Annotated in this window: 39 protein-coding genes, 1 tRNA gene and 1 pseudogene (1 of these 41 running past the window's edge); 20 read left to right on the top strand and 21 right to left on the bottom strand. The window is 72.4% G+C overall.

Going from position 1 to position 57,671, the window contains the following annotated elements; translation table 11 throughout:
* From ABD236_RS09990 to galK, 5 genes are all read left to right on the top strand, one after another.
* The coding region (locus tag ABD236_RS09990; RefSeq protein ID WP_344072581.1) for an outer membrane protein assembly factor BamB family protein at positions 1-1,711 on the top strand (1,711 nt) is incomplete at its 5' end.
* Between the two features lie 262 nt (positions 1,712-1,973).
* On the top strand, positions 1,974-2,648 hold the full coding sequence (locus ABD236_RS09995) for a helix-turn-helix transcriptional regulator (RefSeq protein WP_344072583.1): 675 nt from the start codon (positions 1,974-1,976) through the stop codon (positions 2,646-2,648).
* Between the two features lie 147 nt (positions 2,649-2,795).
* Positions 2,796-3,845, top strand: coding sequence for a galactose-1-phosphate uridylyltransferase (gene galT, locus ABD236_RS10000; protein ID WP_344072586.1), 1,050 nt, complete (start codon positions 2,796-2,798; stop codon positions 3,843-3,845).
* Positions 3,842-4,816, top strand: a complete 975-nt coding sequence (galE, locus tag ABD236_RS10005; RefSeq protein WP_344072588.1) for a UDP-glucose 4-epimerase GalE — start codon at positions 3,842-3,844, stop codon at positions 4,814-4,816. Before galT ends, galE begins: the two co-directional genes overlap by 4 nt.
* Positions 4,813-5,958: a galactokinase gene (gene galK, locus ABD236_RS10010; RefSeq protein WP_344072590.1), complete on the top strand. Its 1,146-nt coding sequence runs from the start codon at positions 4,813-4,815 to the stop codon at positions 5,956-5,958. The genes galE and galK overlap by 4 nt, the downstream gene beginning before the upstream one ends.
* A gap of 94 nt (positions 5,959-6,052) precedes the next feature.
* On the opposite strand, the gene ABD236_RS10015 is transcribed toward galK, so the two are convergent.
* Positions 6,053-6,493 (bottom strand): GNAT family N-acetyltransferase, encoded by a 441-nt coding sequence (locus tag ABD236_RS10015; protein WP_344072592.1) that lies wholly within the window; start codon positions 6,491-6,493, stop codon positions 6,053-6,055.
* A 239-nt stretch (positions 6,494-6,732) separates the two neighbouring features.
* Between ABD236_RS10015 and ABD236_RS10020 the strand changes: the two genes are divergently transcribed.
* Entirely contained in the window at positions 6,733-7,500 is a 768-nt protein-coding gene (locus ABD236_RS10020) for a LuxR C-terminal-related transcriptional regulator (protein ID WP_067159989.1), read from the top strand.
* Here ABD236_RS10020 and ABD236_RS10025 read toward each other — a convergent pair.
* Positions 7,459-7,956, bottom strand: a complete 498-nt coding sequence (locus ABD236_RS10025) for a MarR family winged helix-turn-helix transcriptional regulator (RefSeq protein WP_067159986.1) — start codon at positions 7,954-7,956, stop codon at positions 7,459-7,461. The genes ABD236_RS10020 and ABD236_RS10025 overlap by 42 nt on opposite strands.
* Positions 7,957-8,087: 131 nt before the next feature.
* On the opposite strand from ABD236_RS10025, the gene ABD236_RS10030 reads away from it, so the two are divergent.
* Positions 8,088-9,089: a methyltransferase domain-containing protein gene (locus ABD236_RS10030; protein WP_344072599.1), complete on the top strand. Its 1,002-nt coding sequence runs from the start codon at positions 8,088-8,090 to the stop codon at positions 9,087-9,089.
* Positions 9,090-9,149: 60 nt separating this feature from the next.
* Here the strand turns inward: ABD236_RS10030 and ABD236_RS10035 are convergent, their stop codons facing one another.
* From ABD236_RS10035 to ABD236_RS10045, 3 genes are all read right to left on the bottom strand, one after another.
* A complete protein-coding gene (locus ABD236_RS10035) occupies positions 9,150-10,856 on the bottom strand; it encodes an FG-GAP-like repeat-containing protein (protein WP_344072601.1) in 1,707 nt (568 codons plus the stop codon).
* A gap of 282 nt (positions 10,857-11,138) precedes the next feature.
* Complete coding sequence (locus ABD236_RS10040; protein ID WP_344072712.1) at positions 11,139-11,837, bottom strand: TetR family transcriptional regulator; 699 nt, start codon at positions 11,835-11,837, stop codon at positions 11,139-11,141.
* Positions 11,837-12,865 (bottom strand): acyl-CoA desaturase, encoded by a 1,029-nt coding sequence (locus ABD236_RS10045; protein ID WP_344072603.1) that lies wholly within the window; start codon positions 12,863-12,865, stop codon positions 11,837-11,839. The genes ABD236_RS10040 and ABD236_RS10045 overlap by 1 nt, the downstream gene beginning before the upstream one ends.
* A 218-nt stretch (positions 12,866-13,083) precedes the next feature.
* On the opposite strand from ABD236_RS10045, the gene ppc reads away from it, so the two are divergent.
* Positions 13,084-15,813, top strand: a complete 2,730-nt coding sequence (gene ppc, locus ABD236_RS10050) for a phosphoenolpyruvate carboxylase (RefSeq protein WP_344072605.1) — start codon at positions 13,084-13,086, stop codon at positions 15,811-15,813.
* Positions 15,814-15,880: 67 nt separating this feature from the next.
* Here ppc and pth read toward each other — a convergent pair whose 3' ends face one another.
* From pth to ABD236_RS10075, 5 genes are all read right to left on the bottom strand, one after another.
* Positions 15,881-16,474: an aminoacyl-tRNA hydrolase gene (pth, locus tag ABD236_RS10055; protein ID WP_344072608.1), complete on the bottom strand. Its 594-nt coding sequence runs from the start codon at positions 16,472-16,474 to the stop codon at positions 15,881-15,883.
* Between the two features lie 89 nt (positions 16,475-16,563).
* Positions 16,564-17,154 carry a 50S ribosomal protein L25/general stress protein Ctc gene (locus tag ABD236_RS10060; RefSeq protein WP_344072610.1) on the bottom strand — a complete coding sequence of 197 codons (591 nt, stop codon included), beginning with the start codon at positions 17,152-17,154 and terminating at the stop codon, positions 16,564-16,566.
* A gap of 197 nt (positions 17,155-17,351) precedes the next feature.
* Entirely contained in the window at positions 17,352-18,326 is a 975-nt protein-coding gene (locus tag ABD236_RS10065; RefSeq protein WP_067159963.1) for a ribose-phosphate diphosphokinase, read from the bottom strand.
* Between the two features lie 117 nt (positions 18,327-18,443).
* Positions 18,444-19,892, bottom strand: a complete 1,449-nt coding sequence (gene glmU / locus ABD236_RS10070; RefSeq protein WP_344072613.1) for a bifunctional UDP-N-acetylglucosamine diphosphorylase/glucosamine-1-phosphate N-acetyltransferase GlmU — start codon at positions 19,890-19,892, stop codon at positions 18,444-18,446.
* Positions 19,893-20,068: 176 nt separating this feature from the next.
* A tRNA-Gln gene (locus tag ABD236_RS10075) sits at positions 20,069-20,143 on the bottom strand.
* A 162-nt stretch (positions 20,144-20,305) separates the two neighbouring features.
* Here ABD236_RS10075 and ABD236_RS10080 point away from each other — a divergent pair.
* A complete protein-coding gene (locus ABD236_RS10080) occupies positions 20,306-21,616 on the top strand; it encodes a sensor histidine kinase (protein ID WP_344072615.1) in 1,311 nt (436 codons plus the stop codon).
* 381 nt (positions 21,617-21,997) lie between these two features.
* On the opposite strand, the gene ABD236_RS10085 is transcribed toward ABD236_RS10080, so the two are convergent.
* Together ABD236_RS10085 and ABD236_RS10090 are read right to left on the bottom strand one after the other, a co-directional pair.
* A complete protein-coding gene (locus tag ABD236_RS10085) occupies positions 21,998-22,489 on the bottom strand; it encodes an SUKH-3 domain-containing protein (RefSeq protein WP_344072617.1) in 492 nt (163 codons plus the stop codon).
* A 10-nt stretch (positions 22,490-22,499) separates the two neighbouring features.
* Positions 22,500-23,081 (bottom strand): YwqJ-related putative deaminase, encoded by a 582-nt coding sequence (locus ABD236_RS10090; RefSeq protein WP_344072619.1) that lies wholly within the window; start codon positions 23,079-23,081, stop codon positions 22,500-22,502.
* A gap of 287 nt (positions 23,082-23,368) precedes the next feature.
* On the opposite strand from ABD236_RS10090, the gene ABD236_RS10095 reads away from it, so the two are divergent.
* From ABD236_RS10095 to ABD236_RS10105, 3 genes are all read left to right on the top strand, one after another.
* Positions 23,369-24,343: an SMI1/KNR4 family protein gene (locus ABD236_RS10095; RefSeq protein ID WP_344072621.1), complete on the top strand. Its 975-nt coding sequence runs from the start codon at positions 23,369-23,371 to the stop codon at positions 24,341-24,343.
* A gap of 5 nt (positions 24,344-24,348) precedes the next feature.
* Positions 24,349-27,444 (top strand): SUKH-4 family immunity protein, encoded by a 3,096-nt coding sequence (locus tag ABD236_RS10100; RefSeq protein ID WP_344072714.1) that lies wholly within the window; start codon positions 24,349-24,351, stop codon positions 27,442-27,444.
* A gap of 495 nt (positions 27,445-27,939) precedes the next feature.
* Positions 27,940-28,842 (top strand): cellulose-binding protein, encoded by a 903-nt coding sequence (locus tag ABD236_RS10105; protein WP_344072623.1) that lies wholly within the window; start codon positions 27,940-27,942, stop codon positions 28,840-28,842.
* Between the two features lie 50 nt (positions 28,843-28,892).
* Here ABD236_RS10105 and ABD236_RS10110 read toward each other — a convergent pair whose 3' ends face one another.
* The 3 genes from ABD236_RS10110 to ABD236_RS10120 form a co-directional block, all read right to left on the bottom strand.
* Positions 28,893-30,491 carry a sodium/solute symporter gene (locus ABD236_RS10110; protein ID WP_344072625.1) on the bottom strand — a complete coding sequence of 533 codons (1,599 nt, stop codon included), beginning with the start codon at positions 30,489-30,491 and terminating at the stop codon, positions 28,893-28,895.
* The gene (locus ABD236_RS10115) at positions 30,488-30,820 is read right to left on the bottom strand and encodes a DUF485 domain-containing protein (protein ID WP_344072627.1); all 333 of its coding nucleotides are present in this window, start codon (positions 30,818-30,820) and stop codon (positions 30,488-30,490) included. The genes ABD236_RS10110 and ABD236_RS10115 overlap by 4 nt, the downstream gene beginning before the upstream one ends.
* 656 nt (positions 30,821-31,476) lie before the next feature.
* Positions 31,477-33,018 carry an MFS transporter gene (locus ABD236_RS10120; RefSeq protein WP_425543848.1) on the bottom strand — a complete coding sequence of 514 codons (1,542 nt, stop codon included), beginning with the start codon at positions 33,016-33,018 and terminating at the stop codon, positions 31,477-31,479.
* Positions 33,019-33,388: 370 nt separating this feature from the next.
* Here ABD236_RS10120 and ABD236_RS10125 point away from each other — a divergent pair, with 370 nt between their 5' ends.
* Together ABD236_RS10125 and ABD236_RS10130 are read left to right on the top strand one after the other, a co-directional pair.
* Complete coding sequence (locus ABD236_RS10125; protein ID WP_344072629.1) at positions 33,389-34,177, top strand: ABC transporter ATP-binding protein; 789 nt, start codon at positions 33,389-33,391, stop codon at positions 34,175-34,177.
* On the top strand, positions 34,174-36,747 hold the full coding sequence (locus tag ABD236_RS10130) for an ABC transporter permease (protein WP_344072631.1): 2,574 nt from the start codon (positions 34,174-34,176) through the stop codon (positions 36,745-36,747). The genes ABD236_RS10125 and ABD236_RS10130 overlap by 4 nt, the downstream gene beginning before the upstream one ends.
* Positions 36,748-36,828: 81 nt before the next feature.
* On the opposite strand, the gene ABD236_RS10135 is transcribed toward ABD236_RS10130, so the two are convergent.
* The 4 genes from ABD236_RS10135 to ABD236_RS10150 form a co-directional block, all read right to left on the bottom strand.
* A complete protein-coding gene (locus ABD236_RS10135) occupies positions 36,829-38,259 on the bottom strand; it encodes a DUF2079 domain-containing protein (RefSeq protein ID WP_425543849.1) in 1,431 nt (476 codons plus the stop codon).
* Positions 38,260-38,274: 15 nt separating this feature from the next.
* Positions 38,275-38,823, bottom strand: a complete 549-nt coding sequence (locus tag ABD236_RS10140; protein ID WP_344072633.1) for a hypothetical protein — start codon at positions 38,821-38,823, stop codon at positions 38,275-38,277.
* Positions 38,816-39,310, bottom strand: a complete 495-nt coding sequence (locus ABD236_RS10145) for a SigE family RNA polymerase sigma factor (RefSeq protein WP_344072635.1) — start codon at positions 39,308-39,310, stop codon at positions 38,816-38,818. The genes ABD236_RS10140 and ABD236_RS10145 overlap by 8 nt, the downstream gene beginning before the upstream one ends.
* Before the next feature lie 164 nt (positions 39,311-39,474).
* A complete protein-coding gene (locus ABD236_RS10150) occupies positions 39,475-40,626 on the bottom strand; it encodes an acyltransferase family protein (protein WP_344072637.1) in 1,152 nt (383 codons plus the stop codon).
* Positions 40,627-40,885: 259 nt separating this feature from the next.
* Here ABD236_RS10150 and mfd point away from each other — a divergent pair, with 259 nt between their 5' ends.
* Entirely contained in the window at positions 40,886-44,419 is a 3,534-nt protein-coding gene (mfd, locus tag ABD236_RS10155; protein WP_344072639.1) for a transcription-repair coupling factor, read from the top strand.
* Between the two features lie 91 nt (positions 44,420-44,510).
* On the opposite strand, the gene ABD236_RS10160 is transcribed toward mfd, so the two are convergent.
* A complete protein-coding gene (locus ABD236_RS10160; RefSeq protein WP_344072641.1) occupies positions 44,511-44,819 on the bottom strand; it encodes an antitoxin in 309 nt (102 codons plus the stop codon).
* Between the two features lie 239 nt (positions 44,820-45,058).
* On the opposite strand from ABD236_RS10160, the gene ABD236_RS10165 reads away from it, so the two are divergent.
* Complete coding sequence (locus tag ABD236_RS10165) at positions 45,059-45,742, top strand: HNH endonuclease family protein (protein ID WP_344072643.1); 684 nt, start codon at positions 45,059-45,061, stop codon at positions 45,740-45,742.
* Positions 45,743-45,784: 42 nt separating this feature from the next.
* Here ABD236_RS10165 and ABD236_RS10170 read toward each other — a convergent pair whose 3' ends face one another.
* Positions 45,785-46,492: an Rv1352/Rv1906c domain-containing protein gene (locus ABD236_RS10170; protein WP_344072645.1), complete on the bottom strand. Its 708-nt coding sequence runs from the start codon at positions 46,490-46,492 to the stop codon at positions 45,785-45,787.
* Positions 46,493-46,667: 175 nt separating this feature from the next.
* Between ABD236_RS10170 and ABD236_RS10175 the strand changes: the two genes are divergently transcribed.
* From ABD236_RS10175 to ABD236_RS10190, 4 genes and pseudogenes are all read left to right on the top strand, one after another.
* On the top strand, positions 46,668-48,707 hold the full coding sequence (locus ABD236_RS10175) for an N-6 DNA methylase (RefSeq protein ID WP_344072647.1): 2,040 nt from the start codon (positions 46,668-46,670) through the stop codon (positions 48,705-48,707).
* Positions 48,708-48,833: 126 nt separating this feature from the next.
* Positions 48,834-49,247, top strand: a complete 414-nt coding sequence (locus ABD236_RS10180) for a hypothetical protein (RefSeq protein ID WP_344072649.1) — start codon at positions 48,834-48,836, stop codon at positions 49,245-49,247.
* A pseudogene (locus ABD236_RS10185) lies at positions 49,244-50,641 on the top strand (serine/threonine-protein kinase); the annotation flags it as partial. The gene ABD236_RS10180 and the pseudogene ABD236_RS10185, both read left to right, overlap by 4 nt.
* 356 nt (positions 50,642-50,997) lie before the next feature.
* Positions 50,998-57,671, top strand: partial view of a LamG-like jellyroll fold domain-containing protein gene (locus ABD236_RS10190; RefSeq protein ID WP_344072651.1) — the 5' portion only. It continues 4,102 nt past the right edge of the window; 6,674 of the gene's 10,776 nt are visible here — the first part of the coding sequence; it begins with the start codon at positions 50,998-51,000; its stop codon lies off the right edge, out of view.

The following is a 57,671-nucleotide window of genomic DNA, read 5'->3' on the forward strand; positions in this document are numbered from 1 at the left end:
GGCCGGCGGGTTCGGCGCCCCGACGCCGCCGCCCCCGGCGATGCCCCCGACGCCGCCGGCCCAGCCGCCGACGGCTCCGGCGGCCCCGGCCTACGGCTACCCGCAGGCCACCCCGCCCGGCTACGGCTATCCGCAGACCCCGCCTCCCGGCCAGCCGGGCTACGGCTATCCGGGCCAGCCGCAGCAGGGCTACGGCTACCCCGGCCAGCCCGCCACCCAGCCCATGGCGCCGCAGGGCGCCCCGGGCGGCCCCGGCGGCGGCAAGAAGCCCAGCGCGCAGATGACGATCATCGTCTCGGCGGTCGTCGCGGTGGCGCTGATCGTCGGCGGCGGCATCTGGTACGCCAAGGGCAAGGACGGCGACAAGAAGGACGAGTCCAAGTCCGGCTCCACCCAGGGCGCCGACGGCGGCAAGCAGGGTGGCTCCACCGGGGGCGGCGGCAAGGAGCAGCCGCCGGCGAACGTCACCTCCAAGGTGCTCTTCCAGGTGCCGCAGCCCAAGGTCACCGACCTCGTGCACGTCGACGGCTCCTGGCTGACCGACAAGGTGTACGCCAAGTCGGGCGTCAACGAGATCGTCGGCTACGACAACGCCAAGGGCACCCAGCTGTGGAAGACCCCGCTGCCCGGCGCGGTCTGCGCGGCCACCCGCCACATCACCTCCGACAGCAAGACGGCGATCGTCTACGAGGGCCCCAAGGCCTCCGGCGAGAAGTACGCGCGCTGCACCGAGGTCGCCGTGCTCGACCTGACCACCGGCAAGCTGGCCTGGACGAACTCCGTCAAGGAGGGCGACCGCAAGACGATGTACGAGGAGGTCACCATCGGCGCCGGCACGGTCGCCACCGGTGGCACCTCCGGCGGCTCCGCCTGGGACCTGGCCACGGGCAAGCTGCTGTGGCAGCCGAAGGTCACCACCGACCAGTGCAAGGACGCCGGCTACGGCGGCGGCGAGGCGCTGGTGGCGGTCCGCAAGTGCGGTGACTACGACAACCCCACGGTCACCGTCCAGCCGCTGAACCCGAAGACGGGCGCGCCGCTGTCCTCGTACAAGATGCCGGCCGGTGTCCAGTACGCGCACATCGTCTCGACCAAGCCGCTGGTCGTGGCCGCCGACGTCGGTGACACCGCGGGCGACGGCAGCGGGATCTCGGACTTCTTCTCGATCGACGACAAGACCGGCAAGCTGCTGGCCCGCATCCCGGCGCCGGGCGACAAGTACGCCGCCGACTGCGACTCCACCGACGTGGAGAAGTGCACCTCGGTCGCGGCGGGCGGCGGCAAGCTGTACGTCCCCACCGAGCAGCACGACGGCGCCTCCGGCAGCGGCTACTCCGGCCGCACCAACGAGATCATGGCGTTCGACCTGGCCACCGGGCAGCCGGTGCCCGGCAAGGCCGACGCGGGCGACGGCTCCTCGCTGTACCCGCTGCGGATGGACGGCAACAACGTCATCGCGTTCAAGAAGCCCCCGTACGACAAGGGCAGCCAGATCGTGAGCGTGGACGGCGGCAGCTTCAAGCAGACCGTCCTGCTGCAGAACCCGGCGGACACCTCGGTGCGCGACGCGCTCTCGCAGTTCGGCCCGGAGTACGGCGAGATCCGCTACAACCAGGGCAAGCTCTTCATGTCGTCGACCTCGGTCATGAAGCCGAGCACGGTGACCAACGAGACGAAGTACCTGCTGATCGGCCTGGGCACCACCGGCTGACCGGGCGGCGCCGCCCGTACGGCGTCAACTTCTCCACCCGGCGGCCCCGGCCGCGGAGCGCTCTCCGCGGCCGGGGCCGCCGCGTTCACCTGGGCGGACACACTCGTTCGCCAAGTAGTCCTGAATGGCGGGGATTTCGGCAATCCGGGCGTCTTCTCACCGGTAGGGGGCGCGCTACGTCGAACAAGCGTGTAGCTTGCCGGGTCAGGGAGGGCCGGGCCAGGGGAGTTGGCAACGTGCCCCGGGGGATGGGGGTTGCTCGATGGGCGTGCGGCTCATGGTGGTCGACGACCACCGCCTGCTCGCGGAGGCGCTCGCCTCGGCACTCAAGCTCCGCGGGCACCGGGTGCTGGCCGCGGCCGCGCCGGTCGCCGGGGCGGCCGAGCTGGTGGTGTCCCGGGCGCCGGAGGTGTGTCTGCTGGGTACGGCCACACCCGCCGAGCCGGGGGTGTTCGATCCGGTCGTCAGGATCAAGCGCGAGCGGCCGCAGGTGGCCGTGGTGGTGCTCGGGCCGGTGCCCAGCCCGCGCGGGATCGCCGCCGCCTTCGCCGCGGGCGCCTCGGGTTACGTACGGCACGACGAGCGCATCGAGGGTGTGGAACGCGCCATGGTCAAGGCGCGGTCCGGGGAGGCGGCGGTGGCGCCGCAGCTGCTTCAGGGCGCCTTCGCGGAGCTGCTCAACCCGGCCGCGCAGCCGGACGACGAGGGGCAGCGGCTGCTCCAGATGCTCACCCCGCGCGAGGTCGAGGTGCTGGTCAGGGTGGCGGACGGGGAGGACACCCGGCTGATAGCGGCGGGCATGGGCATCGCCCCCTCCACCGCGCGCACCCATGTCCAGCGGGTCCTGATGAAGCTGGGCGTCGGCTCCCGGCTGGAGGCGGCGGCGCTGGCCGCCCGCACGGGGCTGCTCGACCGGGCGATCCCTCCGGCGGGCTGAGCCGGCTCTGTTCTCGTACGCGCTGTGGGCGCGGCCGCGCGGCGGTCGCGCCCACAGCCGTGTCCGGACGTCTTCGTCGTGCCCATTGACTGATGCTGTTGGCTCGTGGTTCTTTATGTTTGTTTCTGTTTGAAGGTGGAGGTGCAGGTGAAGAAGACGTCGACCCGGCTCGCCGACGGCCGTGAGCTGCTCTACTACGACTCGCGGGACGACGTCGTACGGGACGAGAGCGACACCCGGCCGCTCGACCCCGTCTCCACCGCCTCCGAGATCCGCCGCGACCCCCTGCTCGGCGACTCGGTGGCCATCGCCTCGCACCGCCAGGGCCGCACCTACCACCCGCCCGCCGACGAGTGCCCCCTGTGCCCCTCGCGCGACGGGCGGCGCAGCGAGATCCCGGCCGCCGACTACGACGTGGCCGTCTTCGAGAACCGCTTCCCCTCCCTCGCCGGGGACTCCGGCCGCTGCGAGGTCGTCTGCTTCACCCCCGACCACGACGCCTCCTTCGCCGACCTCACCGAGGAGCAGGCCGCCCTCGTCCTGGAGGCCTGGACCGACCGGACCGCGGAGCTGGCCGAACTCCCGCAGGTGGAGCAGGTGTTCTGCTTCGAGAACCGGGGCGCCGAGATCGGCGTCACCCTCGGCCACCCGCACGGCCAGATCTACGGCTACCCCTTCACCACCCCCCGCACCGCGCTGATGCTCCGCTCGCTGGCCGAGCACCGCGAGGCCACCGGCGGGCGCAACCTCTTCGACGACGTGGTCGAGCGCGAGCTCGCCGAGGGCGTCCGGATCGTCCTGGAGGGCGAGCACTGGGTCGCCTTCGTGCCGTACGCCGCGCACTGGCCGTACGAGGTGCACCTCTACCCCCGGCGGCGCGTCCCGGACCTCAGGGCCCTCGACGACGCGGCGCGCACCGAGTTCCCCCAGGTCTATCTGGAACTCCTGAGGCGCTTCGACCGGATCTTCGGGGACGCCGAGCCGCCCACGCCGTACATCTCGGCCTGGCACCAGGCTCCGTTCTCCGAAGCCGCCGACCGGCGGGAGTTCGCCCTGCACCTGGAGCTTTTCACCGTGCGCCGTACTTCCGGCAAGCTGAAGTTCCTCGCGGGTTCCGAGTCGGGCATGAGTGTGTTCATCAATGACGTGCCGCCGGAGGCCGCGGCCCGGCGACTGCGAGAGGTAGCGAGCACATGAGCGGGAAGTACCTGGTCACCGGCGGCGCCGGCTATGTCGGCAGCGTGGTGGCCCGCCACCTCCTGGAGGCGGGCCACACGGTGACCGTCCTCGACGACCTCTCCACGGGCTTCCGGGAGGCCGTCCCGGCCGGGGCGCAGTTCATCGAGGGCCGTGTCCAGGACGCCTCCCGGTGGCTGGACGCCTCCTATGACGCCGTGCTGCACTTCGCCGCGTTCTCGCAGGTGGGGGAGTCGGTGGCGCGCCCCGAGAAGTACTGGGCGAACAACGTGGGCGGCACCATGGCGCTGCTGGACGCCATGCGTGCGGCGGGCGTGCGCACGCTGGTGTTCTCCTCCACCGCCGCCACCTACGGCGAGCCGGCCTCCGCGCTGCTCACCGAGGCCGACCCGACCGGCGCCACCAGCCCCTACGGCGCCTCCAAGCTCGCCGTCGACCACATGATCAGCGGCGAGGCCGCGGCCCACGGCCTCGCGGCCGTCTCGCTGCGGTACTTCAACGTGGCCGGGGCGTACGGCAGCTCGGGCGAGCGCCACGACCCCGAGTCGCATCTGATCCCGCTGCTGCTCCAGGTCGCCCTCGGCGAGCGGGAGTCGATCTCGGTGTTCGGGGACGACTACCCGACCCCGGACGGCACCTGCGTACGCGACTACATCCATGTCGCCGACCTCGCCGAGGCGCATCTGCTCGCGCTGGCCGCGGCGGCCGAGGGCGAGCATCTGATCTGCAACCTCGGCAACGGCAACGGCTTCTCCGTGCGCGAGGTCATCGAGACCGTCCGCAAGGTCACCGGGCACCCGGTCCCCGAGGTCACGGCCGGGCGCCGGCCGGGCGACCCGGCGGTCCTGGTGGCCTCCGCCGCCCGCGCCCACGAGCGGCTCGGCTGGCAGCCCTCCCGGGCGGACCTCGCCGGGATCGTCGCGGACGCCTGGGACTTCGCCCGGCGCCTTCGGAGGGGAGAACCCGCGTGAGCGACGTGGCCAAGGAGTTCCGGGAGCTGTACGGGGCCGAGCCCGAGGGGGTCTGGGAGGCGCCCGGGCGGGTCAACCTCATCGGGGAGTACACCGACTTCAACGACGGCTTCGTGATGCCGCTGGCGCTGCCGCACACGGCGGTCGCGGCGGTGTCCCGGCGCACCGACGGGGTGCTGCGGCTGCACTCGGCCGACGTGGCCGGCGGAGTCGTCCAGCTCGACGCCGACGCCCTTCAGCCCCTGGCGGGGGGCGGCTGGGCCGCGTACCCGGCGGGCGTGGTCTGGGCGCTGCGCGAGGCGGGCCACCCGGTCACCGGCGCGGACGTCCATCTCGCCTCGGCGGTGCCCACCGGCGCCGGGCTCTCCTCCTCGGCGGCCCTGGAGGTCGTCACCGCGCTCGCCCTGAACGACCTGTACGGACTGGGGCTCACCCGCCCCGAGCTGGCGCGGCTGGCCCAGCGGGCCGAGAACGCCTTCGTGGGCGTGCCCTGCGGCATCATGGACCAGACCGCGTCCGCCTGCTGCGCCGAGGGCCATGTGCTCCACCTGGACACCAGGGACCTCTCGCTGCGCCAGGTCCCCTTCGACCTCGCCGCGCACGGGCTGGCGCTCCTGGTGGTGGACACCCGGGTGAAGCACGCGCTCGGAGACGGCGCGTACGCCGACCGGCGCGCCGCCTGCGAGGCGGGCGCGCGGGCGCTCGGAGTGCGCGCCCTGCGCGAGATTCCGTACGCGCGCCTCGACGCCGCGCTGGCCAGGCTCGACTCCGAAACCGTTCGCCGGTGCGTACGCCATGTGGTGAGCGACAACGAGCGGGTGGAGCGGGTCGCGGCACATCTGGCGGCGGGCGAGCCGAGGGAGGTCGGCCCGGTCCTCACCGAGGGCCATGCCTCGCTCCGGGACGATCTGCGGGTCTCCTGCGCCGAGTTGGACCTGGTCGTGGCCTCGGCGGTGGCGGCCGGGGCGCTCGGCGCGCGGATGACGGGCGGCGGCTTCGGCGGCTCGGCGGTCGTCCTGGTGGAGGCGGCGGCGGTGGACACGGTCACCAAGTCGGTCGAGGAGGCGTTCGCCGCGGCCGGGCACACCGCGCCCCGGGTCTTCGAGGCGCTCCCGTCGGCGGGGGCGCGAAGGCTGCGCTGAGCAGGCCGCCCGATGCGTCGTCCTTCGACTGCGGGCCGGTGGGGGCTGGTCGCGCAGTTCCCCGCGCCCCTGGTTGTCGGCCCGTACCGAGTGGTCAAAGCCGCTTGGTCAGGATGAACTCCGTGACGCCCGGCGGGTAGTCGGGCACCTCGCCCACCACCTCGTACCCCTGCCGGCGATAGAAGCCCGGCGCCTGGAAGTCCCAGGTCTCCACGCGGGCGTAGGCGCAGGAGCGGTCCGTGCGGGCCGACTCCTCGGCGCGGGACAGGAGTTGGGCGCCCAGGCCCGCGCCCCGGTGGGCAGCGTCCACCCACAGCAGGTCCACCAGCAGCCAGGAGGCCCAGGTGCGGGCGGTCAGGCCGCCCGCGAGGCCGCCCCGTTCGTCCATCGCCCAGACGTGCAGCGGCTGTTCCCTCTCGCCCGGGGTGCCCCGCAGGGCCCGCAGTGCCGAAGAGGCCTCCGTATTGGTGTCCGTGAGCCGCTGGCCCAGCAGAATCCGTCGCGCCTTGTCCACTTCCGTCTCAAAACGAAACATGGGCCACACCCTAAACAACCCGGTCAATCAGTTCTGCAAATTGCCTTCCGCTTGCGGCCCACGGCCCTACTCTGAAGCACAGCACCGGTGGGGGCCGGTGTTGATCAGGGGGCGAGACAGTCGGGTACGACGCCCGGGGTGGGGTACCGGTCAGTCCACGGCGGCGGCCGCGCGACTGCGCTTTCCCCTTCCGGGCGCCGTGCCCTGACCGGTCCGTTCCCCGACGCATGGGGGTGTCTGTGGTTCGTATCCGGGTTCTCGTGGTGGATGACCACCGAATCTTCGCGGAGTCGCTGGCCGCCGCCCTGGCGGCCGAGCCGGACGTCGACGTCGCGGCCGCCGGCAGCGGTCCGGCCGCGCTGCGCTGTCTGGAGCGGGGGGCCTCCGAGGGCCGCCGCTTCGACGTGATGCTCGTCGACGCCGACCTCGGCGCGCTGGCCGGGGCCCCGGTGGCCCGGGCCGTGCCGGACGGCGGCGGCGCCGACGGCCTGGTGGACGGCATCTCGCTGGTCGCCGGGGTCCGCTCGGGCCAGCCCGCCGTACGTACGGTGGTGCTCGCCGAGAAGGACGACCCGCGCCGCGCCGCGCTGGCGCTCCAGGCGGGCGCGTCCGGCTGGGTGGCCAAGGACTGCTCGCTCCAGCGCCTGCTGGCGGTGATCAGAGGAGTGCTGCGGGACGAGACGCATCTGCCGCCCGCGCTGCTCACCGGCGTGCTGCGCGAGCTGACGGCCGCCCGCAAGCACCGCACCGAGAGCGAGCGGCTGGTCGAGTCGCTGACCCCGCGCGAGCGCGAGGTGCTGCGGTGCATGGTCGCAGGCCTCGGCCGCAAGGCGGTCGCCGAGCGCCTCTTCCTCTCCCCGCACACGGTCCGTACGCATATGCAGAACGTGCTGGGCAAGCTCGGTGTGCACTCCACGCTGGCCGCCGTCGCCCTGGCGCGCCGGGCCGGGGTCGGCCCGGTCGACCTAGCCGGGGATGTTGTCGAACGGGGCGGTCAACTGGCGTAGCAGCGCCGCGAGTTCCCCCCGCTGGGTGCGCGACAGCTGGGCCAGGATGGCCCGCTCCTGCTCCAGGAGCCCGGCCAGCGCCTGGTCCGCGCGGTCGCGCCCCTCGGGGGTGAGGCGGACCAGGACCCCGCGCCGGTCGCTGGGGTCGGGGAGCCGCTCGACCAGGCCCTTCTTGGCGAGCCGGTCGATCCTGTTGGTCATCGTGCCCGAGGTGACGAGCGTCTGGGTGAGCAGCTGCCCGGGAGAGAGCTGGTAGGGCGCGCCCGCGCGCCGCAGCGACGTCAGGACGTCGAACTCCCAGGGCTCCAGCTGATGCTCGGAGAAGGCGAGTCTGCGCGCCCGGTCGAGGTGGCGCGCCAGCCTGCTGACGCGGCTGAGCACCTCCAGCGGCTCCACGTCGAGGTCCGGGCGCTCGCGGCGCCATGCTGAGACCAGTCGGTCGACCTCGTCCTCCATGTCGATCAGTGTAGAGGGTCTGTCGACATGAAGTCTCTTGACGTCAAGATATATAAACCCCCACCATTGGGCATGGAGGGCCCGGGACCCTGTTCCGTTTTGGTCAGCCGTACCTGCAAGGGGGCTCGAACATGCATTCCGATTTCGTCCCGGAGTCCGTCGAGACGGCGCCCCGGGAGTCCACCGGCGCGTCCGCCCGGACGTCCGCCCCGCTGCCCGCTCCCGTCTGGGATCCGCAGCAGTACCTGCACCATTCCGGCCATCGCACCCGGCCGTTCCTCGACCTGCTCGCCAGGATCCCGGCGCTGCCGGGATCCGCCGGCGCGGCCGCCGCCGACACGGCCGCCGCCGGCGCACCCGGCGCCCGGGGCGTGGGCGCCCCGCGCACCCCGGGCCTCCACCCGGGGCCCGGCACCCGTCCGCCCGCCCGGATCGCCGACCTCGGCTGCGGCCCGGGAAACGTCACCGCACTGCTCGCCGACCGCTGGCCGGACGCCCGGATCACGGGCTTCGACCTCTCGCCCGAGATGCTCGCCCAGGCCGACAAGGACCACGCGGGCACCACCCCCGGCGGCGGCTGGCTGGACTTCCGGCCCGCCGACCTCGCGCACTGGACGCCCGAGGAGCCCTACGACCTGATCGTCTCCAACGCGGCCCTCCAGTGGGTCCCCAACCACCCCGAGTCCTTCGCCTGCTGGATCGACGGCCTCACCCCCGGCGGCACCCTGGCCTTCCAGGTCCCCGGCAACTTCACCTCGCCCAGCCACGCCCTGCTCGGCGAGCTCTGCGAGTCGCCCCGCTGGCGCGCCCGCCTGGGCGACCACGGGCGGCGCTATGTGCACATCCTGAACCCCGCCGACTATCTGCTGCGCCTGACCGACCTGGGCTGCGAGGCGGACGTCTGGGAGACCACCTACTCCCAGCTGCTGGCCGGCGAGGACCCGGTCCTGGACTGGGTCAAGGGCACCGCCCTGCGCCCGGCCCTGACCGCGCTCGGCGACGACGAGGAGGCCACCGAGGCCTTCCTCACCGAATACCGCGACCTGCTGCGCCGCGCGTACCCGCCGGGCCCGCACGGCACGGTCTTCCCGTTCCGCCGCATCTTCGCGGTCGCCCGCAGGAAGGACCGCTGACCTGGGAAACGACGGTTCCCCGCGTCCCAGGAGGGACGCGGGGAACCGTGTTCGGCGCTCTTAGAAGAGGTCGCGGTAGGTGTTCCAGCCGTCGCCCAGCTTCACCCGGGACTTGAAGCCGCCGTAGCCGTTCGACTCGTAACGGAACGCCTCGCCGCGCGAGTTGGTGGCGACCAGGTCCGCACGGCCGTCGCCGTTGAGGTCGCCGGGGGCGGCGATGTTCTTGAACTGCTGCCAGCCGGGGCCGACGTACACCCGGGACTTGAACGGCGAGGTGGAGACGCCGGTGCCCGGGTACAGGTACAGCTTGCCGTCGCCGGTGCGCGCGACGATGTCGGTGAGCCCGTCCCCGGTGAGGTCACCGGCGCCGACGATCTTGTCGTAGGCGTTCCAGCCGCCGCCGACCGTCAGGCGGGAGGAGAACTGGTAGCCGTTGCCGTAGCCCCGGTAGAGGTACAGCGTGCCCGAGCCGTCGCGGGCCAGCAGGTCGTTCTTGCCGTCGTTGTTCAGGTCGCCCGGGCCGACGAGGGTGTTGAAGCCGCCCCAGCCGCCGCCCGCGTCACTGAGGTTGACGCCGATGTAGAGGTGGCCGTCGTCCCACTGGAGCAGGTCGCCGTAGAGGCCGCCGCTGATCGAGGCCGCGAAGGCGAGACGGCGGGCGTTGGCGAAGTCACCGTCCTGGCTGGCCTTGAAGCGCTGCGAGAACTGGCCGTTGTACTCGGTGTAGTAGTGCCACAGCGTGCCCTTGGTGTCGCGGCCGATGACGCCGTTCTTCACCGGGGTCGCGTTGGCGCCCGTACCGCTGAAGGCCTGGGTGTACTCCCAGCCCGTGCCCATCAGCTTGCGGTCCTTGAAGTTGCCCTTGCCGTCGGAGCCGTAGAAGTACAGCGTGCCGCCGGTGCTGCGGGCCGCGATGTCGGCGTAGCCGTCGTTGTCGCCGTCGTCCAGCGCGATGAGCTGGTTGTACGCGCCCCAGCCGCCGCCGATGCGCACCCGCGACTTCAGCGGGGCGCCGGCGTCGCCGGTGCCCGCGTAGAAGTAGAGGTCGCCGCCGGGCGTGCGGGCCACGACGTCGCCGAAGCCGTCGCCGTTCATGTCGCCCGCGCCGACCAGCTGGTCGTAGCCCTGCCAGCCGCCGCCGACCTTGACGCGGCCGGCGAACGGGTCACCGGCGGAGACGCCCTTGCCCGGGTACAGGTACAGGTCGCCGCCCGGCGTGCGGGCCAGCAGGTCGCCCTTGCCGTCGCCGGTCAGGTCGGCCGCGCCGACGACCTTGTTGTAGGCGTTCCAGCCGCCGCCCGTCCAGGTCGGGTAGGAGGAGCCGCTGCTGGTGACGTCGGCGTAGAGCGAGAGCGTGCCGTCCGGCTGTACGGTCAGCACCTCGGCGCTGCCGTTCCCGTCCAGGTCGCCCGGGGTGACGATCTCCTTGTAGGCGCCGAAGGAGTTGGCGAACGCCGGGTTGTCCTTCTCGGTCCAGGTCTCCAGGTACGTCTGGCCGTCGACGCCCCGGTAGAGCACGTCCGAGAAGCCGTCCTTGTTGAGGTCCAGGCGCGGCTTGGCGGCGGTGGGGGCGGCGGCCGCCGACGAGCGGTGGACCCGCTGCGGGAGCGCGCCCGAGGGCTTGCCGACGGACGGCTTGGCGGCTTCGACGGTCGCCTTCGGCGCCACGGGCGCCTCGTCGGCCGACGCCGTGCCCGCGAGCAGCATGCCGGCCGAGAGCGCGAGGGCGGTGCAGGCCGCGAGGCGGCCGGGGCGCAAGGTGCGCACAGAAGACAAAATTCCCCCCAGGGAATATGCGGGTGGAACCGGGTCGAATTCATCGCGGCTCACGCGAAAATCGGAGCACGCGGGGCCATTCCTCGCGGGGCCCACACGCAGCGCGTCACACAGACGTTGAGGCACGCGTGGCCGCTCGCGAAGGAATGCCCAAAATCCCCCCCGGGAATGTGCGTGAAGCCTACAGCTGATGCACGGGTGGTTGAAGTGGAAAATGGGCCACGAGTGAAACTCGCGACCCATTCGAGATCATTCGGAACCCGCCACCGCGCCTCAGCTCTTGCGGTGCCCTATCAGCCGCGGCTTCTGCTCCAGCCCGTCGAGGCCGTGCCACGCCAGGTTCACCAGGTGGGCCGCGACCTCCGCCTTCTTGGGCTTGCGCACGTCCAGCCACCACTGCCCGGTCAGCGCGACCATCCCGACCAGCGCCTGCGCGTACAGCGGAGCCAGCTTGGGGTCGAAGCCGCGCGCCTTGAACTCCAGGCCGAGGATGTCCTCGACCTGGGTCGCGATGTCGGAGATCAGCGAGGCGAAGGTGCCGGTGGACTGCGCCACGGGGGAGTCCCGCACCAGGATGCGGAAGCCGTCCGTGTACTTCTCGATGTAGTCGAGCAGCGCGAACGCGGCCTGCTCCAGGAGCTCGCGCGGGTGCCCCGCCGTCAGGGCGCCCGTCACCCCGTCCAGGAGCGAGCGCATCTCGCGGTCGACCACCACCGCGTACAGCCCCTCCTTGCCGCCGAAGTGCTCGTAGACCACCGGCTTGGAGACCCCGGCCTTCGCCGCGATCTCCTCCACCGACGTGCCCTCGAAGCCCTTCTCGGCGAAGAGCGTGCGGCCGATGTCCAGCAACTGCTCCCGGCGCTCCGCTCCCGTCATCCGGGTACGGCGGGTCCGTCGGGGTCGTTCGGTGCCCGCCGAGCCGTTGCCGCTGGTCGTACGGGTGGTGCTGGAGTCGGTCGCCACGTCCTCCATCATGCCGCCTCTGCGGCCTTCTCCTTACGGGCGCTCTCCTCAGGGGCCTTGACCGCGCGCCCGGAGGGGGCGCCGGGCTCGCTGCGCTTGGCCTCCAGGCGGGCCTCGGTGGGCCAGCGCACGTCGTACGCCCAGCCCAGCTGCTCGCACCAGCGGATGATCCGGGCGCTGGAGTCGATCTGGCCGCGCATCACCCCGTGCCGGGCCGAGGTGGGGTCCGCGTGGTGCAGGTTGTGCCAGGACTCGCCGCACGACAGGGCCGCCAGCCACCACACGTTGCCGGAGCGGTCGCGGGACTTGAAGGGGCGCTTGCCGACCGCGTGGCAGATGGAGTTGATGGACCAGGTGACGTGGTGCAGCAGCGCGACCCGGACCAGCGAGCCCCAGAAGAACGCGGTGAACGCGCCCCACCACGACATCGTCACCAGACCGCCCACGACCGGCGGGATGGCCAGCGACAGGATCGTCCAGTAGACGAAGTCGCGCGAGATCCGGCGGATCGCCGGGTCCTTGATCAGGTCCGGTGCGTACTTCTCCTGCGAGGTCTGCTCCTCGTCGAACATCCATGCGATGTGGGCCCACCAGAGGCCCTTCATCAGCGCGGGCAGCGTCTCGCCGAACCGCCACGGGGAGTGCGGGTCGCCCTCCGCGTCGGAGAACTTGTGGTGCTTGCGGTGGTCCGCCACCCACCGCACCAGCGGGCCCTCCACCGCCATCGACCCGGCGATCGCGAGCGCGATCCGCAGCGGGCGCTTGGCCTTGAACGAGCCGTGGGTGAAGTAGCGGTGGAAGCCGATGGTGACGCCGTGGCAGCCCAGGTAGTACATGAACACCATCAGGCCGAGGTCCAGCCAGCTCACGCCCCAGCCCCAGGCCAGCGGTACCGCGGCGAGCAGCGCCACGAAGGGCACGACGATGAAGAGCAGCAGCGCCAGCTGCTCGACGGACCGTTTGCTCTCGCCCCCGCGGGTCGCGGAGGAGCCCGGCGGTTCGGTGGCCGGATCGATGAGGTCGGGGCTTGTGGTCATGCGGAGTCCCCCAGCGGGGTGAGAGAGGAAGACAAGAGGCCTGGCTACGGACCCGTAACCTACGGCGACGTAAGTATGGCAGTGCCGCAGCGCCGTACAAGAGGGCAGTGGACCGCGTCGCGCGCATGGACACCTATCCTGTGTCTCGTCGGACAGCGCGGTCCGCAAGCCTCCAGTACCCCTCCAGACGTGCTCAAACACTGCAAGGAGCCGCACCTGTGAGCAGTGCCGACCAGACCCCCGCCGCCAGCCCCGAGCTGCGTGCCGACATCCGCCGACTGGGTGACCTCCTCGGCGAGGCGCTCGTCCGCCAGGAAGGGCCCGAGCTCCTGGAGCTCGTCGAGCGCGTGCGCGCCCTCACCCGTACGGACGGCGAGGCAGCCGCCGAGCTGCTCGGCGGCACCGAGGTGGAGACCGCCGCCAAGCTCGTACGGGCCTTCTCCACTTACTTCCACCTGGCCAATGTGACCGAGCAGGTGCACCGCGGCCGTGAGCTGCGCGCCCACCGGGCGGCCGAGGGCGGGCTGCTCGCCCGCACCGCCGACATGCTCAAGGACGCCGACCCCGAGCACCTGCGCGAGACGGTCAAGAACCTCAATGTGCGCCCGGTCTTCACCGCGCACCCCACGGAGGCGGCCCGCCGCTCCGTCCTGAACAAGCTGCGCCGCATCGCGGCCCTGCTCGACACCCCCGTCACCGAGGCCGACCGGCGCCGCCACGACCTGCGGCTCGCCGAGAACATCGACCTCATCTGGCAGACCGACGAGCTCCGGGTGGTCCGCCCGGAGCCCGCCGACGAGGCCCGCAACGCCATCTACTACCTCGACGAGCTGCACGCGAACGCGGTCGGCGACGTCCTGGAGGACCTGGCGGCCGAGCTGGAGCGGGTCGGCGTCGAGCTGCCCGCCGGCACCCGCCCGCTCACCTTCGGCACCTGGATCGGCGGCGACCGCGACGGCAACCCCAATGTGACCCCGCAGGTCACCTGGGACGTGCTGATCCTCCAGCACGAGCACGGCATCAACGACGCGCTGGAAGTGATCGACTTCCTGCGCGGGCTGCTCTCCAACTCGATCCGGTACGCGGGCGCCACCGAGGAGCTCCTCGCCTCGCTCCAGGCCGACCTGGAGGCGCTGCCCGAGATCAGCCCCCGCTACAAGCGGCTCAACGCCGAGGAGCCCTACCGGCTCAAGGCGACCTGTGTGCGCCAGAAGCTCGTCAACACCAAGGAGCGGCTCGCCGAGGGCAGCCCGCACCGCCCCGGCCGCGACTACCTGGGCACCTCCGAGCTGCTCGCCGACCTCACCCTGATCCAGACGTCGCTGCGCGCCCACCGGGGCGCGCTCTTCGCCGACGGCCGGATGGACCGGACGATCCGCACGCTGGCCGCGTTCGGCCTCCAGCTCGCCACCATGGACGTACGCGAGCACGCCGACGCGCACCACCACGCGCTCGGCCAGCTCTTCGACCGCCTCGGCGAGGAGTCCTGGCGGTACGCGGACATGCCGCGCGAGTACCGCCAGCGGCTCCTCGCCAAGGAGCTCCGCTCGCGGCGCCCGCTGGCCCCCACGCCCGCCCCGCTGGACGAGGCCGGGCAGAAGACCCTGGGCGTCTTCGGCACGATCAAGGAGGCCTTCGAGCGGTTCGGCCCCGAGGTGATCGAGTCGTACATCATCTCGATGTGCCAGGGCGCCGACGACGTCTTCGCGGCGGCCGTGCTCGCCCGCGAGGCCGGGCTCGTCGATCTGCACGCGGGCTGGGCGAAGATCGGCATCGTGCCGCTCCTGGAGACCACGGACGAGCTGCGCGCCGCCGACGTCATCCTCGACGAGATGCTGGCCGACCCCTCGTACCGCCGGCTGGTCTCGCTGCGCGGCGACGTCCAGGAGGTCATGCTCGGCTACTCGGACTCCTCCAAGTTCGGCGGCATCACCACCTCCCAGTGGGAGATCCACCGCGCCCAGCGCCGGCTGCGCGACGTGGCCCACCGCTACGGCGTACGGCTGCGGCTCTTCCACGGCCGCGGCGGCACCGTCGGCCGCGGCGGCGGCCCCTCGCACGACGCGATCCTGGCGCAGCCGTGGGGCACCCTCGAGGGCGAGATCAAGGTGACCGAGCAGGGCGAGGTCATCTCCGACAAGTACCTCATCCCCTCGCTGGCCAGGGAGAACCTGGAGCTGACGGTGGCCGCCACGCTCCAGGCGTCCGCCCTGCACACCGCCCCGCGCCAGTCCGACGAGGCGCTGGCGCGCTGGGACGCGGCGATGGACACGGTCTCCGACGCCGCCCACGCGGCCTACCGCAGGCTGGTCGAGGACCCGGACCTGCCCGCGTACTTCTTCGCCTCCACCCCCGTCGACCAGCTCGCCGAGCTGCACCTGGGCTCGCGCCCCTCGCGCCGCCCGGACTCCGGCGCGGGCCTGGACGGGCTGCGGGCCATCCCGTGGGTGTTCGGCTGGACCCAGTCGCGGCAGATCGTGCCCGGCTGGTACGGCGTGGGCTCGGGCCTCAAGGCGCTGCGCGAGGCCGGTCTGGACACCGTGCTGGACGAGATGCACGAGCAGTGGCACTTCTTCCGGAACTTCATCTCCAACGTGGAGATGACGCTGGCCAAGACGGACCTGCGGATCGCCCGCCACTACGTCGACACGCTGGTGCCGGACGAGCTCAAGCACGTCTTCGCGGACATCGAGGCCGAGCACGCGCTCACGGTCAGCGAGGTGCTGCGGATCACCGGCGGCGAGGAGCTGCTCGACTCGCACCCGGTGCTCCAGCAGACCTTCGCGATCCGGGACGCCTATCTGGACCCGATCTCCTACCTCCAGGTGTCCCTGCTGGCCCGCCAGCGGGCCGAGGCGGAGCGTGGCGAGAGCCCCGACCCGCTGCTCGCCCGGGCGCTGCTGCTGACCGTCAACGGTGTGGCGGCGGGCCTGCGCAACACCGGCTGACCCCGCACGGGTACGGCGAAGCCCCGGTGGCCGATCGGCCACCGGGGCTTTCTCGTACGTACGCGCGCTAGGAGTTGTACGTCGACTGGGCCCGCTCAAGGCCCTCGATGACCAGCGCCTCGACGGCGTCGGCCGCGCGGTCCACGAAGTAGTCGAGCTCCTTGCGCTCGGTCGAGGAGAAGTCCTTGAGGACGAAGTCCGCGACCTGCATCCGGCCGGGCGGGCGGCCGATGCCGAACCGGACGCGGTGGTAGTCCGGGCCGAACGACTTGGTCATCGACTTGAGGCCGTTGTGGCCGTTGTCGCCGCCGCCGAGCTTGAGGCGCAGCACCCCGTAGTCGATGTCCAGCTCGTCGTGGACGGCCACGATGTTCTCGACCGGCACCTTGTAGAAGTCGCGCAGCTGGGTGACGGGGCCGCCGGAGAGGTTCATGTAGGAGAGCGGCTTGGCGAGGATCACCCGGCGGTTCAGCGGCCCGGCCGGGCCGATCCGGCCCTCGACGACCTGGGCGCGCGCCTTGTGGGCCTTGAACTTGCCGCCGATGCGCGAGGCGAGCAGGTCGGCCACCATGAAGCCGACGTTGTGCCGGTTGCCCGCGTACTCCGGGCCGGGGTTGCCGAGCCCCACGACCAGCCAGGGGGCGTTCGCTTCCGTGGTCATCTGTGCTGCGTCTCTCCTCGCGTGCCGACAGGAAAAAACGGGGTGGCGGGCCGCAGTGGCCCGCCACCCCGTCAGGCAGAGCGTACGGCTCAGGCCTCGGCGGCCTCGTCGCCCTCGGCACCCTCGGCAGCCGGCTCCTCGGCCTGCGCGGCCAGGATCTGGATGACGACGGCCTCGGGGTCGATGGCCAGCGTGGTGCCCTTGGGCAGCTCGACGTCCTTGGCGTGGATGGAGGCGCCGGCCTCCAGGCCCTCGATGGAGACGGTGAAGGAGGTCGGGATGTGGGTGGCCTCGGCCTCGACGGTGAGGGTGCTCAGCACGTTCTCGACCAGGAAGCTGCCGGGGGCCAGGTCGCCCTCGGTCTCGACCGGGACCTCGACGGTGACCTTCTCGCCGCGCTTGACGAGCAGCAGGTCGACGTGGACCAGGTAGCCCTTGATGGCGTCGCGCTGGACGGCCTTCGGGATCGCGAGCTCGTTCTTGCCGTCGATGTCCAGGGAGAGCAGGACGTTCGGGGTACGCAGGGCGAGCAGCAGCTCGTGGCCCGGCAGGGTGACGTGGACCGGCTCGGAGCCGTGACCGTAGACGACCGCGGGAACCTTGTTCTCACGGCGGATGCTGCGGGCGGCGCCCTTGCCGAACGACTTGCGGACCTCGGCGGCGAGCTTGACCTCGGACATGTGCACTCCTCGTATAAGCAGGTGGATAAAGGTGGCTGGTTACCCGGCCACGACTGGCCTGCTACGAAGAGCGCGTCGATAACGGACCGCCGTACCCCAACAGGTACGGCCTCCCTCGCCGAGCAACTCGATGAGTCTACCCGGCCGGGAGGCCGCACCCAAAAGGATCTTCTCCCGCCCCTGGGCGGGAGGGCTGCCTACTGCTCTTCGAAGAGGCTGGTGACCGAGCCGTCCTCGAAGACCTCGCGGACCGCGCGGGCGATCGACGGGGCGATGGACAGGACGGTGACCTTGTCCAGCTCCAGGTCGGCCGGGTCGGGCAGGGTGTTCGTGAAGACGAACTCGCTGACCTTGGAGTTCTTCAGACGGTCGGCGGCGGGGCCGGACAGGATGCCGTGCGTGGCCGTGACGATGACGTCCTCCGCGCCGTGCGCGAACAGGGCGTCGGCGGCGGCGCAGATGGTGCCACCGGTGTCGATCATGTCGTCGACCAGGACGCAGACGCGGCCCTTGACGTCACCGACGACCTCGTGGACGGTCACCTGGTTGGCGACGTCCTTGTCGCGGCGCTTGTGCACGATCGCCAGCGGCGCGTCCAGACGGTCGCACCAGCGGTCGGCGACGCGCACCCGGCCGGCGTCCGGGGAGACGATCGTCAGCTTGGAGCGGTCGACCTTGGCGCCCACGTAGTCCGCGAGGACCGGCAGGGCGGTGAGGTGGTCGACCGGGCCGTCGAAGAAGCCCTGGATCTGGTCGGTGTGCAGGTCGACCGTGAGGATGCGGTCGGCGCCGGCCGTCTTCAGCAGGTCCGCGATCAGCCGCGCGGAGATCGGCTCGCGGCCCTTGTGCTTCTTGTCCTGGCGGGCGTACCCGTACGACGGCACGATCACCGTGATGGAGCGGGCCGACGCGCGCTTCAGCGCGTCGATCATGATCAGCTGCTCCATGATCCACTTGTTGATCGGAGCCGTGTGGCTCTGGATCAGGAAGCAGTCCGCGCCGCGCGCCGACTCCTGGAAGCGGACGTAGATCTCGCCGTTGGCGAAGTCGAAGGCCTTCGTGGGCACGAGGCCGACGCCCAGCTGGTGCGCGACCTCCTCGGCCAGCTCGGGGTGGGCGCGGCCGGAGAAGAGCATCAGCTTCTTCTCGCCGGTCGTCTTGATCCCGGTCACAGCACTGTCTCCTCAGAGGTGTCTTCTGCTGCTGAGCCCGCGCGGTCCCTTGGCGACGAGCCAGCCGAATCGTGTGCGTCTATCACGGTACGCCGTGACAGGCGCAGATGTTTCCGGTCAGTTTTCGCCAACGGCCTCTTCGGAGGCGGCCGCAGCCGCCTGCGCGGCCGCGCTGCCCGGCCGCTTGCGGGCCACCCAGCCCTCGATATTCCGCTGCTGGCCACGGGCGACGGCCAGCGAGCCGGCGGGCACGTCCTTGGTGATGACGGACCCGGCCGCGGTGTAGGCGCCGTCCCCCACTGTGACAGGAGCAACAAACATGTTGTCCGAGCCCGTCTTGCAGTGCGAGCCGATCGTGGTGTGGTGCTTGGCCTCGCCGTCGTAGTTCACGAAGACGCTGGCCGCGCCGATGTTCGTGTACTCGCCGATGGTCGCGTCGCCCACGTACGACAGGTGCGGCACCTTGGTGCCCTCGCCGATCGTGGCGTTCTTGGTCTCGACGTAGGTGCCGAGCTTCGCCTTGACGCCGAGGCGGGTGCCCGGGCGCAGATAGGCGTACGGGCCCACCGACGCGCCCTCGCCGACCTCGGAGTCGTACGAGACGGTGTTGTCCACGCGCGCGTCCGCGCCGACCGAGGTGTCGGTCAGCCGGGAGTTGGGGCCGACCTCGGCGCCGCGGCCCAGGTGGGTGGAGCCGAGCAGCTGGGTGCCCGGGTGGACCAGCGCGTCCTGCTCGAAGGTGACGGTCACGTCCACGAAGGTGGTGGCCGGGTCGACGACGGTGACGCCCGCGAGCATCGCGCGCTCCAGGAGGCGGTCGTTGAGCAGGCGGCGGGCCTCGGCGAGCTGGACGCGGTTGTTGATGCCGAGGATCTCGCGGTGGTCCCCGCCGACCGAGGCGCCGACGCGGTGCCCGGCCTCGCGCAGGATGCCCAGCACGTCGGTGAGGTACTCCTCGCCCTGGCTGTTGTCGGTGCGGACCTTGCCGAGCGCGTCCGCGAGCAGCGCGCCGTCGAAGGCGAAGACACCGGAGTTGATCTCCCGGATCGCCCGCTGCTCGTCGGTGGCGTCCTTGTGCTCGACGATCGCGGTGACCGCGCCCGAGGCGCCGTCGCGCACGATCCGGCCGTAGCCGGTCGAGTCGGGGACCTCGGCGGTGAGCACGGTGACGGCGTTGCCGTCCTCCTCGTGCGTACGGGTCAGGGCCGCCAGGGTGTCGCCGGTCAGCAGCGGGGTGTCGCCGCAGACCACCACGACGGTGCCCTCGATGGACTGGCCCAGCTCCTCCAGCGCCATCCGGACCGCGTGGCCGGTGCCGTTCTGCTCGTACTGGACGGCGGTGCGCACCGAGGCGTCGATCGCGCCGAGGTGGGCGGAGACCTGCTCGCGGGCGTGGCCGACGACCACGACGAGGTGCTCGGGGTCGAGCTCGCGGGCGGCCGCCACGACGTGGCCGACGAGCGAGCGCCCGCAGATCTCGTGCAGGACCTTGGGGGTGGCCGACTTCATACGGGTGCCCTCACCCGCTGCGAGGACGACGACGGCTGCCGGGCGATTGGCGCTCACGGGAATGCCTTTCGGCTTTGTGTGGTGGACATCCGCAGGATACCGGGGGGTTTCGGGGCCGAAATGCCGGGAGGGTCGGCAGAAGGGGAACGGGAGGAGAAACCGAAGGGGAGCGACGGGAAGAGCAGGGAAAAACAACCGGGTCCCGACCGAAGTGGTCAGGACCCGAACTGCGCTGGCTCCCCCGCCAGGACTCGAACCCGGACATAAGGCACCAAAAGCCTCAGTGCTGCCAATTACACCACGGGGGATGGAAACCGGTTCGACCGGACATTGCGTCAGGTCACCGGATCGGCACCCCACACTATGCCGTACCGAGCCCCTTCCGTGCGACGGTGCCGATCACCGTGATCGTTCCGGAGGCGGCCGAACTCGCCGGAAAATCGCTGGCGGGCGCCCGTAGGCTGGATGGCATGACCGCAACGGGGGCAGACCACGACTCCGCGGGGACGACCCCCCGCGGCTGGTGGTGGTGGGAACGGCGGCGCGGGGCCGCCCTGGACATCGGACTGGGGCTCGCCTCCGCGTTCGAGTGCGCACTGGAAGGTGTGAAGTTCGCCGGGGACGCGGGGGTCCCCGTACCGGCCGGGGTGCTGTTCGGGCTGGCGGCCGGGGTGTCCCTGGCCGCGCGGCGGCGCTGGCCGGTCGCGGTGGTGCTGATCTCGATCGCGGTGACCCCGGCCAACATGGGCTTCCTGCTCGGCATCGTCGGCCTCTACACCCTGGCCGCCTCCGAGGTGCCCCGGCGCATCACGGCCGCGCTGGCCGGAATGTGTCTGGTGGGCACCTTCATCGTCACGTTCGTACGGATGAACCAGAGCGTCGACGACGGCGCCTTCGACGGGGGCCGCTGGCTGGTCACGCTCTTCTCCGGGGTGATGGCGCTCGGTCTGACCGCCCCTCCGCTGCTCCTGGGGCTCTATATAGGGGCCCGGCGGCGGCTGATGGAGTCCCTGCGCGAGCGCGCCGACTCGCTGGAGCGGGAGCTCTCGCTGCTGGCCGACCACGCGGAGGAGCGCGCCGAGTGGGCCCGTACGGAGGAGCGCACCCGGATCGCCCGCGAGATGCACGACGTGGTCGCCCATCGGGTGTCGCTGATGGTGGTGCACGCCGCCGCGCTCCAGGCGGTGGCCCGCCGGGACCCGGAGAAGGCCGTCAAGAACGCGGTGCTGGTCGGCGACATGGGCCGGCAGGCGCTCACCGAGCTGCGCGAGATGCTCGGGGTGCTGCGGACGGGGGAGGCGGTACGGGCCGAGGCGCCGCTGGCGGTGCCGCTCGCGGCGGTCGGCGCGGCGGCCGCGGCTGCCGCTGCCGCCGCGGAAGAGGGGCCGTGCCTGGCCGACATCGAGGCGCTGGTCGGCCAGTCCCGGGAGGCCGGGATGGTGGTCGAGCTGACGGTCCACGGGGTGGGGCGCGGCTATGACGCGCTGGTGGAGCAGACGGCGTACCGGGTCGTCCAGGAGGCCCTGACCAACGTCCACAAGCACGCGGCGGGCGCGAAGGTGATGGTCCGCCTCGCGCACCGGGACGACGAGGTCGCGATGCAGATCGAGAACGGCCCGGCGGATGGGGCGAGCCCCGACGCGGGGCTTCCCAGCGGGGGGAACGGGCTGGTCGGGATGCGGGAGCGGGTGCTCGCTCTGGGGGGTGTGTTCGTGTCCGGCGTCACGGACGCGGGGGGTTGGCGGGTATCCGCGGTCCTCCCGGACAGGGCTTCGCCGTAGGGGGCGGCCCCCCGGGCCCGGGCTCCGTCTGCGGGCCGGTGGCGGGTTGCTCGCGCGGGGATTCCCCACCCCGTCCCTTCCCGAAAGCCCTCCGGCGGGCGGCCGGACGCTTCGTCTGCGGCTGAGTGGTGGGTTGCTCGCGCAGTTCCCCGCGCCCCTAGGGGGTCGCCCGCATCCGGAGAACCCAGCTCAGCCACAGGCGCTTTTAGGGGCGCGGGGAACTGCGCGAGAAGCGGCCACGGTCCGCAGACGAAGGCGGGTTTAGGGGCGCGGGGAACTGCGCGAGAAGCGCCCACGGTCCGCAGACGAAAGAGGGGTGAGGGGCGCGGGGAACGGCGCGAGCAACCCACCACACACCCGCAGACAAAGGCCGGGCACACCTCATCGCGGGGACGTCAGGCGTACCGGCTGAACCCCCGTGATCAGCGTGTTCAGGGCCAGGTCCAGGTCCGCACCCAGGTACCAGTCCCCCGTGTGGTCCACGCTGTACACCCGCCCCTCCGTATCGATGGCGAGAACGGCCTGCTGCTCCCCTTCCTCCCCCAGCGGCGCCAGCTCCGTCTCCAGCGCCCGCCCCAGGTCCGCGAACGTACGCGCCAGATGCAGCCCGGCCACCGGGTCGAAGCGGACGGTCGCGGGCGCGTTGTGGCGGCCGGGGCCCGGCGCGGTCAGGCGCAGGCCGCCGAACTCGGCCCACGCCTCCACCGCCGCCGGGAACACCGTGTGCCGGTGCCCCGCGGGCGAGGTGTGCGAGCGCAGCACGTCGGCCCAGGCCTCGGCCTGCCTGATGTCCCAGCGTCCGGGGTGCCACCCGGCGGCGCGCAGCGCGGCGTCGACGGGGACGGGGAAGCGGGTGGTGGACACGTCCGGCATCGCGTTCGGTTCAGCCCTTCTCGGCGGCGGGGTCGACCGCGCGCACCCCGAAGTGGGCGAGCAGCGCGGTACAGGAACGGCAGGGCGGGGCGTAGCTGCCGTGCAGCGGGTCGCCGTCCTCGCGGATGCGGCGCGCGGTCACCTTGGCGTGCTTGAGCGCGCGGCGCGCCTCGCTGTGCGTCAGCGGCTTGCGGCCGGACCTGCGCGACTTGCCCGTGCGGGCCGACTCCAGGGAGGACAGCTGGCGCGACAGCAGGATCGCCTCCGGGCAGCGCCCGGTGAACCGCTCGCGCTGGCCGCTGGTGAGGGTGTCGTGGAAGTCCTGTACGAGCGGGTGCAGCACCGGCGGCTGGTCGCCCTTCCCGGCGGTGCAGGTCAGCGTCTCGCCCCGGACCGAGAGCGCGGCGGCCACGGCCGGCAGGATGCCGTCGCGGCGGTGCAGCAGCACGGGCGCGGAGGCGGTCGTGCTGCTCCACTGGAGCCGGGGGTCCCCGGCCCCCGGGGCCCCGGCCCGCGGGTCCCTTGGACGGGAGGCGTCCCCCGTGCGGGAGGCGTCCGCCGCCGTACCCGATATGTCGGTCGTTCCGTGCATGGTGCTCGCTGTCCCTCCCGTTGCCGACGCTCTTCGCCGCCGGTGTCAACGCCCCCGTTAACGCCCCGTTGCGGGGAACAGACTGCCAAATGTGCCCAGTGGTACGGAAGCTGGGGCTCTGATGTCACTACGTCCGTGTCGTCACCATCGCCGCACGGTGACCCGGTTGTGACACCTGGTCACGGTGGTGCGGGGCCGGGCTCGCGGCCGGGACCCGGTATTGCCCCACCGCATAGTCTGGTCCTCACCAGCCAGACGCAGCAGCTCGCACGCAGGGGGCATCCGCCATGACGACAGGTCGGCTCGGGCACGCCGCGCCACCGAACGCGGCCTATGCCGGACAGGTCGTGAACTTCCCGGACCCGGTCCGCGCCTCCCGCCACCCCAGAGGGGTGCGGGTGGACGGCGACGGCTACCCGGACTTCTCCGCGTACGCGCGCGCGGCCGCCGAGATCGCGGAGCCGCCGGAGGGCTTCGGCGTGGACGAGCTGCGGCTGACCGACTATGTGTCGGCCAACGCGGCGCTCGCCGCCGAGGGCCATGAGCTGTGGGACACCGTGCCCGCCGTCGCCACCCCGCACGGCTGGACCTGGCACCACGTGCCCGGCACCCGCCGTCTGGAGCTGGTGCCGGTCGAGGTGAAGGCGCTGCTGCGCCACCACGGCGGACTCGCGACGGCCGGCGTCGACCAGGACAAGCGCGGCACCCGCCCGCTCCAGGAGACGCGCCCCGCGCACTTCGGTCTGCCCAAGGCGCTGGTCTCCGTATCGGAGTCCCAACTCCTCGGCGTGGAGGAGGACCTGGGCTACCGGCTGCCCGGTGCCTACCGGACGTTCCTGAAGGCGGCGGGCGGCTGCGCGCCGGTGGGCGCGGCGCTCGACGCGGAGCTGGGGCTGCTGGTGGACCAGCCGTTCTTCACCGTGCGCGACGAGGCGGCGGTCAATGACCTCGTCTACGTCAACAAGTGTCTGCGCGACCATCTGACCAAGGACTACCTGGGCGTGGCCTTCGTCCAGGGCGGGATCCTCGCGCTGAAGGTGAAGGGTTCCGCGATCGGCTCGGTCTGGTTCTGCGCGTACGACGACGCGCGCGACCAGGACGGCTGGAGCGTGCAGGAACGCGTGGAGCGGCTGCTGCTGCCCTGCGGCGCCGACTTCGACGACTTCCTCCAGCGCCTTGCGGGCAACCCGCCGGAGCTGGAGACCGTGGCGAACCTGATGGTGGACGGCGGCTTCGCGCGCGCCGTACCGGTGGGGGAGTGAGTGTGATGGTGACCTTCGCCCAGGCGCAGGAGCGCGCGGACGAGTGGATCAACGGGGATGTACCCGCGTACCAGCACCGCGAGGTGCGGGTGCGGGAGTTCGAGCTGGGCTTCGTGGTGTGGGCCGAGGACCGCGACGGGGGCCCGTCCTCGGACGGCGGCCGCCAGCGCCTCGTCATCGCCCGGGACAGCGGGGAGGCCACGCTGTGGCCCGGTCTGCCGGTGGGTGAGGTGATCCGCCGGTACGAGGAGGAGTACGGAGTGCCGGACGAGCCCGAGGACGCGGTCCCCGCGCCCCCGCCCGCCCGAATCGACCTCAACCAGACGTCGTTCCTGCTGACGCCACCGGAGTGGCTCCAGGAGGCGGCGGACCGGATGGGCATCCCGGACCGGTCCGCGGCGGCTCCGGCGCGGGAGGAGACGGCCCCCGCACCGGCGCGGCAGTCCGCGCAGACCCCGGCGCCCGCACCGGCGTGGCCGGCGACCCCTGCCGCGGCCGGGGACGAGACGCCGGCCCCCGGGTGGCCGGGCGCGACCGGTCCGGGCGCGGGGGAAGCCGCCCCGGCACCCGCACCCGCGTGGCCGGGCGCGACGCCCGCGCCCGCTTCCGCTTCCGCGTCCTCGGGTGCGGTCGCGTGGCCCACGCCGACCGCCGACGCCCCGTCCGGGGCGACCCCGTGGGCCGGTACGGACACGAACGCCGGGTCCGACGAGGGCTCCGTACCGCTTCCGGCGACGGTGTTCGCCCCGCCGCTGTCCGGCTCGGACGCCGACGACACCCCGCCGCCGAGGGCCCTGCCGGAGGCGAAGACGGCCCTGCTCCAGGGCGGCAGCCAGCTCCCCCCGACGGCCCTGGCCCCGGCGATCGACCCGGAGGCCCCGGCACCGGGCGGACCTGGCGGTCCGGGGGGAGCCGGTGTGCCTGCCGCGCCCGGCGGTCCGGAGGGCGCCGGTGGGCCTGGCGCGCCGGGCCCTGGCGCGCCTGGCGCCCCGGCCGGCCACGGTGTCCCGGGCCCGGGCGCCCCTGGCGGTCCGGCTGCGCCGGTCGGTCCGGGGGGCCCCGGTGTTCCGGGCGGCCCCGGCGCCGCTGGTGGTCCTGGGATGCCCCCCGGTCCTGGTGTGCCTGGTAATCCGGTCGGCCATGGTGGTCCCGGGGTGCCCCTCGGTCCTGGTGCGCCCGGTAATCCGGTCGGGCACGGTGTGCCTGGGGTGCCTTCGGGTCCCGGTGCGCCCGGTGGTCCGGTCGTTCCGGCGGGTCCCGGCGGTCCGGGTGCGCCCGGTGCCGCGGGTGGGCCGGGGCCGGTTGGGCAGGGGGCTTCCGGTGTTCCGGGTGGCCCCGGTGCCGCTGGTGGTCCTGGGGTGCCCCCTGGTCCTGGCGCACCCGGTAACCCGGTCGGCCACGGTGTGCCCGGCTCTGCCGGGTCCGGGGTGTCGGGTGCCGCTGACATTGCCGATGCCGCCACCAGTAAGGCCGCTCCGCCGCGTGCTGCCCGGGGGAGTACTCCGGCGCCGCCCGGGGAGCCCGGGGTGCCCGGGGCGCGTCCCGGGGTGCCCGCTTACGTACCCACGCAGCTGGTCTCGCAGCTCGGGCCCGACGGGCCGCAGCCTCCGGTCGCTCCGTCGCCTCCGGGTGGGGGGGTGCACCACGCCGCGACCATGCTGGCCGACCCGAGCCAGCTCGGGCCCGCGCCCGCCGGTGCGCCCGCGCCTCCCGGTCCGCCCGGTGCGCCCGGCGCCGGTCGTGCGCCGCAGCCGCCCGGGCCCCCCGGTGTCCCCGGTGCGCCCCAGCCCCCCGGCCCTCCTGGTGCGCCCGGTGCGCCCGGTGCGCCCCAGCCCCCCGGCCCGCCCGGCGCCCCCGGCGGTACCGGTGGTGGCGGTGCCCACTACGCCGCGACCATGCTGGCCGACCCGAGCCAGCTCGGGCCCGGTGGCCGTCCCGGCGCGCCCCAGCCTCCCGGGCCGCCCGGCGCTCCCGGCCAGCCCGGGGCGCCCGCCGCGCCCGCCCCCCCGGGGGCTCCCGGCGGTGGCGTCCACCACGCCGCCACCATGCTCGCCGGGCCCGCCCAGATGGGGCCGGGCGCGCCGCAGCCGCCCGCGTACGGCTACCCCCAGCAGCCCACCGGGGTGCCGACGGTGGGGCCCGGCTACCAGGCCGTGCTCCGCTACCGCGCCGCCGACGGGTCCGAGCAGCAGCTCATCCGCCGCTCCGCGCCCGGCATCCCGCACCCCGAGTGGCAGATCTTCCACGAGCTGCGCGGGATGAACGTGCCGCCGGACCACGTCCTGGAGCTGCACACCGAGCTGGCCTCGTGCGAGCTGCCCGGCGGCTACTGCGCCCGGATGATCCGGGAGACCTGGCCGCAGGTGCGGATCACCTCCGTCGCCCCGTACGGCACGGACCACGCCTCCCGCCGCCAGGGCGTCCAGCACCTGCTCACCCACCAGGGCGAGCTGGCGCAGGTCGCCGACGGCCCGGCCCGGCCGCAGCCGGTGCGCGCGCCGCTGCCGCAGGTGCAGCCCGCGCCGCCGCTGCCGCCGGAGGGCGTGGCGCACGAGCTTGCCGGTGCCTTCGGTCCGCAGGGCGTCTTCCGCTTCGACCAGCGGGCGGTGTCCCGTCAGGGCGTGCCCGAGGCCGTGGCGGTCACGCTGGTGTGGGCGGGGCTGCCGGCGGACTTCGGCCCGTTCTTCTGGGCGCAGGCGGTGCCCGGCCAGCCGGTCCCGACCCTCGCCGAACTCGCCGCCCAGCGGCAGGTGCAGGCGGCTCCGGACGCCGGCTCGTACCTGGTCATGGGCTCGGACTTCGGCCGGGCGATCTGCGTCCAGTACGGGACGGCGAACATCGTCGCGGTCCCGGTGGAGGCGGGGCCGGGGGGCCAGTCCGTACCGCCGCAGTTCGTGAACACCGGACTGCCCGAGTTCGTACGGTGCATGGCGCTGCTCGGTCGTATGTGGCGACTGCGGTACGGGTTGAACCCGGAGCAGGCGGGGCGCTGGACGGTCGACTTCCAGGCGCAGCTCGCCGCGCTCGACCCGGCGGCGCTGGGGTCACCGGAGAGCTGGTGGTCGGTGCTGCTGGAACAGTTCTGGGACGGCTTGCTCTGACCTTGTGCCCGGTCTTTGTCTGCGGATGAGTGGGTGGTTGCTCGCGCAGTTCCCCGCGCCCCTGGGTAGTCCGGCAGGCTCGGGCGGTTCTCCGTGTCCCTGGATACACGCTTTCGTCTGCGGGCCGTGGCCGCTTCTCGCGCAGTTCCCCGCGCCCCTAAAAGCCTGCGGCTGAGCCGAGTTCTCCGGCTGCGGCCTACTACCTAAGGGGCGCGGGGAACTGCGCGAGAAGCGGCCACCCAGCCGCAGGCGTCAACGCGGCCAGGGCCCGGGCCCGTCGACCCGCAGGGCGTACCCCGGGCCACTTAGGGGCGCGGGGAACTGCGCGAGCAACCCGCCACCGAGCCGCAGACGAAGGCCGGGCTCAAAAATGTCGCATTGGTGACCGTTACGCCCACGCGGAGTGTCGCGTTATGACCGATTCGCTTCGATCCAGCAGGATGTGGCCGGGGTCGCACAGGCCGGACAGGTCGGAGAGGTCGGAGGACGTCAAGGATGAGCACAGCGCCCGAACCACCACAGTCCCCCCGCGCCCTCGCCGTCGTACGCGGCGGCCGGGGCTACCGGACGGACCAGGTCGACCGCCAGCTCGCGATCCTCGGTGAGGAGCGCGACGCCGCGTGGGAGCGGGCGGCGCGGCTCACCGTCCTCGCCAAGCGGATGGAGGCGGAGGCGGCCGCCCTGGGCGAACGCGTCGCCGCGCTCGGCCCGCGCACGTACGAGGAGCTGGGCCGCCGCGCCCAGACCCTGCACGCCCTCGCGGTTGAGGAGGCCGACGCCGTACGGGCGGCCGCCCACGAGGAGGCGACCGGCGTGCGCGACACGGCGGACGCGGCCGCACGCCAGGTCCGCGAACTCGCCCGCGAGTACGCCGAAACGGTCCGCGCGGAGGCCGAGGAACGGGCGCGCCATCTGCTGCTCGTCGCCCGGACCACCGCCGACGAGCACCGGGGCGAGGCCCGCGCCGAGGCGGACGAGTGGCAGACGGAGGCGGCGGACGCGCTGCGCGAGGTGCGCGAGCGGACCGGCGCCGCGTTGGCCGAGCAGGAGCGTGAACATGCCGGGAGAGTCGAGGCCCTCGAACGTGAAGTGGCCGCACGGGAAGCCGAGATGAACGCCCGGCACGCCGAGCTGACCGCACGCGCCGAGGCGGATCTGGCCGAGGCGGGCCGGGCCTTCGGCGAGGTGCGCGAGGCCGCCCGGCACGGCCAGGAGGACGCCGAGGCCCGGGCCGCGGAACTGGTCGCGGCGGCCCGGGTGCGGGCCGAGCGGATCGCCCGCGAGACGGAGGCGGTGCTGCGCGAGCACGCGGAGGCCCGGGAGGAGACCGTCGCGCACATGGCGCATGTACGGAGCAGCCTGGCGGGCCTGACGGGCCGGGCCACGGCGGAGGGCTGAACCGCTGGGCCCGGGCCGACAGTTGAACTTCCCGGGCCCGGGCCCCGGCCTCAGCGCCTCGCGCCCGCCAGGATCCACCCCTCCACCGCCTCGTACCGCTGCCGCTGCGCGTACACGTCGCGGCGGCTCAGCATCGAGCCCAGCCAGCCGACCGCGAAGCCGAACGGGATGGAGACGATGCCCGTGGTGGTGAAGGGGAACCAGTTGAAGTCGCGGGTGGGGAAGACCGACTGGGGTGAGCCGGACACCAGCTTCGTGCCCGTCATCAGCACCGCCGTGAACACCGTCCCGCCGATCAGCGTGCACAGCAGTCCCGTACGGGTGTAGCGGCGCCAGAACAGGGTGAGGATCAGGGCCGGGGCCAGCGCGGACGCGCCCAGGCAGAACGAGAGGGTGACCAGCGGCTGGAGGTTGTGGCCCTGGACCGCCGTGGCCAGGGCGATCGCCGGGATCCCGACGGCGAGCGCCGCCACCCGGGCCGTGTTCGTCTCGGTGGCGTCCCGTACCCCGGCCCGGCCGCGCAGCCCGTGCGCGACCAGGTCGTGGGCGAGCGAGTTGGCGCACGCCAGGGTCATCCCGGAGATCGAGGCCAGCAGGGTCATGAAGATCGCCGTGGCGACCGCGGTGAAGAGCAGAGTGCCCGCGGTCGACGCGTGTGTACCGACGACCGCCTGGCTGGTCAGCAGGATCGACGTCTTGCCCTGCGGGTCCGCCTCGGTGATCGCGCGGCGGCCCACCACGGCCGCCGCGCCGAAGCCGATCACGATCAGCGCGAGGCAGATCACCACGACCGCCGAGACCGCCCAGGAGAGCGAGCGGCGGACCGCGCGGGCGCTGCGGGCGCTGTACATCCGCATGGTGATGTGCGGCAGACAGGCCGCGCCGATCACCACCGTCAGCTGCGAGCTGACCATGTCCAGCGAGTCGCCGCCGAACTGGAGCCCGGAGGAGAGGTACGCCGGGCCCGCGCCGCTGCCCCGGGCCGCCTGGCCGAGCAGCCGCCCGGGGCTCCACCCGTACCGGTCGAGGACGAGGGCGGCGACGGCGAGCGAGGAGGCGGCGAGGACGACGGTCTTGACCGCCTGGATGAAGGCGGTGCCCTTCATCCCGCCGATCGCCGCGTAGCCGATCATCAGCAGACCCAGCATCACGATGCAGCCGGTCTTGAACCGTGCCGCGTCGAAGCCCAGGACGAACGCGATGAGGTCGCCCGCGCCGGCCAGCTGGACCACCATCAGCGGCAGCAGCGCGGCGAGCGTGACCAGGCACGCGGTGACCCTTACGGCGGGGCCTGGCGCCCGGCGGGCGAACGCGTCGCCCATCGTGAACTTCCCCGCGTTGCGCAGCGGTTCGGTCAGCAGGAACATCAGCAGCACCAGGGAGAGCGCGGTGCTCAGGGTGAGGACGAGGCCGTCGTACCCGGTCAGCGCGATGACGCCGACGGTGCTGAGTACGGTGGCCGCCGAGACGTAGTCCCCGGCGATGGCCAGGCCGTTGCGCAGCGGGGAGAGCGAGCGGTAGCCGGTGTAGAACTCGCCGAGGTCGTCGCGGTCGGGGGCGGTCATGACGCAGAGCAGCAGGGTCACGGTGATCACGGCGATGAACGCGACCAGGGACATGGCCCGGGCGTCGGAGGCGAATCCGGTCATCGGGCGGCTCCGTCCGTGTACCGGCGGGAGTCGGCGGGCCGCTGCGCCGCCTGGTGGCGGAGGGCGGCGGCGAGCGGGTCGACGGTCCGCTGGGCCGTCCACTCGTACACCGCTATCGCGGCGAGCGTCACGGGCAGCTGGCAGAGCCCGAGCAGCAGTCCGGCGGTGAGCCCACCGGAGATGTGCCGGGCGAGCAGGCCCGGGGTGTAGCCGGAGAGGAAGAGGAAGAGGACGAAGTACCCGAGGGCGGTGAGGGTGGAGACGCGCCGCAACAGACGGTAGGCGGTGCGGAGTTGGGGGAGGGTGGGGGAGGGGCGGTGGTGCGGCATTCGGCTGCTCCTTGCAGGGGGGACGGGGGAGCCGTTAGCGCTGGTGGGTGGCGGCGAACTTACCGGTCGGTATGCAACCGGGCGAGCCCCTTGCCCGAACTTTTCAACCCGGCCCCCCAGTTACCCGGGGTAATGCCCCCGGTCCATCTCCGTCTGCGACTCGGCGGCGGGTCGCTCGCGCAGTTCCCCGCGCCCCTGTTCGTGCCCGGTCTTTGTCTGCGGGTGAGTGGGTGGTTGCTCGCGCAGTTCCCCGCGCCCCTGGGTAGTCCGGCGGGCTGGGGCGGGTCTCCGCACCGGGGGAAACCCGTTTTCGTCTGTGGGCCGTGGCCGCTTCTCGCGCAGTTCCCCGCGCCCCTTAGGGGGTCCCCGGCAGCCGGGGAACTCAGCTCAGCCACAGTCCTTCAGGGGCGCGGGGAACTGCGCGAGCAACCGGTCACCGAGCCGCAGGTGGCAACGGGGCCAGGGGCGCAGCCCGTCACCCGGGGCCACTTAGGGGCGCGGGGAACTGCGCGAGCAACCCGTCACCGAGCCGCAGGTGGCAACGGGGCCAGGGGCGTAGCCCGTTACCCCGCACGGGCGTACCCGGGGCCACTTAGGGGCGCGGGGAACTGCGCGAGCAACCCACCACACGCCCGCAGACAAAGGCCGGGCCCGTGTTACCCCTCCCGCAAGGGGAACCGGCGAGGCGCCAGCGTCAGGAGAACCAGCAGCGCCAAACCCCCCGCCACCGCCGCCCCCACATACACATGCCCCACCGCCGCCGCCACAGCCCGTCGCAGATAGTCCGTCCCCTCGGCCGACAGGCCGCCCGGTGCGGAGAGGGCCTGGGAGACCGAGTCCAGGTCGGACGGGAGGCCGGGGACCGGGGACGACGCCAGCCGGGACGTGATCGTCGCGTTCGCCACCGCCCCGAACAGCGCCGCCCCCACCGACTGCCCCACCTGCCGGCAGAACAGCACCGACGCCGTCGCCGTACCCCGCTCCGCCCACCCCACCGACGACTGCACCGCGATGATCAGCGGCAGCTGGAACAGGCCGAGCGCCCCGCCCAGCGCCAGCATGATCAGCGCGGGCTGCCAGGCCTGCCCGGGGAACGGCAGCAGCGGGAACGCCAGCAGGATCAGCGCCGCGAGCCCGATGCCGATCGCCGCCGAGTCGCGGAAGCCGATCCGCGTGTAGACCCGGTTGGAGAGCGCTGCGGAGACCGGCCAGCTCAGCGTCATCACGGAGAGGACGAACCCGGCCGCCACGGGATCGAGGCCGAGTACGGACTGCGCGTACGTCGGCAGGAACACCGTCGGCGCCACCATCAGCAGCCCCAGCGCCCCCATCGCCAGGTTCACCGCCGAGATGTCGCGCCTCCGCCACACCCACCCGGGGATCACCGGCTCGGCGGCCCGGCGCTCCACCGCCACCGTGACCACGCCGAGCGCCGCGCTCGCGGCGAACAGACCGAGCGAGGGCGCCGAGAGCCACCCCCAGGCCACCCCGCCCTGCACCAGCGCCGTCAGCAGCAGCGCGCCCGTCGCGAAGACGCACAGCGCCCCGGCCCAGTCGATCCGCGGCGCGGTCGTCGGCTTCTCCCGTACCGGCTCCACCAGATGGCGGCCCACCAGCCACAGCGCCAGCAGCCCCACCGGCAGGTTGACCAGGAAGATCCAGCGCCAGTCGGCGTACGAGGCGAGCGCGCCGCCGAGCGCCGGTCCGGCCACCGCCGACACCGCCCAGACCGTCGACAACTTCGCCTGGATCTTTGGGCGTTCGTCGAGCGGGTAGAGGTCGCCGGCGACCGTCTGGACGGTGCCCTGGAGGGCCCCGCCGCCCAGGCCCTGGAAGACCCGGAAGGCGATCAGCGCGGCCATGTTCCAGGCGGCCGCGCACAGCAGCGACCCGGCGAGGAAGAGCACGATGCCCGCGATCAGTACGGGCTTGCGGCCGAAGGTGTCGGAGAGCTTCCCGTACACCGGCAGGGTGACCGTGACGGCGAGCATGTAGCCGGAGAAGAGCCAGGAGAAGACGGAGAAGCCGCCGAGGTCGCCGACGATCTGCGGTACGGCGGTGGAGACGACGGTGCCGTCGAGCGCGGCGAGCGCCATCCCCAGCATCAGCGCCGCGACGACCGGGCCGCGCCCCCGCGCGGGGGCGGCGCCGGGCGCCGCGCCGGGTATCGCCGCCGTACCGCCACCCGGAGTGCTCACGGCGTACTCCCCCCAAGATCGGTTCATTGTGCACGCAGTTGACCGGTCTCCACCCTCTCATCCCGGCCCTGAGCGGCGACAGAGAGCGGCCGGGTGGAGGCGCCCCCGAGCGGACTCAGCCCTGGGGTGGAGAGCCCCTACGGGATCCTCCCTACTTCAGGGCAGGGGACGTTCGTCCTGGCGGAGGACGAGAAGAGGGGGCGCGGTTCTTTAACGTGGTCCTACATCGAGCGGTTGCGGGGAACCGCAGGTGGGAGGTGGGGCTAACCCCCCACTGAAGACACCGCCGGGCACCAGGGTGCCGGACGTCCTCGATCGTCAGACTCAAGACGTACGCACGACGCGCTGAATCGCAACGAGGAGAAGAACCGTGACAACGGCTGTGACCATTCCCAGGCACGGGGGTACTGGAGGGACAACGGCGGTCGCGGCTCGGGCGCGCCAGGTCGTCAAGGCGTACGGGTCGGGGGAGACCAAGGTCGTCGCGCTCGACCACGTGGACGTGGACATCGCCCGAGGGCAGTTCACCGCGATCATGGGCCCCTCGGGCTCCGGCAAGTCCACGCTGATGCACTGCCTGGCCGGGCTCGACACGGTGACCGGCGGCCAGATCTATCTGGACGACACCGAGATCACCGGCCTCAAGGACAAGAAGCTCACCCAGCTGCGCCGGGACCGGATCGGCTTCATATTCCAGGCGTTCAACCTGCTGCCGACGCTCAACGCGCTGGAGAACATCACGCTCCCGATGGACATCGCGGGCCGCAAGCCCGACAAGCAGTGGCTGGACCGCGTGGTGGAGACCGTCGGCCTGGCCGGCCGGCTCAAGCACCGCCCGACCCAGCTCTCCGGCGGCCAGCAGCAGCGTGTCGCGGTGGCCCGCGCCCTGGCGGCCCGGCCCGAGATCATCTTCGGTGACGAGCCGACCGGAAACCTGGACTCCCGCGCGGGCGCCGAGGTCCTCGGCTTTCTGCGCCGCTCGGTGGACGAGCTGGGCCAGACCATCGTGATGGTCACCCACGACCCGGTCGCCGCCTCGTACGCGGACCGGGTGCTCTACCTCGCGGACGGCCGGATCGTCGACGAGATGTTCCGCCCGACCGCCGACGCGGTGCTCGACCGCATGAAGGACTTCGACGCGCGGGGGCGGACGTCGTGACCGTGCTCAAGACCTCGATGCGCAACTTCTTCGCGCACAAGGGACGGATGGCCCTCTCGGCTGTCGCGGTCCTGCTGTCGGTGGCGTTCGTGTGCGGCACGCTCGTCTTCACCGACACCATGAACACCACCTTCGACAAGCTCTTCGCCGCCACCGCGGCCGACGTCACCGTCAGCCCGAAGAACGCGAAGCCGGACGACCGGCCGCAGACCGGCCGGCCCGAGACGCTGCCCGCCTCGGCCCTGGAGCAGGCGCGCGGCGCCGCCGGGGTGAAGTCCGCCGAGGGCGGCGTCTCCAGCTCCAGCGTCACCGTCGTCAACGCCGAGAACGAGAACATGGGCTCTTCCAACGGAGGCCCCACCATCGCGGCCAACTGGACGGGCAACGACCTCAAGGCGATGGAGATCACCTCCGGTCACGCCCCGCGCGGGCCGACCGAGATGATGGTCGACGCCGACACCGCCGACAAGCACGACCTGAAGATCGGCGACGAGCTGCGCACCATCGCCGTCACCGGTGACTTCAAGGCGAGGATCACCGGTATCGCCTCCTTCAAGGTGACCAACCCGGGCGCGGCGATCGTCTACTTCGACACCGCCACCGCCCAGCGCGAACTGCTCGGCCGCACCGGCCTGTTCACCAACGTCTCGCTCACCGCCGCCGACGGCGTCAGTGACGAGCAGCTCAAGCAGAACGTCGCCGCCACACTCGGCGCCGGCACGTACAAGCTGGAGACGGCCGCCGAGGCCAAGGACTCCGGTCGCGACTCGGTCGGCTCCTTCCTCGACGTGATGAAGTACGCGATGCTCGGCTTCGCCGGAATCGCCTTCCTCGTCGGCATCTTCCTGATCGTCAACACCTTCTCGATGCTGGTCGCCCAGCGCACCCGCGAGATCGGTCTGATGCGGGCCATCGGCTCCAGCCGCAAGCAGGTCAACCGCTCGGTGCTGGTCGAGGCACTGCTGCTCGGCTTCTTCGGCTCGGTCCTCGGCGTCGGCGCGGGCGTCGGCCTGGCCGTCGGCCTGATGAAGATCATGAGCGGTATGGGCCTGGAGCTGTCCACCGACGACCTGACGGTCAAGTGGACGACCCCGGCGGTCGGCATGCTGCTCGGCATCGTGGTCACCGTCCTCGCCGCCTACCTCCCGGCCCGCCGGGCGGGCAAGATCTCCCCGATGGCCGCGCTCCGCGACGCCGGTACGCCGGCGGACGGCAAGGCGGGCCTGGTCCGGGCGGTCATCGGCCTGCTCCTCACCGGCGCCGGCGCCGCCTCGCTCTACGCGGCGGCCCACGCCGACAAGGCCAGCTCCGGCGCGGGCGTCCTCGGCCTCGGCGTGGTCCTCACGCTCATCGGCTTCGTGGTCGTCGGCCCGCTGCTCGCCGCCGGTGTGGTGCGGGTGATCAGTGTCGTGGTGCTGCGGATGTTCGGCCCCGTCGGCCGGATGGCCGAGCGCAACGCACTGCGCAACCCGAGGCGTACGGGAGCGACCGGCGCGGCCCTGATGATCGGCCTCGCCCTGGTGGCCTGCCTCGCGGTGGTCGGCTCCTCGATGGTGGCCTCGGCCACCGCCGAGCTCGACAAGTCGGTCGGCGCGGACTTCATCGTCCAGTCGGGCAACGGCCAGCCGATCGTGCCGCAGGCCGCCGACGCCCTGCGCCGGACCCCGGGCATCGCCCATGTCACCGACTACAAGCAGGTGGACGCGAAGATCACCACCCCGGACGGGAGGACCAGCAGCGAGGACCTCGCCGCCGCCAGCCCGACCTACGCCGAGGACCTGCGGCGCGAGACGGTCTCCGGCAAGCTCTCCGAGGCGTACGGCAAGGACGCGATGTCGGTCGGCGACAAGTTCGCCACGGACCACGACGTCAAGGTGGGCTCCGTCCTGACCGTCGCCTTCAAGAACGGCCGCACGGCCCACCTCAGGGTCGCGGCGATCACCTCGGACGACACCAACGTCGACAAGGGCGCGAAGTACACCAACGTCACGACCGCCGAGCGCTATGTGCCCGCCGACCGGATGCCCAAGAACATGATCATGTTCGCCAAGGCGGAGGACGGCAAGGCCAAGGAGGCGTACGCCTCGCTGAAGACGGCCCTCAAGCCGTACCCGCAGTACAAGGTGCAGGACCAGACGGACTTCAAGAAGGACCTGAAGGACCAGATCGGCCAGCTCCTGAACATCGTGTACGGCCTGCTGGCCCTGGCGATCATCGTCGCGGTGCTCGGTGTGGTGAACACCCTGGCCCTGTCGGTGGTCGAGCGGACCCGGGAGATCGGTCTGCTGCGCGCCATCGGCCTCTCGCGCCGTCAGCTGCGCCGGATGATCCGACTGGAGTCGGTGGTGATCGCCCTCTTCGGCGCCCTGCTGGGCCTCGGGCTCGGCATGAGCTGGGGGACGACCGCGCAGAAGCTGCTGGCCCTGGAGGGCCTGGGGGTCCTGGACATCCCGTGGCCGACGATCATCACGGTCTTCGTGGGCTCGGCCTTCGTGGGTCTGTTCGCCGCCCTGGTCCCCGCCTTCCGGGCGGGCCGGATGAACGTGCTCGGAGCGATCGCGAGCGAGTAGACCGCCGTACGGGGGTCGGCGGGGCGGTCCCGGGGAGTTCTTCGCGAACTCCCCGGGGCCGCTTCACGTTCCGGCGCGGTACTACACCTGCCGCTCCAGCAGGACGTATCCGTACGCCACGCCCACCACCGCGTAGCGGCTGCCCGGATGCAGCGCGCGGGCGTACTCCACCGGATTCCCGGCCCAGCCCGAGACGTTGTCGAGCGCGAGGTAGCGCGGGACCACCTCGCGGGTGTCGCCGACCCAGAACACCCGGCAGCGGGAGGTGAGCCGGGAGATCGGCCCGACGTTCGCCTCGACGGTCGCCCCGTCCGGGACCGCCGCCAGCATCCGCTCCCGCGCGGCCACTTCGGGGCTCTTGCGGTAGGTGGCGCCCTCGGTGAGCGAGTACAGCGGCAGCGAGGCGGTCAGCGCGAGGGCGGCGGCGGCCGCGGCGGCGGGCAGCTGGCGGGCGTACGACCGCAGCCACGGGCGCGCGCTGCGCCGGCCGCTGTCCACGGCGTCGGCCAGGGCCAGCGCGAGGACCGGCGTCAGCACGGCGCTGTAGTGCCAGTCGGTGGACCAGTAGTGGTCGTCCGAGGACAGGAACCGCCAGCCCAGGGTCGGTACGGCCGCCAGGAACAGCGGGGAGCGCACGGCGAGCAGCCCGGTGGGCAGCAGCAGCCACAGCAGCGTGCGCACTTTGGTGCCGAAGGCGGTGAAGGGCCCGGCGCCGGTGGTCTTGCCCCAGTAGTCGTACGCGCCGGTCGAGTTGAAGGCCGGTATCACCGCGGTCAGGGTGACCACGACGGCCACCACCCCGAACGCGGCGACGCCCAGCGCGTACGCGGCGGTGCGCGGTGAGCCGCGCCGGGCGCGCAGGGCGACGACCAGCGCGATCGCCGCGAGGGTCAGCCCCAGGTCCTCCTTGACCACGACCAGCGGCAGCGCCCAGCACAGGGCCGCCCGCCAGCGCCGGTCCAGCACGGCTTCGAGGGCGTAGGCGATGAGCGGCACGGCGAAGCAGATCTCGTGGAAGTCGAAGTCGGCGGCGCGCTGGATCCCCCAGGAGAGCCCGTAGGCGACGCCGACCGCCAGCCCCGCGCCCCGCCCGAGCAGCTTCGCCGCGCCACGGGTGACCGGTATCGCCGAGAGCGCGAACAGCGCGGCCTGGGCGACGAGCAGGGTCACGGGGGTCGGGAAGAGCCGGTAGAAGGGGGCGAGCAGGGCGGTCACGGGGCTGAAGTGGTCCCCCAGGATGTTGGCGCCGGGCCCCTTGAGGTCGGCGACGGGGGCGCGGAGATGCGCGTACCCCCGGACCGCCTGCTCGAAGATCCCCAGGTCCCAGGAGAGCGTCTCCATCCGCCGGTAGCGGAGTACGGAGACGGCGGCGTACGCGGCGAAGAGCGCGGCGGCGAGGAGGTGGGGGTCCCGGCGCCCGGGTGCGCCACCGCGGCCTTGTGAAGCCTTCTGCCCCGGTATGGAGGGAGATGCGACCCGGTTTTCGGGCAGCGTGAGTAGAGCTCCGTGCACGGTGAGGTCCTCGGGTCAGCGGATGCGGGACGGGGTGGCGGTGGCGGTGGGCGGGCCCTGGAGCCCGGTGGGCGTGGGCGAGCCGGCGGGCGGGGCGGCGGAGGAGGTGCTGGGCGGCGGGCTGAGGGGGTCCGCGCCGGCACGGGACGAGCCCGGCGGCGGGATGCTCGCCGAGGGCGTGCTGTGCGAGGGGAAGCCCGAGCCGGGGCCGCCGGGCGAGGGGGTGCCGATGTCGGAGGGGCTGCGGGACGGCGTCCCCGAGCCGTACGAGGGCGAGCCGGACGGCGTCCCGGACGGGGTGGACGGGTTGGCCGGGACCGTCGTCCCGGAGCCGCCCTGGAGCTTGAGCGCCGCGATCGCGCCCGTACCGGCGACCAGGCAGACCACACAGGCGGCGGTGGCCGCCAGCGTGCGCCGGCGCCGCCGCAGACCGCGCTCGGCGACCCGGGCGGGCGGCTCCGGCATGATCCGGCCCCCGCTGTCGGCGGCCGCCCGCTTGAGCGCCCGGGCCAGGGCCGGATCGCCCTCGTGGCCGTCGGGGAAGCCATGGGGGAATTCAGACACCCTGATCCTCCTCGGAGGTGAGGTGGGGCCGCAGCGCCGCGCGCGCCCGGGAGAGGTGCGTCTTCACCGTGCCGGAGGACAGGCCGGTCTCGGCGGCCACCTGCTCGACGGTGAGATCGCAGACGTAGTGCAGGACGGCCACGCGCCGCTGGCGCTCGGAGAGCAGGCGCAGCGCGTCGACGAGGGCGACGGAGGACGGGTCGGGGCCGTGCGCGGCCTCGGTGCGGCCACCGCTGTGCAGCCGCCAGGCCTCACCGGCCCGGCGGCGCCGGCGCCAGCGGCTCACCGCGAGCCGCCAGGCGACGGTACGGATCCAGGCCTCGGGCCCGGCGTCGCGCCGCAGCCGCGCCCGGCGGCCCCAGGCCCGTACGAACGCCTCCTGGACGACGTCCTGGGCCTCGTGGAGGTCGCCGGTCATCAGATAGACCTGGCCGACCAGATCCTTGACCGAGTGAGCGTAGAACTCCTCGAACTCGTCGTCGGTCAAGGCGGCTCCCGTCGGATGGACAGACCTGTCGGCGGACAGGTCTCACGGGATGTACGCCTGGCGGCGGCCGTTCGGTTGACAGGCCGCCGCAGGAATTTTCGGACCGGGGCCCGAAGGCCGGTTCTTCCGGAGGCCGGTTCCTCCGGAGATCGGGCTCTTCGCTCCTAGAGCTTCTGCAAACCCTTCTTCAGCCGCCGGCCCAGCGGCCGCTCGACATACCGGTGCACCAGCCAGCTCACCGCCAGCATCAGCGCGATCACCCCGCTGACCAGCGGGACGGGCTTCACCTGCGGGGAGAGCGCGCCGATGATCTCCCAGCCGATGTACTCGTGGAGGAGGTAGAGCGGATACGTCAGGGCGCCCGCGTACGGCAGCCAGCGCCACTGGATCCAGCTGAGCTTCCCGGTGGCGACCAGGCCCATCACCCCGAAGCAGGCCGCCATGACCGCGATGACCGGCCAGTACGGCACCGGGTGGGTCAGCCGCTCCTGGGCGTGCTCCCAGGTGCGCTTGGCCGAGGGCAGCGAGGCGACCAGGCAGAACAGGACGATGCCGGTCAGCATCAGGTTCGGCCGGAACCGGTACATCAGATAGAAGGCGACACCCGCGATGAAGCACCAGCTGTTGTCCGGCATGACCAGCATCCGCAGCGTGCTGTCGTCCGACTGGTAGGCGAGGGCGCTGGCCACCGCCCAGGCGCAGCAGAAGAAGAGGACACGGCGGTAGGTCAGCCCGCGCCAGGCCACCACTGCGAACAGCAAATAGAACCGCAGTTCGGCGAAGAGGGTCCAGTAGACGCTGTCGACGCTCTCGACGCCCATCGGCTCCTGGAACATCGTGAGGTTGGTGAGGACGTCCGCGAAGGGGTGTCCGCGCAGCCCGCCGGGGATGGCCGTCACGACGACGGTGGTGGCGATGACCGCGAACCAGTACGCGGGGTAGAGCCGCACCACGCGCGAGACGAAGAACGACTGGAGCGGTTTGCCCCAGCTGCTCATACAGATCACGAAGCCGCTGATGAGGAAGAAGAGCTGGACCCCGAGCCACCCGTAGGCGGCGACGGGGTAAGCGGCCGGAAATCTGGCGCGGGAATCGGATTCCGGCCATCGTCCGGTGAGCGCCATGTAGTGGAACATGACGACGGTGAGGGCCGCGAGGAGACGCAGACCGTCGAGGGCGTAGATACGGCTCGGCCGGCCCCCCTCGACGCCTGGGCCGGTCCGTGGGGTGACGCCGGTGCTGGTGAGCACCGGCTCGGGCTGAAGGAGCGCTGTCCGGGCCTGGTCGGGCATGTCGAGCGGGTTCCCCTCGGGCACAGATGTCAATGCATGGTCTCCGCGACGCCGCCGTCCTGCCAGGCGTTCGGCACGTCCGCCGGAGCCTATGGGGTTCCACAAGATTTGCAAAGGCTCACCCTTTGCTCAGGAATACCGCCAAAGGGGTGATCCTGGCCACGCGCGCCCCGTGGCTTGCTTCTCGCGCGGGTGTCACACCCACGTCGTACGCTGGGAACCCCCGGCCCGTCTGACGTGTCGGGCCCTTCGCGTTGCCCTCTCCCCGGGATGGAAGCCCTTCATGAGCCTGCACGGTCTGCTGGACGCGGTGGTACGGGACCCGGCGCTCGCCGAAGCCGTCGAGGCCGCCACCGACGGCCACCGGATGCACGTCGACCTGGTCGGCCCGCCCGCCGCGCGCCCCTTCGCGGTGGCCGCGCTGGCCCGGGGCAGCGCCCGCCCGGTGCTCGCGGTGACCGCGACCGGGCGCGAGGCCGAGGATCTGGCGGCGGCGCTGCGCTCGCTGCTGCCCGCGGACGAGGTGGCCGAGTTCCCGTCCTGGGAGACGCTGCCGCACGAGCGCCTCTCGCCGCGCAGCGACACGGTCGGCCGCCGCCTCGCCGTGCTGCGGCGCCTGGCGCACCCCCGGGACGACGACCCGGCCGCGGGCCCGGTCAGCGTGGTGGTCGCGCCGATCCGCTCGGTGCTCCAGCCCCAGGTCAAGGGGCTCGGCGACCTGGAGCCGGTGGCGCTGCGGACCGGGCAGTCGGCGGATCTGAACGAGATCGTGGAGGGCCTGGCGGCGGCCGCGTACGCACGGGTCGAGCTGGTCGAGAAGCGCGGCGAGTTCGCGGTGCGCGGCGGCATCCTGGACGTCTTCCCGCCGACCGAGGAGCACCCGCTCCGGGTCGAGTTCTGGGGCGACGACGTCGAGGAGATCCGCTACTTCAAGATCGCCGACCAGCGGTCCCTCGAAGTCGCCGAGCACGGCCTGTGGGCGCCGCCCTGCCGTGAGCTGCTGCTCACCGACGACGTCCGCACCAGGGCCGCGGCCCTCGCCGAGCGCCACCCGGAGCTGGGCGAGCTGCTCGGCAAGATCGCCGAGGGCATCGCGGTCGAGGGCATGGAGTCGCTGGCGCCGGTCCTGGTCGACGAGATGGAGCTGCTGCTCGACGTGCTGCCCAAGGGCGCGCTGGCGGTGGTCTGCGACCCCGAGCGGGTGCGCACCCGCGCGGCCGACCTGGTGGCCACCAGCCAGGAGTTCCTCCAGGCCTCCTGGGCGGCGACGGCGGGCGGCGGCAGCGCCCCGATCGACGTCGGCGCGGCCTCGCTGTGGGGCATCGCCGACGTCCGCGACCGGGCCCGCGAGCTCGGCATGATGTGGTGGTCCGTCTCGCCCTTCGCGGCCGACGACACCGACCTGGACGGGGACACCCTCAAGCTCGGCATGCACGCGCCCGAGACCTACCGGGGCGACACCCAGCGGGCGCTCGCGGACACCAAGCAGTGGCTCGCGGACGGCTGGCGCGCGGTCTATGTGACCGAGGCCCACGGCCCGGCCTCGCGGACCGTGGAGGTCCTCGGCGGCGAGGGCATCGCCGCCCGCCTCGACGCCGAGCTGGCCGACATCAGCCCCTCGGTGGTCCATGTCGCCTGCGGCGCCATCGACCACGGCTTCGTCGACCCGGGCCTGCGGCTCGCCGTGCTCACCGAGACCGATCTCACCGGGCAGCGCACGGTCAGCAAGGACCTGGGCCGGATGCCGGCCCGCCGCCGCAAGACCATCGACCCGCTCACCTTGGAGGTGGGCGACTACATCGTGCACGAGCAGCACGGGGTGGGCCGCTATCTGGAGATGGTCCAGCGCACCGTCCAGGGCGCCACCCGCGAGTATCTGCTCGTCGAGTACGCGCCCGCCAAGCGCGGCCAGCCCGGCGACCGGCTCTACATCCCCACCGACCAGCTGGAGCAGGTCACCAAGTACGTGGGCGGCGAGGCCCCGACCCTGCACCGGCTCGGCGGCGCCGACTGGACCAAGACCAAGCAGAAGGCCAAGAAGGCGGTCAAGGAGATCGCCGCCGACCTCATCAAGCTGTACTCGGCGCGGATGGCCGCCCCCGGCCACGCCTTCGGCCCGGACACCCCCTGGCAGCGCGAGCTGGAGGACGCCTTCCCGTACGCGGAGACGCCCGACCAGCTCTCCACCATCGCCGAGGTCAAGGAGGACATGGAGAAGACGGTCCCGATGGACCGGCTGATCTGCGGCGACGTCGGCTACGGCAAGACCGAGATCGCGGTCCGCGCGGCCTTCAAGGCGGTCCAGGACGGCAAGCAGGTCGCGGTCCTGGTGCCCACCACGCTCCTGGTCCAGCAGCACTACGGCACCTTCACCGAGCGCTACGGCCAGTTCCCGGTGAACGTACGGGCGCTGAGCCGCTTCCAGACCGACACCGAGGCGAAGGCGACCCTGGAGGGGCTCAAGGACGGCGCCGTCGACATCGTCATCGGCACCCACCGCCTCTTCTCCTCCGAGACCAAGTTCAAGGACCTGGGCCTGGTCATCGTCGACGAGGAGCAGCGCTTCGGCGTGGAGCACAAGGAGCAGCTGAAGAAGCTGCGCGCCAACGTGGACGTGCTGACCATGTCCGCCACCCCCATTCCCCGCACGCTGGAGATGGCGGTCACCGGCATCCGCGAGATGTCGACGATCACCACCCCGCCGGAGGAGCGCCACCCGGTGCTCACCTTCGTCGGGCCGTACGAGGAGAAGCAGATCGGCGCCGCCATCCGGCGCGAGCTGCTGCGCGAGGGCCAGGTCTTCTACATCCACAACCGGGTCGAGTCCATCGACCGGGCGGCCGCGCGGCTGCGCGAGATCGTCCCCGAGGCGCGTATCCAGACCGCGCACGGGCAGATGGGCGAGACCCAGCTGGAGCAGGTCGTCGTCGACTTCTGGGAGAAGAAGTTCGACGTGCTGGTCTCCACGACGATCGTCGAGTCCGGCATCGACATCTCCAACGCCAACACGCTGATCGTCGAGCGCGGCGACAACTTCGGCCTCTCCCAGCTGCACCAGCTGCGCGGCCGCGTCGGCCGTGGCCGCGAGCGCGGCTACGCGTACTTCCTCTACCCGCCGGAGAAGCCGCTCACCGAGACCGCCCACGAGCGTCTGGCGACCATCGCCCAGCACACCGAGATGGGCGCGGGCATGTACGTGGCGATGAAGGACCTGGAGATCCGCGGCGCGGGCAATCTGCTCGGCGGCGAGCAGTCCGGCCACATCGCGGGCGTCGGCTTCGACCTGTACGTCCGGATGGTCGGCGAGGCCGTCGCGGACTACCGGGCGCAGCTGGACGGCGGAGCCGAGGAGGAGCCGCCGCTGGAGGTCAAGATCGAGCTCCCGGTCGACGCGCACGTCCCGCACGACTACGCGCCGGGCGAGCGGCTGCGCCTCCAGGCCTACCGCGCGATCGCCTCGGCCAACTCCGAGGAGGACATCAAGGCGGTACGGGAGGAGCTCACCGACCGGTACGGCAAGCTGCCCGAGCCGGTCGAGAACCTGCTGCTCGTGGCCGGGCTGCGGATGCTGGCGCGGGCCTGCGGGGTCGGCGAGATCGTCCTCCAGGGCGCCAACGTCCGCTTCGCGCCGGTGGAGCTGCGCGAATCCCAGGAGCTGCGCCTGAAGCGGCTGTACCCGCGTACGGTCATCAAGGCGCCCACCCACCAGATCCTGGTGCCGCGCCCGACGACGGGCAAGATCGGCGGCAAGCCGGTGGTGGGCCGCGAACTGCTGGCGTGGACGGGGGAGTTCCTGACCACGATCCTCGGGTCCTGACCCGGGCCCGCCGAGGCCCGGGCGGGGGACGGGTGGGCCGCGCCCACCCGTCCGCCCACCGGCCTGCGGCCTTGACGGCCCGCCGGGAAGCTCAGGCCGGGGGCTGATCCTCCGGCCCGCGCGCGGAGGAGGACTGTTCGGCGGGGCGCTGTTCGGCCGCAGCCTGTTCGGCCGGGGGCTGCGTGGCCGGGTCCTGCGTGGCCGGGCCCTGTGCCTCGGCTTCGGTGCCGGCGTGGGTGCCGAGCGCCTCCCGTGCCTTGTTCCTTGCCACCTCCTGCGCCTGGTCGACCTGGCCGGTGAAGCGGTCGCCGGTCTTCTCGTCGACCCGGTCGCCGACGGACTCGATCACGTCGTCCGCCTTGTTCTGCGCCTGGTCCTTGAAACGGTCGAGGATCCCCATCCGCGGTCTCCTTCGTGGGGGAGGCAGGGCCGGTCACGACGCTACGCGCCGCCGCCCCGCCGCGGGCGGCCCGTCGCCGGTGGAGAGGGGCACGGCCGGGTGCGGGCCCCGCGCCGCCGTGCGCGGGCGGCCGGCCCGGCCCCGGCTTTCCGCCTTCGAGCCCCTATGGCCGCCGGGAGGCCGGGTAGGAGTCCCTAGGATCGCAGGGTTCCGCCAACTTCCTTCGAGGACGGCCCGTTGTGACGCGTACCTACCGAACCGCCCTTCCGGTGGCCGCCCTCGCGGGCGCGCTCGCCCTCACCGGATGCTCCGACAGCAAGAGCGAAGCCGGGAAGGCCAAGCCCGGCGCGCCCGCCGCGCGGGGCAGCGCCCTCGCCGCCGTGGACACCCTCACCGTCAAGGGCCGGGCCGCCAAGACCGGTTACTCGCGGGACCAGTTCGGCAGGGGCTGGACCGACACCGACGCCAACGGCTGCGCCACCCGCGAGGACATCCTCAAACGGGACCTGACGGACGTGAAGTTCAAGGACAAGTGCGAGGTCGCGTCCGGCACGCTGACCAAGGACGTCTACACCGGCCAGACCATCAAGTTCGTCCGGGGCGCCAGCAAGGTCGACATCGACCATGTGGTGGCCCTCTCGGACGCCTGGCAGAAGGGCGCCCAGCAGTGGGACAAGAAGAAGCGGGTGGCCTTCGCCAACGACCCGCTGAACCTGCTGGCCGTGGACGCGAGCGCCAACCGCCGCAAGAGCGACGGCGACGCGGCGACCTGGCTGCCCACGTTCGCCGCGGGCCGCTGTACGTACGTGGCGGACCAGGTGGCCGTCAAGAAGAAGTACGGGGTGTGGGTGACGGACGCCGAGAAGGAGGCGATGCGGAAGGTCCTCACGGAGTGCCCGCAGCAGAAGCTGCCCACCGGGTGAGTGCCCTTGCGGCCCCGCCGCTCCTCTCCGCACGGCTGCCGCTCAGCCCGTCTTCACCCAGTCCTGGCAGCCGCTGCTCTTGAAGTAGGCGTCGCCGGCGCCGACCTTCACGATCGCCGTGCCCGTGACGTTCTCGTTGGCGGCGATGGCGTCGGTGCTGTGCGAGGCGTCCTTGGCGCGCTCCCAGTAGCACTGGTCGTCCTTGTTGCCCGTCGACTTGTAGGTGCCCGGCGCGATGTCGGTGCCCACCTTGAACATGCCGCCGTCGCCCTTGAGCGTGGTCTTCGGGGCGCCCTTGGCCGCCGCCTTCGGGTCGACCAGGTGCCAGTCCTGGCAGTCGCTGCTCTTGAAGATCTTGTCGCCCGCCAGCACCGTCACATAGCTGGTGCCCGTCACGTTGTCGTTGGCGAGGATCGCGTCCGTGCTGCCCGAGGCGTCCTTGGCCCGCTCCCAGTAGCAGCCGTCCTTGTTGCCGGTGCTCACATACGTGCCGGGCTTGATGTCCGAGCCGACCTGGAAGCTGCCGTCGCCGAGGCCCTTCTCCTTCTTCTCCTTCTCCTTCGTCTTCTCGGCCTCGGGGCTCTGGCCCGCCTTGCGGGGTGCCTCCTTGGCGGCCGCGCTGCTCGGGGACTTGTCGTCCGAGCCGCCGCCCGCGCCGACCGCCCCGCCGATGGCGACCACCGCGACGACCGCGCCGACGCCGGTGAGGACCTTGTGGCGGGCGAACCAGTTGCGCTTCTGCTGAGACATGGCTGTGCCTTTCCGTCAGGCCCTGGGGCCGTGTGAACCGATGGAGCAATCACAACAGAGACTGTGAACCGAGTCAACATGCTTTACAAGGTTTGGTTAGTTCACGCACGTGTATGGAGTGCTCAGGCGGTGATCGCTATGCTGGGAGGCACAACAGACGAGGGGAGTCGGGCCCGTGCCGGACAACGCAAGCGAGGTGACCGCCGCCGGAATCGCCCGGCTCGCCGGGGTGGGCCGGGCGGCCGTCAGCAACTGGCGCCGCCGCCACGCCGACTTCCCCAGGCCCGTCGGGGGCACCGAGACCAGCCCCTCCTTCGCGCTGCCCGAGGTCGAGCGGTGGCTGCGCGACCAGGGCAAACTCGCCGAGGTCCCGCTGCGCGAGCGCGTCTGGCAGCAGCTCTCGGGCCACCCCGCCACCGCCGTGACGGGCCTGGTCCACGCGGGCCGCGCGCTCCTTCTCGTACGGGACGACCCGGACGGGTGGCGCGAGCTCACCGCACTCTCCGACGCGGCGATGGCCGAGCGGCTGCCGCGCGTGCTGGATGAGTCCGTTCACAGCAGCGCTGTGAACACCCCCGCCCCGGACCCGGCCGAGCTCGCCGCGTCCGTACCGCTGCTGCGCGGGGTCGGGGAGCTCGCCGCCGAGCTGGGCGCCCGGCAGACCTTCGAGTTCCTGCTCGGCCGCCACCTCGACGCCAACCCGCGCCAGTACACGCTGACCCCGCCCGGCCCGGCCGAGCTGATGGCCGCGCTGGCGCTTGGCCCGCAGGCCGCCTCGGTGCTCGACCCCGCGTGCGGCACCGGCACGCTGCTGCGCGCGGTCCCGCACGCGGAGGCGGTGTACGGCCAGGACGCCGACCCGGAGCTGGCGGCGCTGGCCGGGCTGCGGCTCGCCCTGCACGGCCCGGCCGAGGTGCGCACCGCCGCCGGCGACTCGCTGCGCGCCGACGCCTTCGGGCGGCTCGCCGTGGACGCGGTGCTCTGCCACCCGCCGTTCAACGAGCGCAACTGGGGCCACGACGAGCTCGCGTACGACGCGCGCTGGGAGTACGGCCTGCCCGCCCGCACCGAGTCCGAACTGGCCTGGGTGCAGCACGCGCTGGCCCGGCTGCGCGAGGGCGGCACGGCCGTCCTGCTGATGCCCCCGGCCGCCGCTTCCCGCCGCTCCGGGCGCCGTATCCGCGCCGGGCTGCTGCGCCGGGGCGCCCTGCGGGCGGTGATCGCGCTGCCCGCCGGAGCCGCCCCCCCGTACGGCATCCCGCTCCATCTGTGGGTGCTGCGCAAGCCGGGCGCGGGCAGCCACCCGGCGCCCGAGCTGCTGCTCGTCGACGCGGCCGGGCTGCCCGGCGGTGAGGCGGGCGGGCGCGACAAGCTGCCCTGGCAGACCGTGCAGAGCGCGGTCCTGGACGCCTGGGCGCCCTTCGACCGGGACGGCACCGCAAAGGAGCGGCCCGGGGTCAGCCGCGCGGTCCCGGTCATCGAACTCCTCGACGACGACGTGGACCTGGCCCCCGCCCGCCATCTGCCGCCGCCGGCCGCGGCGGGCGGCGCCGACGCGCTCGAAGCCGTACGCGAGGAGCTCGGCGCGACCCTGCGGCGCACCGCCGAGCTGACCCCGCCGCCCGCCGGGCCCGCCCCGCACCCGGGCGCCCGGCTGCCGCTCACCACGGTCGGCGAACTCGCCCGCGCGGGCGCCCTGGTGCTGCGCTCCGGCGGCGCGGGCGCCTCGGCCCCGGGCGTGCCCGTCCTCACCGAGCAGGACGTGCTGAGCGGTACCGGCCCCTCCGGCGCGCTGCCCGACGGCCCCGCCGAGGAGCCGGTGCTGACCGAGCCCGGTGACGTGGTGGTGCCGGTGCTCGGCGGCGGCACGGTCGCCCGGGTCGTCGACGAGGCCTCGGCCGGCGCCGCGCTCGGCCGGGGCCTCCAGCTGCTGCGGCCCGTCCCGGCCGCCCTCGACCCCTGGTTCCTCGCCGGGTTCCTGCGCGGCACCGCCAACAACCGCCAGGCCAGCAGCTACGCCACCACCGCCTCCCGGCTCGATGTGCGCAGGCTCCAGCTGCCCCGGCTGCCGCTGGAGGAACAGCGGCGCTACGGCGAGCGGTTCCGGGCGCTGGCCGCGTTCGAGGACGCGCTGCGGCTCGCCGGGCGGCTCGGCGAGCAGCTGGTGCAGGGGCTGCACGACGAGCTCACGGACGGCGCGGTGCGGCCCGACTAGATCCGGCCCGACTAGATCCGGACCGACCGGTTCCGTCGGCATACCCCCTGACCTGGGTGGACCCTGACCGGGCGTCACCTCTACGCTCTGGCCAGCGATGTACGTACCGCCCTGTCAGGAGCGCAGATGCCGAGCCCCGCGAGCGTGAAGGTGATCACCGTCCGGGTGGTCTTCTCCGTGCTGGTGGTGCTCACCCTGGGGCTGCTGGCGTGGACGGCGATGCTGCGGCTCGCGATCGTGCGCCGCACCCGGCGCGACTGGCTGCTGTTCTGGGCCCAGCTCACCGTCAACATCGGCTGTCTGTCGATGCTGCACACCCACTTCAAGGACAGCTGGGTCTCCGACGCCGGCATGGCCGTCCTGCTGGTGCAGGGCCTCGTGGTGGTCGTCTACTACCTGGTCGCCGACATCCACTTCCACCAGCGGACCCTCCCGGAGCCGCCCGCGTACCCGCCGGCGCCGCCGTCCCCGCGCATCCACCAGGTCCGCGCCGAGCTCGACGAGCTGAGCAGCCTGCTGCGCCAGCAGGAGGGCCGGTGAGCGCCGGGCGGGTGGTCGCCGGGCGCTACGAGCTGGCGGCGCTGCTCGGCCAGGGCGGCATGGGCCAGGTCTGGACGGCGTACGACCAGCGGCTCGACCGCCGGGTCGCGGTGAAGCTGCTGCGGCCCGACGCGGTGGCCGGGGCGAGCGCCGCCGACGAGACCCGGCGCCGGTTCGTGCGCGAGTGCCGGGTGACCGCGCAGGTCGACCACCCGGGCCTGGTCACCGTGCACGACGCGGGCAGCGACGGCGACGACCTCTACCTCGTGATGCAGCACGTCGAGGGCGCCGACCTCGCCGACCACCTCGCCGAGCACGAGCCCTACCCCTGGCCGTGGGCGGTGGCGGTGGCGGCCCAGCTGTGCGCGGCCCTGTCGGCGGTGCACGCGGTGCCGATCGTCCACCGCGACCTCAAGCCCCGCAATGTGATGGTGCGGCCCGACGGCACGGTCACCGTCCTCGACCTCGGCGTCGCCTCCGTCCTCGACCGCGACACCACCCGCCTCACCCGCACCGGCTCGCCGATCGGCTCCCCGGCGTACATGGCGCCCGAGCAGGCGATGGGCGGGGCGGTGGGCCCGTACACGGATCTGTACGCGCTCGGCGTGCTGCTCCACGAGCTGCTCAGCGGAAACGTCCCGTTCGCCGGGACCACCGCGCTCGGGGTGCTCCACCGCCACCTCTACGAGCCCCCGCTGCCGGTCCGCCAGGTGCGGCCGGAGGTGCCCGAGGCCCTGGAGGCGCTGGTGCTGCGGCTGCTCGCCAAGGACCCTGCACAGCGGCCCGGCTCCGCGCAGGAGGTGTACGAGGCGCTGGCCCCGCTGCTGCCCTCGCGCGGGGCCCCGGCCGGGCATCCGCTCGACCCGACGCGCCCGTTCCTGCGCCCGCACGCCCCCTGGCCGGACCGCGCGGCCACCCCGCCGCCGGTCCACGCGCCCGCGCCGGTCCCGCGGCAGGCCTCCGCGCCCGGCCGGCCCGATGTCGCCGCCGCCGTCGACGAGGCCAAACGGCTGCTCGGGGAGGGGCGGATCACCCAGGCCGTGGACATCCTCGGCGCGATCCTGCCGGCCGCCGCCGCCCGGCACGGCGAGGGCTCGCCCGTCGTACGGATCCTGCGCAAGCAGTACGCGGCGACGCTGATGGACGACGGCCAGTACCGCCGGGCGCTGCCGGAGCTCCGGCAGCTCGCCGAGGAGCGGGCCGCCGAGGCGGGCCCGGCCGACCCGCAGGCGCTGGTGTTCCGCCAGGAGGCCGCGCTCTGTCTGGAGCAGCTCGGCGAGGTCGCCGCCGCGCTCGCCGAGTACCGCGCGGTGCTGCCGTACCTGGAGAGCCCCTACGGCACCGGCGACCCGGCCCGCGCGGCCGAGATCCGGCGGCGGGTCGACGATCTGCTGCGCCTGCCGTCCGGCGCGGGACGCGCTTGACCTTCGCCGCCGGTTACCCACTGGAGGCATAGCGCCGTACTTCTTCTGGCAAAAGTACGGGAAAGTCCGAAGCGGACACTTGGAACAAGCTATTCCGCTTAAGCAATGGGTTGCTCAAGCGGCTGCCAAGAAGAAGTCTGCTGACTGTCATTTAGGTGCTCTTTACGGACAAGATCGGCGCGTTTCTGTCTTTGGCGCCCACTGCGCCTGTCCCCGGGAGTCGCCTCGTGCGTCCGCGTCCCTTCCGCCGTTCCATACGGCGGCCTTCGCTGTACCGCCGCCGTCACAGACGTGTGGCGTTGCTGCTTCTCACCAGCCTCGCCCTGATGCTGACGACCCAGCAGGCCATGGCCGACGACGCCCATCTGGGCCGGGTCTCGCTGCCCAGCCTCAGCTCGATCACCGCCTGGTTCAAGGACCCGCACTGGGGCTCGCTGCCCAAGCAGCAGGGCGGCACCGCCGAGGGCCACGGCCACCACGTCAGTGCCGCCTCCACCAAGGCGAACAAGGGCAAGGGCCACAAGCCGGGCAAGGGCCGCGGTGAGCTCGACGCGTACCACCCGTACGCGAAGGCCACCAAGGGCGGCAAGAGCCGCTCGGCCCAGGGCTTCAACTCCAAGACAAGCCGCCGCAACCCGGTCAAGTCAACCCGTACCGCCACGGTCTTTGACAACGCGGACGGCACACTGACCCGCCAGCTCGCCATGACACCGGTGAACTACAAGGACGAAGAGGGCAAATGGCAGCCCATCGACGTCGATGTGAGAGCCGGTCCTGACAAGCGCTGGCACGAGAAGGCCAACTCCCTCGACGTCGACTTCGCCGCCAAGGCGGCCGACCCGGCGCTCGCCTCCTTCGCCACCGACGGCTCGCACGCCCTGAGCTACACGCTCGAAGGCGCGGCCCCCGTCACCGGCACCGCGCACGGCTCCCGCGTGACCTACGCGGGCGTGCTCCCCGGGACCGACCTGGAGCTCGCGCCCACCGCGACCGGGCTCAAGGAAGCGATCGTCCTGCACTCCGCGAAGGCCCGGAACACCTGGACCTTCCCCCTCGACCTCAAGGGCCTGACCGCCCGCCAGGCCAAGGACGGCTCCATCGACCTGGTGGACACCGCCGGCAAGACCGTCGAGCGCATCCCTTCGGCGTACGCCTTCGACTCGAAGGTCGATCCGCGCTCCGGAGACCCGGCCACCACCCACGCCGTGACCTACCAGCTGGTGCGCCAGGGCGCGAAGACCGCCCTCAAGGTCACCCTGGACCCGCGCTGGCTGCACGACAGCGCCCGCGTCTTCCCGGTCACCGTCGACCCCACCGTCACCGACGGCTGGACCACCACCTACGCCGAGTCCGGCATCCCCGCCGGCGACCACTCCTCCGAGCAGACCGTCAAGGTCGGCTCCTACGACTCGGGCCCGCACTCCGCGGCGTCGTACGTCAACCACTGGTACAACACCTGGGACGGCACGCACGCCACGGTCACCTCGGCGACCCTGCACCTCTTCGACACCTGGGCCTCCACCTGCACCCCGGAGCGCTTCGACGTCGCCCTGGTCACCCAGGCCTGGAAGCCCGAGACGGTGACCGGCTACCCCGGCCCGTCCTACGGCGCCTCCATCGGCAATGCCACCCCGAGCGTGCCCAAGGCCTGCGCCAACACCGGCGCCGACCGGACCGTGGGCGACTGGGTGGACGTGCCGCTGACCACCAGCGCCATCCAGGGCTGGTTCAACGGCACCACCGCCGACAACGGCCTCGCGGTCTACGCGGCCACCAACGACAACCTGCACTGGAAGCAGTTCGGTTCGTTCAACGACCCGGCGCTCGGCCCGTACCTGTCGGTCACCTACACCGGCAACGCGGCCCCGCAGATCTACCAGCAGTACCCCAACAACAACGCCGTCGCGAACACCACCACGCCCGAGCTGACCGCCTGGGCCGGCGACGACGTCACCACCACCCCGCAGTACGACTTCCAGGTCTACGACAACACCAACACCAAGATCGCCGACTCGGGGCTGATCGCGGCCGGTGACTGGACGGTCCCGGCGGGCAAGCTCAAGTGGGGCCAGACGTACTACTGGACGGTCCAGGGGTACGACGGCTCCCTCTACACCCCGGCCGCCGACTGGTACGCGCTGCAGATCCAGGTGCCCCAGCCGGTGATCACCTCGGGGCTCTCGCAGAACAGCGGCGACCACGGCTTCGACGCGTCCAGCGGCAACTACACCACCACCGACACGGACGCCTCGATCTCCACCGTCGGCCCCAGCCTCGACGTGGTGCGCGACTACAACTCCCGTGACCCGCGCTGGACCGGCTCCTTCGGCGCCGGCTGGTCGTCGATCTTCGACACCCGGGCCACCGAGCAGTACAACGCCGCGGGCGCGGTGACCAGCGCGGTCGTCTCGTACCCCAACGGCTCCCAGGTCGGGTACGGCAAGAACGGCGACGGCAGCTTCTCCTCCGGCTCCGGCCGCTACTCCACCTTCAAGTCGGTCACCGGCGGCTACTCGCTGACCGACAAGGACGACACGGTCTACACCTTCACCCAGGCGCTCGGCGCCGGCGGCTACGGCCTCACCTCGGTGACCGACGCCAACGGCCGGGCCCTGAACCTCACCTGGACCGGCGGCCGCGTCAGCAAGATGACCTCGGCCGTCTCCGGGCGCGCCCTGAACGTGACCTGGTCCACGCCGTCCGGCGCGCTGGCCGCGCACGTGGCGACCGTGGTCACCGACCCGGTCGTCGCCACCGACGCGTCCACCGCGCTGACCTGGACCTACGGCTACACCGGCGACCAGCTCGTCTCGGTGTGCCCGCCGTCCTCCAGCACCGCCTGCACCAAGTACACCTACACCGCGGGCTCCCAGTACCAGAACGCCTCGCTGGACCTCGGCCCGCGCGCCATGTGGCCGCTGGGCGAGTCCTCGGGCACCGTCGCCAAGGACGCGGTCCTCGGCAACGAGAACACCCTCAACGCCACCTACAAGAACGTCACGCTGGGCCAGGCGGGCCCGCCCAACGGTGGCACCGCCGCCGGCTTCAACGGCACCTCCTCGGCCGTGGCGCTCCCCAACGACACCGGCAACAACACGGACTCGGGCGCCCTGTCGCTCTGGTTCAAGACCTCGGCCGGCCCGGGCGTGCTCTACTCGTACGCCTCGCAGCCCATCGACGCGGGCAACGCGGCGGGCTACTACACCCCGTCCATCTACGTCGGCAGCGACGGCAAGCTGAACGCCGAGTTCTGGTACAGCGGCGGCATCGCCCCGCTCACCACCTCCGCGGCGGTCACCGACGGCAAGTGGCACCACGTGGTGCTCTCCGCCGCGGGCAACTCGCAGACGCTGTTCCTGGACAACGCCAAGGTCGGCTCGCTCTCGGGCACCGTCTCGATCAAGAGCGGCACCGCGTTCGGCAAGAACCAGCCGTTCAACTACCTCGGCACCGGCTTCCTCGGCGGCAACTGGCCCGACCAGCCGCACCAGAGCAGCACCAGCAAGACCGGCTACGCCACCTACTTCAACGGCTCCATCGCGGGCGCCGCGTGGTACGACCGCCCGCTGGTCGCCGCCGACGTCAGCGCGCTCTACAACTACGGCACCCACGCCTCCAGTCTGCTGTCGTCCATCACCCGTCCGTCCGGCAAGACGTACGCGGCGATGACCTACGACCCGGGCACCGCGGCGCTCACCCAGCTCACCGACGAGAACGGCGGCGTCTGGAAGCTCGGCGCCCCCACGGTCACCGGCTCCAGCCAGACCTACCGGGGCGCGGTCCTCGGCGGCGCCCCGGCCACGTACTTCCGCCTCGGTGAGGCGGCGGGCGCGGCCAGCGCGGTCGACGAGACGCGCGGCGGCGACGGCACCTACAGCAATGTGACGCTCGGGGCCACCGGTCCCTTCGCCGACCAGAAGGCGGCGGCGTTCAACGGCACCAGCTCCTGGGTGAAGGTGCCGGACGTCCAGACCGGCAGCACCTCCGCCTCCGCCGAGCTGTGGTTCTCCACCACGCGCGGCGGCGCGGTCCTGATGAACGCGCAGAGCGCCCCGATCGGCGGCACGGTCTCCTCGACCACGCCGCAGCTGTGGATCGGCACCGACAACAAGCTGTACGGCGGCTTCTACACCACCTCCGGCTCCGTGCAGATGGGCACCACCGGCACGGTGACCGACGGCAAGTGGCACCATGTGCTGCTCTCCGCCACCGGCAGCAGCCAGACGCTGTACCTGGACGGCACCCAGGCGGCCACCAAGTCCGGCACGGCCGCCCTCACCACGGGCGGGCGCACCACCGACTACATCGGCGCCGCCACCACCGGCTCCGGCTGGGCCGGTCTGCCCTACCCGGCGACCGTGTACTTCAACGGCTCGCTCGCCGAGGTCGCGACCTACCGCACGGCGCTGACCGCGCAGGACGCGGCCGCGCACTTCCAGGCCGCGAAGAACTCCACGGGCCTGCTGCCGGTGTCGACCGTCAAGGTCACCTCGCCGGCCGACGCCACCCTCACCTACCAGTACGACGTCAACCACAACAACCGGACGCTCACCGAGACCGACGGCCTCGGCAACACCACCAGCTTCGGGTACGACACCGGTGGCTACGAGCACACCGTCACCAACCCCAACGGGGCGATGACGGTCACCGGCCACGACGTCCGCGGCAACACGGTCTCCACGACCACCTGCCAGAACCAGGCGGCCAACGCCTGTTCCACGGAGTACTTCAGCTACTTCCCGGACGACACCACCGAGCAGCTCACCACCGCGGACCCGCGCAACGACATCCTGCTCACCCGGCGCGACGGCCGCTCGTCCTCCGCGACGGACAACACGTATCTGACGTCCTTCGGCTACGACAGCGCGGGCAACCAGACCACCATCACCGGTCCGGCCGTGGCGGGCTTCCCCAACGGGCGCACCACCACGACCGTCTTCAGCGACGGCACCGCCACCTACCCGGCGGCCGACGGCGGCAACGTCCCCAAGGGCCTGCCGGTGAAGACGATCAGCCCCGGCGGGGCGGTCAACTCGGTGGCCTACCTCAAGAGCGGCGACGTGGCCTCGACCACGGACGCCGGCGGCCTGGTCACCTCGTACACCTATGACGGTGTCGGCCAGGTCCTGAGCAAGAAGGTCGTCTCCGACACCTACCCGGCCGGGCTCACCACGACGTACACGTACGACGCGGACGGCCAGGTCGTGCAGGAGAAGGACCCGCAGCTCACCGACCGGGTCACCGGCGCGGTGCACACGGCCGTCTCCACCACCGTCTTCGACATCGACGGCAACATCACCTCGCAGTCGGTGGCCGACGGCAGCGGCGGGGACTCCACCCGCACCGAGACGCAGACCTACGACGCGTACGGGCACGTCGCCACCAAGAAGGACGCGAACGCCAACGCGGGCGCGGCCAACGGCAACACGGTCACGTACACCTACGACAACCAGGGCAACAAGACCAAGGAGGTCTCCTCCTCCGGCACCGAGATCCGCTACACCTACGACGACAACGGTCAGCTGCTGACCCAGGGCGTCATGTACGCCGGCGACCCGGTGAACCCGCAGACGCCGTCGCTGCTGACGGAGTCGTCGCGGGCGTACGACCCGGCGGGCCGGCTGGCCTCGGTCACCGACGCCATGGGCTCGACGACCTCGTACACCTACACCGACAACGGTCTGACGTCGACGGTCACCAAGAAGAGCGCCGACGGGACCAGCTCCACCGTCCTGGAGTCCAACACCTACGACGCGGCGGGCAACGTCCTGACCAGCGCCACCGACAACGGTGAGACCGTCACGGCGCACACCGTCGACGCGGCCTCCCGCAACACCTCCACCACCCTCGACCCGGGCGGGGTCGCCCGGGTGACCAGCGTGTCGTACACGCCGGACGACGAGATCGCCACCGAGAACAGCCACGACTCCTCGGGCTGGGACCGCACGGTCACCCACGCGTACGACGCGATGGGCAACAAGATCGCGGAGACGCTCTACGGCGACGCCGCCGGGCACCCGGCCGGCTGGTGGAAGCTCGACCAGAGCTCCGGCTCCACGGTCACCGACGTCTCCGGCTCCGGCAACACCGCCGCCGCCACCGGCGTGACCTGGAGCGGCTCCTCGGCCGACTTCGCGGGCACCGGGGGCCAGCAGATCGCCACCAACGGCCCGGTGCTCGACACCGCCGCCTCCTACACGGTCTCCGCGTGGGTGAACATGGCGTCGCTGCCGACCCACAACGCCACGGTCGTGGCCCAGGCGGGCACCACCAACAGCGCGTTCATGCTCCAGTACAACTACGCGCACACCAATGCGCCGCTGTGGTCGATGGAGCAGACCAGCACGGACGCGGCGGGCACCTCGTTCCCGGCCGCCTACTCCACGGCGAAGCCCGTCGCGGGGGCCTGGACGCACGTCGTCGGTGTCTACAACGCCACCAACGGCGCCGTACAGGTCTACGTCAACGGCACGCTCTCCGGCAGCGCCACCAATACCGCTCCCTGGAGCGCGCACGGCCCGCTGATGATCGGCGGCGCCAAGTACGGCGGCAGCATCGGCGACGCGCTGCCCGGCGGGGTCTCGAACGTGCAGGTCTACCAGCGCGCGTTCACCTCGACCGACGTCACCTCGCTGTACGGCAAGGGGCGCACCGGCGGCACCGCCGCCTCCTCGGACGAGCAGAAGACCACGTACACGTACGACAAGCGCGGTCTGCGCACGTCCATGACGGACGCCAACCAGAACACCACCACCTACGCCTACGACGAGGCCGGGAACCTCGCGGTCACCACCGCCCCGACCGTCCAGGCCGAGATGGACGGCACCAACCCGCTCTCCGTGCGCCCCGTCACCACCAGCGGCTTCAACACCTTCGGTGAGGCCGTCGAGGAGCAGGGCCCCAACGGCGACGTGACCACCACGGCCTACGACGCCAACGGCAACAAGGTCATGGAGACCCTGCCGTCCTACACCCCGGCCGGGGGGACCACCCCGGTCAC

It is taken from the genome of Streptomyces crystallinus, assembly GCF_039521265.1.
Lineage (GTDB): Bacteria > Actinomycetota > Actinomycetes > Streptomycetales > Streptomycetaceae > Streptomyces > Streptomyces crystallinus.

Bases quoted from the DNA above. Each gene is read 5' to 3' on its own strand.
- ABD236_RS10105 (WP_344072623.1), top strand. From the start codon at position 27,940: ATGAGCACAGCGCCCGAACCACCACAGTCCCCCCGCGCCCTCGCCGTC.
- ABD236_RS10160 (WP_344072641.1), bottom strand. From the start codon at position 44,819: ATGGGGATCCTCGACCGTTTCAAGGACCAGGCGCAGAACAAGGCGGAC.
- pth (WP_344072608.1), bottom strand. From the start codon at position 16,474: ATGACCACGGAAGCGAACGCCCCCTGGCTGGTCGTGGGGCTCGGCAAC.
- ABD236_RS10090 (WP_344072619.1), bottom strand. From the start codon at position 23,081: ATGCACGGAACGACCGACATATCGGGTACGGCGGCGGACGCCTCCCGC.
- ABD236_RS10100 (WP_344072714.1), top strand. From the start codon at position 24,349: ATGGTGACCTTCGCCCAGGCGCAGGAGCGCGCGGACGAGTGGATCAAC.
- ABD236_RS10095 (WP_344072621.1), top strand. From the start codon at position 23,369: ATGACGACAGGTCGGCTCGGGCACGCCGCGCCACCGAACGCGGCCTAT.
- ABD236_RS10045 (WP_344072603.1), bottom strand. From the start codon at position 12,865: ATGACCACAAGCCCCGACCTCATCGATCCGGCCACCGAACCGCCGGGC.
- ABD236_RS10080 (WP_344072615.1), top strand. From the start codon at position 20,306: ATGACCGCAACGGGGGCAGACCACGACTCCGCGGGGACGACCCCCCGC.
- ABD236_RS10060 (WP_344072610.1), bottom strand. From the start codon at position 17,154: ATGTCCGAGGTCAAGCTCGCCGCCGAGGTCCGCAAGTCGTTCGGCAAG.
- ABD236_RS10025 (WP_067159986.1), bottom strand. From the start codon at position 7,956: ATGGAGGACGAGGTCGACCGACTGGTCTCAGCATGGCGCCGCGAGCGC.
- ABD236_RS09995 (WP_344072583.1), top strand. From the start codon at position 1,974: ATGGGCGTGCGGCTCATGGTGGTCGACGACCACCGCCTGCTCGCGGAG.
- ABD236_RS10030 (WP_344072599.1), top strand. From the start codon at position 8,088: ATGCATTCCGATTTCGTCCCGGAGTCCGTCGAGACGGCGCCCCGGGAG.
- galE (WP_344072588.1), top strand. From the start codon at position 3,842: ATGAGCGGGAAGTACCTGGTCACCGGCGGCGCCGGCTATGTCGGCAGC.
- mfd (WP_344072639.1), top strand. From the start codon at position 40,886: ATGAGCCTGCACGGTCTGCTGGACGCGGTGGTACGGGACCCGGCGCTC.
- ABD236_RS10115 (WP_344072627.1), bottom strand. From the start codon at position 30,820: ATGCCGCACCACCGCCCCTCCCCCACCCTCCCCCAACTCCGCACCGCC.
- ABD236_RS10040 (WP_344072712.1), bottom strand. From the start codon at position 11,837: ATGGAGGACGTGGCGACCGACTCCAGCACCACCCGTACGACCAGCGGC.
- ABD236_RS10015 (WP_344072592.1), bottom strand. From the start codon at position 6,493: ATGTTTCGTTTTGAGACGGAAGTGGACAAGGCGCGACGGATTCTGCTG.
- ABD236_RS10170 (WP_344072645.1), bottom strand. From the start codon at position 46,492: ATGTCTCAGCAGAAGCGCAACTGGTTCGCCCGCCACAAGGTCCTCACC.
- ABD236_RS10085 (WP_344072617.1), bottom strand. From the start codon at position 22,489: ATGCCGGACGTGTCCACCACCCGCTTCCCCGTCCCCGTCGACGCCGCG.
- ABD236_RS10180 (WP_344072649.1), top strand. From the start codon at position 48,834: ATGCCGAGCCCCGCGAGCGTGAAGGTGATCACCGTCCGGGTGGTCTTC.
- ABD236_RS10110 (WP_344072625.1), bottom strand. From the start codon at position 30,491: ATGACCGGATTCGCCTCCGACGCCCGGGCCATGTCCCTGGTCGCGTTC.